At 72.9% G+C, this 57,218-nt stretch carries 49 protein-coding genes (1 of these 49 running past the window's edge); 26 read left to right on the plus strand and 23 right to left on the minus strand.

Going from position 1 to position 57,218, the window contains the following annotated elements; all coding sequences use genetic code 11:
• The 6 genes from IE95_RS19820 to IE95_RS0116630 all read right to left on the minus strand — a co-directional run.
• The coding region (locus IE95_RS19820) for a HAMP domain-containing protein (protein WP_030152891.1) at positions 1-984 on the minus strand (984 nt) is incomplete at its 3' end.
• Between the two features lie 96 nt (positions 985-1,080).
• Positions 1,081-1,491, minus strand: coding sequence for a chemotaxis protein CheW (locus tag IE95_RS0116610; RefSeq protein WP_030152894.1), 411 nt, complete (start codon positions 1,489-1,491; stop codon positions 1,081-1,083).
• Positions 1,488-3,818 (minus strand): chemotaxis protein CheA, encoded by a 2,331-nt coding sequence (locus IE95_RS0116615; RefSeq protein WP_240666262.1) that lies wholly within the window; start codon positions 3,816-3,818, stop codon positions 1,488-1,490. Before IE95_RS0116615 ends, IE95_RS0116610 begins: the two co-directional genes overlap by 4 nt.
• 245 nt (positions 3,819-4,063) lie before the next feature.
• Positions 4,064-4,336, minus strand: coding sequence for a DUF7455 domain-containing protein (locus tag IE95_RS0116620; protein WP_030152899.1), 273 nt, complete (start codon positions 4,334-4,336; stop codon positions 4,064-4,066).
• A complete protein-coding gene (locus IE95_RS0116625; RefSeq protein WP_030152901.1) occupies positions 4,333-4,554 on the minus strand; it encodes a hypothetical protein in 222 nt (73 codons plus the stop codon). Before IE95_RS0116625 ends, IE95_RS0116620 begins: the two co-directional genes overlap by 4 nt.
• 96 nt (positions 4,555-4,650) lie before the next feature.
• Entirely contained in the window at positions 4,651-5,931 is a 1,281-nt protein-coding gene (locus IE95_RS0116630; protein ID WP_030152903.1) for a hypothetical protein, read from the minus strand.
• A 164-nt stretch (positions 5,932-6,095) separates the two neighbouring features.
• Between IE95_RS0116630 and IE95_RS0116635 the strand changes: the two genes are divergently transcribed.
• The gene (locus IE95_RS0116635) at positions 6,096-7,235 is read left to right on the plus strand and encodes a hypothetical protein (RefSeq protein ID WP_030152905.1); all 1,140 of its coding nucleotides are present in this window, start codon (positions 6,096-6,098) and stop codon (positions 7,233-7,235) included.
• Here IE95_RS0116635 and IE95_RS0116640 read toward each other — a convergent pair.
• A complete protein-coding gene (locus IE95_RS0116640) occupies positions 7,196-8,689 on the minus strand; it encodes an XRE family transcriptional regulator (RefSeq protein ID WP_036572434.1) in 1,494 nt (497 codons plus the stop codon). The genes IE95_RS0116635 and IE95_RS0116640 overlap by 40 nt on opposite strands.
• Before the next feature lie 138 nt (positions 8,690-8,827).
• On the opposite strand from IE95_RS0116640, the gene IE95_RS0116645 reads away from it, so the two are divergent.
• Positions 8,828-10,750: a phosphoenolpyruvate carboxykinase (GTP) gene (locus IE95_RS0116645; RefSeq protein WP_030152909.1), complete on the plus strand. Its 1,923-nt coding sequence runs from the start codon at positions 8,828-8,830 to the stop codon at positions 10,748-10,750.
• Between the two features lie 261 nt (positions 10,751-11,011).
• On the opposite strand, the gene trpS is transcribed toward IE95_RS0116645, so the two are convergent.
• Entirely contained in the window at positions 11,012-12,127 is a 1,116-nt protein-coding gene (trpS, locus tag IE95_RS0116650; protein WP_030152911.1) for a tryptophan--tRNA ligase, read from the minus strand.
• Between the two features lie 229 nt (positions 12,128-12,356).
• On the opposite strand from trpS, the gene IE95_RS0116655 reads away from it, so the two are divergent.
• Positions 12,357-13,226 (plus strand): SMP-30/gluconolactonase/LRE family protein, encoded by an 870-nt coding sequence (locus IE95_RS0116655; protein WP_030152913.1) that lies wholly within the window; start codon positions 12,357-12,359, stop codon positions 13,224-13,226.
• Positions 13,227-13,305: 79 nt separating this feature from the next.
• Here the strand turns inward: IE95_RS0116655 and IE95_RS0116660 are convergent, their stop codons facing one another.
• A complete protein-coding gene (locus IE95_RS0116660; RefSeq protein ID WP_030152915.1) occupies positions 13,306-14,163 on the minus strand; it encodes a fumarylacetoacetate hydrolase family protein in 858 nt (285 codons plus the stop codon).
• A 63-nt stretch (positions 14,164-14,226) separates the two neighbouring features.
• On the minus strand, positions 14,227-15,231 hold the full coding sequence (locus IE95_RS0116665) for a C-terminal binding protein (protein ID WP_030152918.1): 1,005 nt from the start codon (positions 15,229-15,231) through the stop codon (positions 14,227-14,229).
• Between the two features lie 91 nt (positions 15,232-15,322).
• On the opposite strand from IE95_RS0116665, the gene IE95_RS0116670 reads away from it, so the two are divergent.
• Entirely contained in the window at positions 15,323-16,090 is a 768-nt protein-coding gene (locus IE95_RS0116670; RefSeq protein ID WP_030152920.1) for an SDR family NAD(P)-dependent oxidoreductase, read from the plus strand.
• A gap of 124 nt (positions 16,091-16,214) precedes the next feature.
• Positions 16,215-16,553, plus strand: a complete 339-nt coding sequence (locus IE95_RS0116675) for a nuclear transport factor 2 family protein (RefSeq protein WP_030152923.1) — start codon at positions 16,215-16,217, stop codon at positions 16,551-16,553.
• 138 nt (positions 16,554-16,691) lie between these two features.
• On the opposite strand, the gene IE95_RS0116680 is transcribed toward IE95_RS0116675, so the two are convergent.
• The 6 genes from IE95_RS0116680 to IE95_RS0116705 all read right to left on the minus strand — a co-directional run bounded on the left by IE95_RS0116680 (position 16,692) and on the right by IE95_RS0116705 (position 22,825).
• Positions 16,692-17,189 carry a DUF1269 domain-containing protein gene (locus IE95_RS0116680; RefSeq protein WP_030152926.1) on the minus strand — a complete coding sequence of 166 codons (498 nt, stop codon included), beginning with the start codon at positions 17,187-17,189 and terminating at the stop codon, positions 16,692-16,694.
• A 148-nt stretch (positions 17,190-17,337) separates the two neighbouring features.
• Positions 17,338-17,940, minus strand: coding sequence for a GNAT family N-acetyltransferase (locus IE95_RS0116685; RefSeq protein ID WP_051703233.1), 603 nt, complete (start codon positions 17,938-17,940; stop codon positions 17,338-17,340).
• 61 nt (positions 17,941-18,001) lie between these two features.
• Positions 18,002-18,928 carry an SDR family NAD(P)-dependent oxidoreductase gene (locus IE95_RS0116690; protein ID WP_084690373.1) on the minus strand — a complete coding sequence of 309 codons (927 nt, stop codon included), beginning with the start codon at positions 18,926-18,928 and terminating at the stop codon, positions 18,002-18,004.
• On the minus strand, positions 18,925-20,361 hold the full coding sequence (locus IE95_RS0116695; protein WP_240666256.1) for an enolase C-terminal domain-like protein: 1,437 nt from the start codon (positions 20,359-20,361) through the stop codon (positions 18,925-18,927). Before IE95_RS0116695 ends, IE95_RS0116690 begins: the two co-directional genes overlap by 4 nt.
• Positions 20,358-21,173, minus strand: coding sequence for an SDR family NAD(P)-dependent oxidoreductase (locus IE95_RS0116700; protein WP_051703234.1), 816 nt, complete (start codon positions 21,171-21,173; stop codon positions 20,358-20,360). The genes IE95_RS0116695 and IE95_RS0116700 overlap by 4 nt, the downstream gene beginning before the upstream one ends.
• Positions 21,170-22,825: a hypothetical protein gene (locus IE95_RS0116705; protein WP_051703235.1), complete on the minus strand. Its 1,656-nt coding sequence runs from the start codon at positions 22,823-22,825 to the stop codon at positions 21,170-21,172. The genes IE95_RS0116700 and IE95_RS0116705 overlap by 4 nt, the downstream gene beginning before the upstream one ends.
• 220 nt (positions 22,826-23,045) lie before the next feature.
• On the opposite strand from IE95_RS0116705, the gene IE95_RS0116710 reads away from it, so the two are divergent.
• From IE95_RS0116710 to IE95_RS0116790, 16 genes are all read left to right on the plus strand, one after another.
• A complete protein-coding gene (locus IE95_RS0116710) occupies positions 23,046-23,762 on the plus strand; it encodes a GntR family transcriptional regulator (RefSeq protein WP_084690374.1) in 717 nt (238 codons plus the stop codon).
• A 494-nt stretch (positions 23,763-24,256) separates the two neighbouring features.
• Positions 24,257-25,318, plus strand: a complete 1,062-nt coding sequence (locus IE95_RS19825; RefSeq protein WP_051703236.1) for a GNAT family N-acetyltransferase — start codon at positions 24,257-24,259, stop codon at positions 25,316-25,318.
• Between the two features lie 298 nt (positions 25,319-25,616).
• Complete coding sequence (locus tag IE95_RS0116725) at positions 25,617-27,893, plus strand: peptidase C14 (RefSeq protein ID WP_240666255.1); 2,277 nt, start codon at positions 25,617-25,619, stop codon at positions 27,891-27,893.
• Positions 27,894-27,949: 56 nt separating this feature from the next.
• On the plus strand, positions 27,950-30,193 hold the full coding sequence (locus IE95_RS0116730; protein ID WP_240666254.1) for a peptidase C14: 2,244 nt from the start codon (positions 27,950-27,952) through the stop codon (positions 30,191-30,193).
• A gap of 423 nt (positions 30,194-30,616) precedes the next feature.
• Entirely contained in the window at positions 30,617-31,888 is a 1,272-nt protein-coding gene (locus IE95_RS0116735) for a Gfo/Idh/MocA family protein (protein WP_084690376.1), read from the plus strand.
• A gap of 139 nt (positions 31,889-32,027) precedes the next feature.
• Positions 32,028-33,299: an ABC transporter substrate-binding protein gene (locus IE95_RS0116740; RefSeq protein WP_030152954.1), complete on the plus strand. Its 1,272-nt coding sequence runs from the start codon at positions 32,028-32,030 to the stop codon at positions 33,297-33,299.
• Positions 33,300-33,377: 78 nt separating this feature from the next.
• On the plus strand, positions 33,378-34,391 hold the full coding sequence (locus IE95_RS0116745; protein WP_240666253.1) for a carbohydrate ABC transporter permease: 1,014 nt from the start codon (positions 33,378-33,380) through the stop codon (positions 34,389-34,391).
• Entirely contained in the window at positions 34,388-35,314 is a 927-nt protein-coding gene (locus tag IE95_RS0116750; RefSeq protein ID WP_051703238.1) for a carbohydrate ABC transporter permease, read from the plus strand. Before IE95_RS0116745 ends, IE95_RS0116750 begins: the two co-directional genes overlap by 4 nt.
• Before the next feature lie 5 nt (positions 35,315-35,319).
• Positions 35,320-36,426: an NAD-dependent epimerase/dehydratase family protein gene (locus tag IE95_RS0116755; RefSeq protein ID WP_240666252.1), complete on the plus strand. Its 1,107-nt coding sequence runs from the start codon at positions 35,320-35,322 to the stop codon at positions 36,424-36,426.
• Positions 36,426-37,580, plus strand: a complete 1,155-nt coding sequence (locus IE95_RS0116760) for a dihydrodipicolinate synthase family protein (RefSeq protein WP_206053303.1) — start codon at positions 36,426-36,428, stop codon at positions 37,578-37,580. Before IE95_RS0116755 ends, IE95_RS0116760 begins: the two co-directional genes overlap by 1 nt.
• A 7-nt stretch (positions 37,581-37,587) precedes the next feature.
• A complete protein-coding gene (locus IE95_RS0116765; RefSeq protein ID WP_030152965.1) occupies positions 37,588-38,613 on the plus strand; it encodes a hydroxyacid dehydrogenase in 1,026 nt (341 codons plus the stop codon).
• Between the two features lie 196 nt (positions 38,614-38,809).
• Positions 38,810-39,274 (plus strand): tRNA (cytidine(34)-2'-O)-methyltransferase, encoded by a 465-nt coding sequence (locus IE95_RS0116770; RefSeq protein ID WP_030152967.1) that lies wholly within the window; start codon positions 38,810-38,812, stop codon positions 39,272-39,274.
• A 58-nt stretch (positions 39,275-39,332) separates the two neighbouring features.
• A complete protein-coding gene (locus IE95_RS0116775) occupies positions 39,333-39,887 on the plus strand; it encodes a hypothetical protein (RefSeq protein ID WP_129429569.1) in 555 nt (184 codons plus the stop codon).
• Positions 39,888-40,056: 169 nt separating this feature from the next.
• Positions 40,057-40,797: a YcnI family copper-binding membrane protein gene (locus tag IE95_RS0116780; RefSeq protein ID WP_030152972.1), complete on the plus strand. Its 741-nt coding sequence runs from the start codon at positions 40,057-40,059 to the stop codon at positions 40,795-40,797.
• A gap of 8 nt (positions 40,798-40,805) precedes the next feature.
• The gene (locus IE95_RS0116785; protein WP_030152974.1) at positions 40,806-42,491 is read left to right on the plus strand and encodes a copper resistance CopC/CopD family protein; all 1,686 of its coding nucleotides are present in this window, start codon (positions 40,806-40,808) and stop codon (positions 42,489-42,491) included.
• Positions 42,488-43,183, plus strand: coding sequence for a DUF1775 domain-containing protein (locus IE95_RS0116790; protein ID WP_030152976.1), 696 nt, complete (start codon positions 42,488-42,490; stop codon positions 43,181-43,183). The genes IE95_RS0116785 and IE95_RS0116790 overlap by 4 nt, the downstream gene beginning before the upstream one ends.
• A gap of 112 nt (positions 43,184-43,295) precedes the next feature.
• On the opposite strand, the gene xylB is transcribed toward IE95_RS0116790, so the two are convergent.
• Positions 43,296-44,792, minus strand: a complete 1,497-nt coding sequence (gene xylB / locus IE95_RS0116795) for a xylulokinase (protein WP_030152979.1) — start codon at positions 44,790-44,792, stop codon at positions 43,296-43,298.
• Positions 44,792-46,009 carry a xylose isomerase gene (gene xylA / locus IE95_RS0116800; protein WP_051703245.1) on the minus strand — a complete coding sequence of 406 codons (1,218 nt, stop codon included), beginning with the start codon at positions 46,007-46,009 and terminating at the stop codon, positions 44,792-44,794. Before xylA ends, xylB begins: the two co-directional genes overlap by 1 nt.
• 61 nt (positions 46,010-46,070) lie before the next feature.
• Between xylA and IE95_RS0116805 the strand changes: the two genes are divergently transcribed.
• Both IE95_RS0116805 and IE95_RS0116810 read left to right on the plus strand, forming a co-directional pair.
• On the plus strand, positions 46,071-47,330 hold the full coding sequence (locus IE95_RS0116805) for an ROK family protein (RefSeq protein WP_030152983.1): 1,260 nt from the start codon (positions 46,071-46,073) through the stop codon (positions 47,328-47,330).
• A gap of 153 nt (positions 47,331-47,483) precedes the next feature.
• Positions 47,484-48,257, plus strand: coding sequence for an ABC transporter ATP-binding protein (locus tag IE95_RS0116810; protein ID WP_030152985.1), 774 nt, complete (start codon positions 47,484-47,486; stop codon positions 48,255-48,257).
• Positions 48,258-48,375: 118 nt separating this feature from the next.
• On the opposite strand, the gene mgrA is transcribed toward IE95_RS0116810, so the two are convergent.
• Together mgrA and IE95_RS0116820 are read right to left on the minus strand one after the other, a co-directional pair.
• Complete coding sequence (mgrA, locus tag IE95_RS0116815) at positions 48,376-49,419, minus strand: L-glyceraldehyde 3-phosphate reductase (protein WP_030152987.1); 1,044 nt, start codon at positions 49,417-49,419, stop codon at positions 48,376-48,378.
• Positions 49,420-49,490: 71 nt separating this feature from the next.
• Positions 49,491-51,767, minus strand: coding sequence for an LLM class flavin-dependent oxidoreductase (locus tag IE95_RS0116820; protein WP_030152989.1), 2,277 nt, complete (start codon positions 51,765-51,767; stop codon positions 49,491-49,493).
• Between the two features lie 118 nt (positions 51,768-51,885).
• Here IE95_RS0116820 and IE95_RS0116825 point away from each other — a divergent pair, with 118 nt between their 5' ends.
• A complete protein-coding gene (locus tag IE95_RS0116825; protein ID WP_030152992.1) occupies positions 51,886-52,404 on the plus strand; it encodes a MarR family winged helix-turn-helix transcriptional regulator in 519 nt (172 codons plus the stop codon).
• Positions 52,405-52,409: 5 nt separating this feature from the next.
• On the opposite strand, the gene IE95_RS0116830 is transcribed toward IE95_RS0116825, so the two are convergent.
• Both IE95_RS0116830 and IE95_RS0116835 read right to left on the minus strand, forming a co-directional pair.
• Positions 52,410-53,057: a YrhK family protein gene (locus IE95_RS0116830; protein ID WP_030152994.1), complete on the minus strand. Its 648-nt coding sequence runs from the start codon at positions 53,055-53,057 to the stop codon at positions 52,410-52,412.
• Positions 53,058-53,134: 77 nt separating this feature from the next.
• Positions 53,135-54,157, minus strand: coding sequence for a 3-oxoacyl-[acyl-carrier-protein] synthase III C-terminal domain-containing protein (locus tag IE95_RS0116835; protein WP_030152997.1), 1,023 nt, complete (start codon positions 54,155-54,157; stop codon positions 53,135-53,137).
• A gap of 184 nt (positions 54,158-54,341) precedes the next feature.
• Here IE95_RS0116835 and bsh point away from each other — a divergent pair, with 184 nt between their 5' ends.
• Entirely contained in the window at positions 54,342-55,289 is a 948-nt protein-coding gene (gene bsh / locus IE95_RS0116840) for a choloylglycine hydrolase (RefSeq protein WP_030152999.1), read from the plus strand.
• A gap of 39 nt (positions 55,290-55,328) precedes the next feature.
• On the opposite strand, the gene IE95_RS0116845 is transcribed toward bsh, so the two are convergent.
• A complete protein-coding gene (locus IE95_RS0116845) occupies positions 55,329-56,798 on the minus strand; it encodes a carboxylesterase/lipase family protein (RefSeq protein WP_030153001.1) in 1,470 nt (489 codons plus the stop codon).
• A 106-nt stretch (positions 56,799-56,904) separates the two neighbouring features.
• On the opposite strand from IE95_RS0116845, the gene IE95_RS0116855 reads away from it, so the two are divergent.
• Positions 56,905-57,218: the 5' portion of a hypothetical protein gene (locus IE95_RS0116855; RefSeq protein WP_030153003.1), read on the plus strand. 298 nt of this gene lie beyond the right edge of the window; only the first 314 of its 612 coding nucleotides appear in the window; it begins with the start codon at positions 56,905-56,907; its stop codon lies off the right edge, out of view.

Consider the following 57,218-nt stretch of genomic DNA (forward strand, 5'->3'; position numbering starts at 1 on the left):
CCCAGCAGCCACCGTCCGCACATTCTGAGAAACCTGCTCAGCAGCCGCAGCCACCACCCCCGACTGCGCCGCCGTCTCCTCCGACGACGCCGAGAACTGGGCGCCCGCGTAGGACAGACGGTCGGCCGCACCGGCCACCGCCTGGGCGGTACCTGCCACGGCTCCGACGATGCCTCGGAGGTTGGCCTGCGCGGTCGCGAGGGCGACGGCCATCTGACCGATCTCGTCCCGGCTGTCCACGTCCGCCCGGACCGTCAGGTCACCCTCGGCGAGCGCGACCAGCGAGCGCCGCACCTGGTCGGCCGACCGGCGGATCCCGTTCGCGACGACGAGTGCGACCACGAGCGCGACCACCAGGCCGGCGATACCGAGCAGGACCATCGTGAGGACGGTCTGCTCGGCGTGTGCGGCTGCCTCGTCGGAGATCGACCCGGCGTACGCGCTCGCGGCGTCTCCCGCGCTCGACAGCGCGGCGACGTGGGCGGCGATGAGAGCGTCGTTCTGCGACTGGATCTCGGAGGTCACGGCCTTGTCCTCGACCGCGGGCATGAGCGTCGAGTCCCGGTAGGCGACCCAGTCCGCCCACGCCGACTTGAACGTCTCCCAGTTGGGCTCGGTCATGGTGCCGAGCATCTCGTCGTACGCGGCGATGTCAGCCGCCAGGTCGGCGTCCGTCGCCTCCATCTGCGCCACGACCGCGTCCCGGGCAGAACCCTCGACGAGGTCGTACTGGTAGGTCAGCCGCCAGGCCTCCTGGGCACCGTGGTCGATCTGGGCGTTGAGGCGCAGCGCGGTGTTCCCGACGTCGGCCACCATCGCCGTGTCGGCGAGCGTCGAGCGCAGGCCCTGCAGGGCCACTGCGATGGTCCCCACGAGCACGAGGACCAGGACACCGAGCGCGACGATGATCCGGGTACGGACGGAGAGGTCGCCGAAGCGGGAGCGGCGCGGCCGCGAGGTCGCGGACGTCAGGGTTGTGGACATGGGTACTCCTGGGCGGTGTGATGAACGGAGAGGGGGGTCGGAAGGGGACTGCTGGGGCGACCTGCGTGCCTGCGGACGGCATCGGTCACGACGTGGCTACGACGCCACGGCGTCGACGTCGAGCGCGAGCAGGAGCTGGTCGGAGAGCTTGTAGGTGCCGAGGATCACTGCGCGCAGCGCCTCGGACAGCGTCTGGGGCGGCAGCTCGAACTGGTCCTCGTCGACCACGAGCACGTCACCGATGCGGTCGACGAGCAGGCTCACGGTCTCGTCTCCCACGAAGACGACGGCCATCATCTGCTCGCCGTCGTGCGCGGGCATGCCGAGCCGTCGTCGGAGGTCGACTGTGAGCACGACCTGGCCACGGAGGTTGACGAGGCCCGCGACGTCGTCGGGGGCGAGCGGCACGCGCGTGCGCGGCCGGCTCGGCAGGACCTCCTGGACCCTGTCGACGGGGATGCCGCAGAGCCGGTCGCCCAGCGTGAAGGTCACGAGTCTCGTGCTCATCGCACACCTGCCAGGAGGTCGTCGTCGAAGGCCGCCCGGTCGGAGTGGCCGTCAGGATGGTCACCGTCGTCGTCGAAGAAGCCCGCGTCCGCCGCGCGCACGGCGCTGTGGACGTCGAGCAGCTCCGTGACGCGCTGGTCGAGGACCGTCGAGCCCACGAGCCCGTGGTCGTCGATGTCGCTGTGCAACCGTGCGTCGTCCTCGACGATGTCGAGGATCTCGGACACGGCCATCGCGATGCTGCGCCCGGCCCGGGTGTAGACGACGACGTCGAGCTCGTCACCGGCCTGGGCGGCGACAGCACCCAGCACCCGGTCGAGCCTGACCAGCGGCACGAGCGCACCGCGGTACTGGAGCACCTCGCGCGTCCCGACCTGCTCGATCCGGTCCGTGCGGATCCGTTCGAGCCGGGTGACGGCAGACAGCGGGATCGCGACGCGGCGGTCACCGGCAGCGACGACCAGCACCTGCTGCGTGGCCTTGGCGGCCTGCGCCGCGGACTGCCGACGCACCTTCGCGAGCTCCGCGATCTCGGTGCTGAGCACGCGCCGCGCGATCGCGGGAAGGTCGAGGATGAGCGCCACGCCACCGTCGCCGAGCACCGTGGCGCCCGAGTACATGCCGATCTGCTTGAGCCGGCTGGCAAGCCCCTTGACGACGATCTCCTCCATGTTGAGGACCCGGTCGACGATCACACCGAACCGCTGGTCGTCGGCCTCGACGACCGCGATGACGCGGCCTGCGGGCTCGGGGTCGAGGTCGAGGACCTCGGCGAGCGAGACGAGCGGGAGCAGCGTGCCTCGCAGCCGGAAGACCGGCGCGGTGCCGACGTGCTCGATCCGCGTGTCCTGCCCGCCGAGCGCGACGAGCTCCAGGAGGCTGACCTGCGGGATCGCGTAGACCGAGCCGCAGCACGTGACCGTGAGGGCAGGCATGATCGCGAGCGTGAGCGGGATGCGCATCCGCCACGTCGTGCCCTTGCCGACGCTCGACTCGACGTCGACCGAACCGCCGATCGCCTCGATGTTGGTGCGGACGACGTCCATCCCGACGCCGCGGCCCGAGACGTTGGTGACCTTTGCCGCGGTCGAGAAACCGGGCAGGAACAGCAGGTCGAGGACCTCGGACGAGGACATCGCCGCGATCTCGGTGGTGCTGCGCAGCCCCTTCGAGACCGCGGAACGGCCCACCTTCTCGGGGTCGATGCCTGCGCCGTCGTCGGTGATCTCGACGACGACCTGGCCGTTCGAGTGGTAGGCGCGCAGCGCCACGACCCCCTGGGAGGCCTTGCCCACGGCACGACGCTGGTCGGGCGCCTCGATCCCGTGGTCGACGGCGTTGCGCACCAGGTGCGTCAACGGGTCCTTCACGGCCTCGAGCAGCGAGCGGTCGAGCTCGGTGTCTCCACCGGTCATCTCGACGCGCACCTCGCGACCGAGCATCTTCGCGAGGTCCCGCACGATGCGCGGCATCTTCGACCACACGTGCTCGATGGGCTGCATGCGCGTGCGCATGACGCCCTCCTGCAGCTCGGAGGCGATGAGGCTCAGGCGCTGCGCGGACCGCTTGGTCTCCTGGTCCTCCCCCGCCCCGGCGATGCGGTCGAACTGGTTGCGCACGAGCACGAGCTCGCCGACCTGTCGCACGAGGGAGTCGAGGAGGTCGACGTCGACGCGTATCGAGCCGTCGGCCGCGTTGCGCCCGGGCAGCTCGATCTCCTCGTGCTTCGACGCGGGAGCGGGTGCGGGTGCCGTGGGGGCAGCGGGCGCCGGCGGGGCGGCCACGGTCTCGACGGTGTCGCCGGTCTCGACGGCGGCCACGGTCTCGACGATGTCGCCGCTCTCGACGGCGCTCACGGTCTCGACGGCGCTCACGGGCGCCTCGGGCTCTACCTGCTCGGGGGCGACGGCATCGTTCTCGGGCTCACCGGTCGCCTGCTGCTCGACGGGGGACGTCCCCTCCTGCACCGCCACGATCCGCGCGACCATGGGCTCGACGTCGACGTCGTCCCCGGAGCCCGCCTCGACCTGGGCGAGGATGGCGCGCAGCGTGTCGACGAGAGCGAGCAGGACGTCCGCCACCTGCGGGTCCATGACGCGCTCGCCGTCGCGCAGCTCTGACAGCAGCGACTCCCCCACGTGCGAGACTCGCTCCAGGCTGCTGAAGCCGAGGAAGCCGCTCGTCCCCTTGATGGTGTGCACCGTACGGAAGATGCTGCTCAGCAGCACGCGCGACGAAGGGTCGCTCTCCAACGCCACGAGGTCCTGGTCCAGCTGATCGAGGTTCTCGTAGGACTCGACCAAGAACTCGTGGACGATCTCGTCCATCTCGTCCACGCCCGCACCTCCACGCCATCGCTGGCATCGTCGTCGTCGCCGGTTCGGCGACCTGTCGTCTGGGACCGTGGTCCCCGGCCCAGGCGTCCGTCCGGGCTGTCGTCGGGGACTGTCGGTCGCCAGGTGCCGTTGGTGGGGGTGAGACGCGGAGCGCCGGTCGCAGGGCGTCGCCGTGGGTGCGTCGACCGTCTGCGCGCTGCCTCCGGGCGGCGGACCGGGGCGGCCCGAGGCGCGGGTCAGGCGGCGCTGTCGAGTGCGCGTGCGAGGGCGAGAGCGAGCGCGATGTCGTCGTCGAGGGAGCGTCGTCCGTCGCTCACGGCGTGCCCGGCCGCGGTGATCGCGCTCTCGTGCCGGGCGTAGTGCGCGTCGCAGAAGAAGAGCGGTCCGAGGCCTGCGACGGTCACCCGGACGCAGGCCGTCGCGCCGCACGCGTCGCACCGGTCGCACCGGTCGATCACGTCGTGCGGGTCGGCGTCCGGGGGCTCCCACGGTCGCCGCAGGTGGTTCATGCCGCGGTGGCCTTCTGGGCCGCACGGTTCACGAGCCCCGCGGCCTCTGCGCGGGTCAGGCCCTGGATGACGAGCTCGTCGACGAGCGAGGCGATCTGCTCGTGGACGTCACCGGGGTAGAGAGGGGCCCCTGCCCGCCGGCGCGCGAGCTCCTTGGTCAGGGGGGCGCAGCGCTCGGCGATGGTCTGGGGTCTGGGGCGTGCGGGGGTGGCAGCCATGGGGTGCTCCTCTCGGTGCCTCTGGTCGAGGCGTCGACGGTCCTGCTTCCTATGCAACGACGACGGCCGTCGGCCCGGCCTGGCTGCGAAGGTCGGTCAGCCCGCCTCGGCGACCCTCGCCGTCTGGCGTGCCGCGGCGACGACGTCGGCAAGGGTGCTACGCACCTCGAGGGGGGTGCGCCCGAGCGGAGCGCCCGGCAGCGCGACGGCCGCTGCGAGGGCCTCCAGGTAGCGCGCGGTGTCGCGCGTCGACTCGCCGGTCCCGCGGTCCGGGTCCCAGGCGGAGCGCGCCTCGTGCTCGTGCTCGACGAACACCGACGTGAGCTCGGTGACCCAGGCCGCGTCGACCCCGCAGCCGGCGACGGCCTGCTTGACCGCGACCCGGGTGCGGGACAGCGCGGGCCGCCCTGGGCGCGCCCGGTCCGCGAGGACGTCGCGCACGAGGAGGTGGGCGATCTTCTGCCCGTACTCGTGCGAGGCGACGGTCTCGAGGTGCTCGTCCTCGTAGGTCGTCCACAGCCCGGCGAGTGTCGCGACACGCAGGTCCGACGGCGACGCGGTGAGCGCGAGGACCGAGCGCAGGGCGAGCCCTTCGTCCTCCTCGATCCACGCGAGCATGCGTGCCCGCACGTCCGGGTCGAGGGGGCGTTCGAGGGTGGGCAGGGCGAACGCGTCACGGATCGCCGCGGCGTCGACGTGCATGCGCAGGACCCCGCGCTGACGGGTGGCAGCGCTCTCGTGGGCAGCGTAGAGGCGGTCGAGCTCCTCGTCGCGTCCCGCGTCGAGGACCTGGATGGCCAGGTCGGGCACCACGGGGAGCTCGTGCACGAGCCCTGCGAGGCGCCCCTCGGAGTCGATCGTGCCCTCGAGGAGGTCCGTCGAGACGATCTGGCCGACCTTGCGGGCCGACCGGACGCTGCGCAGCAGGGTCCGGTGCATGAGCGTGTAGTCCCCGAGCGCCTGGCGGATCGATCCCGCCGCGCTCGCACCGCCCGCGAAGACCTCGAGGTCGAAGAACTTGGTGCCGTTGCGCCCCCGGGAGTCCCCCTCGGCGCCGTCGGTGCTGGGCAGGTCGAGGATCTTGCGGGTGTAGAAGTCGACGGCGGCGTCGACCATGTCGTCGTGCAGGAACCGCGCGATGCCGTGGCGGTGGCAGTAGCGCGTGGTCTCGGAGCGCACGATGCCCGTGCGGAAGACCGCCTCGAAGATGATCATGCGGGCCTCGCGCTCGGTGAGGTCGCCCGCGCGCACCCGTCGAGCGACGTCGGTCGTCGTGCGGTCGAGCTCGTCGCTCGCGCGGTCGTGGACGGTCGTGCGGGCGGCGGCCGCGACATCGGCGTCGACGTCGACGCCGGCAGTGACGGTGATGGTCTGCATGGCACGTGTGTGTGCGGCGCGCTCGCGAAAATCGGACCTCCGGACACCTCTGGTGATGTGATGTCCGTCACAGGCGATCCCATGGCGCGCCTCCCCGCCACGCAGGCTGGCACATGCAGACCCGGCATAGGCAGCCCCAGACGGTCACCGAGGAGAGGACGAACGTGGAGCACAGGCGCCGAGCGCTCGACGTCGGACCAGGGGAACACCTCCTCCTGCCCGCGTCGACGCTCGACACGACGGGGCGGCTGCATCTGTGGCGCGCCTTCACGGGGCTGCACGACGGCGAGCTCCTGCTCTCCCCGCTCACGGCGTGCCCGCTGCCGATGCCGTGGACCGTGCCCGCCGGTCACCGCCGGTGGCCCGGGCTGCGAGCCACCGCCATGTGGCACCCCCTCCTGTGGCTGCCCGCACGGCTGGGTTCACCGATCACGCTCCGCGACCCCATGACGGGCGAGACCTGGGGCGAGACCTACGACGAGTGGGCCACACGGGTGGCGCTCGAGATGACCGAGTCCGGCCCCGTGTCGATCGACGACGAGCAGTGGGTGCTCCTGCACGACCCGCACCACGGGCGGCACGTCCGACCCCTCGGCCCCGACGACGCGGACCTCGTCCCGCTGTACGACCCGACCACCGGCACCTGGCTCGACGTGCTCTCGACCGTCGGGCTCGACGTCGACGACCCCGATCACCTCGCCCGGGTCGAGCGATGGCTCGCGGGCGACGACGACGAAGCGCTCGACGCCGTCGACCTCGACGTGTTCCTGCAGGCCGCAGGCCGCGACCCGGCCTGGGCTCTCGACCGGACGCAGCGACCGCTCGCCGAGGGCACCGGGTACAGGACCTACGTCGAGGACCTGCGCGACGCGTCCTCGACGCTCGTCGCACGCGAGCTCGACGACCGCGTGACCGACCTCGCCTCCGCCCGCCTGCCGGCCCGCGACCTCGGGCAGCACGTCGGCGCCCTGGCCCGGGCCGCGTCCACGCTCCTGTCCGCGGGCCCCGACGTCGTCGAGGACCTCGGCCTGAGCCTCGACCTCGTCACGGCCCGGGCCGAGCGCGCCACGACGGTCGACGCGGCGGCGGCCGCCGTGGCCGACCTGCGCGTGCTGCTCGGTACGGTCGCCGACGCCTCGTCCCTGGGACTCGACCGCATCGGGCTGCGCGTCGAGATCGAGACCGCCGAGGTGCTCGGACAGGTCGCCCAGCTCACCCGGCCCGCCGGACCGCCCGACGACGCCGCGCGCCCGACGGGAGCCGGTCACCCCTCGCGCGGTGCGTGCTTCTCGAGGAACGCGTAGACCTCCGAGGCGTCCACGCCCGGGAACGCCCCCGAGGGCAGTGCGGACAGCACGTACTGGTGCATGCGCGCGCTCGGCCAGGCGACCTCCTCCCAGTGCCGCGCGAGCTGGGCCGCGGGCCTGCGGCAGCACGCCTCGTCCGGGCAGGTCGAGGCACGGCGCGCCGTCGTCTCACGACCCCGGAACCACTTGGCCGAGGCGAACGGGACCCCGACCGTGATCGAGAACTCACCTGTCGTCGTCGTGCCCGTCTGGGTGCTGCACCAGAACGTGCCCGCGGGAGTGTCCGTGTACTGGTAGGACTCGGTCGCGCGGTCGCGGCGCGTGAACGCCTCGCGCGCGGCCCACCGACGGCACACGAGCTGACCCTCGATCGCTCCCGTGACGTCGGCGGGGAACGGCAGACCGTCGTTCGCGTAGCCCCGGTACAGGGCGCCGTCGTCCCCCACGCGCATGAAGTGGACCGGAATGCCCAGGCGGGACGTCGCGAGGTTCGTGAAACGCTGCGACGCGGCCTCGTGCGAGACGCCGAACGCGTCGCGGAAGTCCTCGACCGCGAGGTCCTTGTCCTTCTTGCGCTGCTCCAGGAACTCGACGGCCGCCGACTGCGGCATGAGGCAGCACGCCGCGAAGTACGTGATCTCGACGCGCTGGCGCAGGAAGTTCGCGTACGACGTCGGGCGCTGGTGCCCCAGCACGCGGTGCGCGATCGCCTGGAGGCCGAGCGAGCGCAGGCCGTGGCTGCCCGGGATCGAGGCGGGCGGGAGGTAGATCCGGCCGTTGCGCAGGTCCGTGACCGTGCGCGTCGAGTGCGGCAGGTCGTCGACGTGCAGCAGCGTGAAGCCGAGCTGCTCGGCCATGCGCGCGACCGTGCGGTGCGTCAGGGCGCCCGACGTGTAGCCCGCACGGCGCGTCATCTCCTCGGCCAGGTCCTCGAGCTCGGGGATGTAGTTGTTGCGCTCCTGACGTTCCAGGCGGAGCTCGGTGTTGGCGCGACGAGCCTCCTCGGGCGTCGCGATGGCCTCCGACGCGCGACGGGCCAGCTCGCCGTGCAGGCCGACCAGGTTCTCCAGGACCGGCATCGGGAGCTTCTGCGACGCCTTGACCGCGGGCAGGCCGAGGGTCGCGAACAGCGGGCCGCGCTGGGCACGGTCCAGCTCGATCTCGAGCGCGGCCCGGCGCGACGGCGGCTCGTCCGCGAGCAGGTCCCCCACCGCGACGTCGAGCGCACCCGCGAGCGCCTGGAGCAGCGAGAGGCGCGGTTCGCGCTTCCCGTTCTCGACGAGCGACAGGAGGCTCGCGGTGGTGCCGACCTGCGTGCCGAGCGCGTCGAGCGTGAGCCCACGGCCGGTCCGGAAGTACCGGATCCGGCGGCCGAGGGTGATGAGGTCGGTGCTCGCCGGGGCGTGGACCTCGGGGCTCGTGGGGATCTTGCGGTCTTCGTCGACAGCCATTCCTTGACCCTACGTCAAGATCGGCGATTCTTGACAGTGTTCCAGGTGGAAAACCGTGGCGTTCCGGGTCGAAGGTTGAAACAGCAGCACCGACACCCACCGGGTGGACCCGACGACCGCCCAGGACCGGAGACCCTCATGACCACGACCGCCCCTCCCCGCCGCACCCGCCACGCAGCCCTCACGGAGGAGCTGCCCGACGTCCTCACCACCACGGCGGCTGGGACCACGTTCGGCCCCGGGGCCCGCGCCGCCCGCGACCCGCGCACCTGGGTCCGGGAGATCGCCGAGCTCACCGAGCCCGACGCGGTCGTGTGGTGCGACGGCACCGCGGCCGAGAAGCAGCGGCTCGTCGACCTCATGGTCGACACCGGCACGCTCCTGCCCCTCAACCCCGAGCTGCGCCCCGGCAGCTACCTCGCCCGCTCGAACCCGAGCGACGTGGCCCGCGTCGAGTCGCGCACCTTCATCTGCTCGCGCGACGAGGCCGACGCCGGCCCCACCAACAACTGGCGCGAGCCCGACGCCATGCGCGCCGAGCTCCGCGACGTGTTCGACGGGTCGATGCGCGGTCGCACGATGTACGTCGTGCCCTTCTCGATGGGCCCCGTCGGTGGCCCCCTCTCGCAGGTCGGCATCCAGGTCACCGACTCGCCCTACGTCGTCGTCAGCATGGGCGTCATGACGCGGGTCGGCAGCGACGTGCTCGCGCTGATCGACGCAGGGGCGCCGTTCGTGCCCGCCGTGCACAGCGTCGGCGCACCGCTCGTCGACGACACGGGAGCCGTCACGCAGGACGTGCCCTGGCCCTGCAACGACACCAAGTACATCGCGCACTTCCCCGAGACCCGCGAGATCTGGTCCTTCGGGTCCGGCTACGGCGGCAACGCGCTCCTCGGCAAGAAGTGCTTCGCGCTGCGCATCGCCTCGGCCATGGCCCGCGACGAGGGCTGGCTCGCCGAGCACATGCTGCTCATCCGGGCCACGTCCCCCGAGGGGCGCGCCTACCACCTGGCCGCGGCCTTCCCCTCGGCGTGCGGCAAGACGAACCTCGCGATGCTCCAGCCGACCGTCCCCGGGTGGAAGGTCGAGACCATCGGGGACGACATCGCGTGGCTGCGCCCCGGACCCGACGGGACGCTGCGCGCGATCAACCCCGAGGCCGGATTCTTCGGCGTCGCACCCGGCACGGGGATCGACACCAACCCTGTCGCGGTCGCGACGTTCGACCGCGACACCATCTTCACCAACGTCGCCCTGACCGACGACGGCGACGTCTGGTGGGAGGGCCTGACCCCCGAGGCACCTGCTCACCTGGTCGACTGGCTCGGCAACGACTGGACCCCAGGGGCCCAGACCCCCGCCGCGCACCCCAACTCGCGCTTCACCGTCGCGGCCGCGCAGTGCCCGACCATCGCCGACACCTGGGAGGACCCTGCGGGCGTCCCGATCGACGCGATCGTCTTCGGCGGTCGACGTGCGACCAACGTGCCGCTCGTCGCGCAGGCCTACAGCTGGGAGCACGGCGTGTTCATGGGCGCGACGATCTCGTCGGAGCGCACCGCGGCCGCCGAGGGCGCTCTGGGCGAGCTGCGCCGCGACCCGTTCGCGATGCTCCCGTTCTGCGGCTACAACATGGCCGACCACTGGGCGCACTGGCTGAGCGTCGGCGCGGGCCTCGACCCTGAGAAGCGGCCCAAGATCTTCCAGGTCAACTGGTTCCGCAAGGACGCCGAGGGCTCGTTCCTGTGGCCCGGGTTCGGGGAGAACTCTCGCGTGGTCGAGTGGATCACGCAGCAGGTCGACCGCTCGCGCGGCCTGCGGACCGATGCGGGGGCCGTCACGAGCCCCGTAGGTCTGCTGCCCGCACCCGGAGCGCTGGACGTCGACGGGCTGGACCTGCCGGAGGGCGACCTGGAGGCGCTCTTCGAGGTCGACGCCGCCTCGTGGCTCGCGGAGACCGAGCTCACGAGCCAGTTCTTCGACACGTTCGGCAACCGCGTCCCGGACCAGCTGTGGGCACAGCTCGCGCGCCTGCGGTCCCGACTCGGGGCCGAGTGAGCCCTGGCCCCGATCACGAGGGCCGAGACGAGCCCCCCGGGCGGTTCCCCTCCTCGCCGAGGGTGACCACCCCGGCCCCCGACAGTGACGCCCCCGTACGCCGAGGGTGACGCACCAGAACGCCGACGGTGACCGACACGCCCGCCGAGGGTGACGTCTGATGTCACCCTCGGCGGGCGGCTACGTCACCTTCGGCGGTCCGGGCCGTCACCTTCGGCGGTCCGGGCCGTCACCCTCGACGACTACGCACGGCCGGACTCCTCAGTGGTAGACCGTGCCCATCAGGTGCCGCACGTCGTCGAGCGTGCGGTTCGCGATCTCGTCGGCTCGCGCGTTGCCGCGCGCGAGGATGTCGAGCACTTCGGGTCCGTCGCCCGCCGCGAGCGCCGCACGCCGGGCCCGGATCGGTCGCAGGTGCTCGACGAGGGCCTCGGCCACGAGGGTCTTGAGTCTCCCGGCTCCCGCGCCGCCGACCTCGTCGGCGATCTGCTCCGGAGCCCTTCCCTTGCACAAGGACGCGATCGTCAGGAGGTTCGCGACCTCGGGTCGGGCCTCTGGTTCGTAGGTGATGGTCCGTTCGGCGTCGGTCCGGGCACGCTTGACCCACCGGGCCGTCTGGTCCTCGCTCGCCCCGAGCGGCAGCGTGTTCCCGCGGCTCTTGCTCATCTTGGTGCCGTCGGTCCCGAGGATGGTCGGCGAGGGCGCGAGCAGGGCGTCAGGCTCGGGGAAGTACGGGGTGGCGGCGGCGTAGCGCTGGTTGAAACGACGCGCGATGGTGCGAGTGGTCTCGAGGTGCGGGAGCTGGTCCTGCCCGACGGGCACAAGGTTGCCATGGCAGAACAGGATGTCGGCGGCCTGGTGCACGGGGTAGGTGAGCATGAGTCCGCTCATCGCCCGCCCGCCGGTCGCCGCGGTCTCCGCCTTGACGGTCGGGTTGCGGTCGAGCTCGGCGACGCTCACCAGGCTCAGGAACGGCAGGAGCAGCTGGTTGAGCGCGGGGACGGCACTGTGCGTGAAGACCGTGGTCCGGTCCGGGTCGATCCCGGCGGCCAGGTAGTCGAGCAGGATCTCGCGCACTGTCCCGCGCAGGTCGCCGGCCTCGTCGCGGTCGGTGATGACCTGGTAGTCGGCGAGGATCAGGAAGACTTCGACGCCTGCCTGCTGGAGCCGCACCCGGTTGGCGATGGTCCCGAAGTAGTGCCCGATATGCAGGGCGCCCGTCGGGCGCTCGCCCGTCAGGACGCGGAACTCCGCGGGGTTCGCGGCGATCTGGGCCTCGACCTCGAGGCTGCGGGTACGGGCCGCGTCGAGGGTCCCGACGGCGGAGCCCGCCTCGGGCGGACGGGTTCCCCGGGCAGGGGTGGTGGTGAGGGTCATGGTTCTCCTGGGGTCAGGAGCGGCCCTCGCTCGCCGAGGCGACGGAGGGCCGACCCGGGCTGCACCAAGGGCAGCTCGGGGGACACGACTGGTCACGGCTGCGAGGGCAGCCACCACCAGTTGCGCGTCGTCATGGGACCAGGTTAGGCCTTACGTCACCCTCGGCGGTCCGGGCCGTCACCCTCGGCGACCACGCACGTCACCCTCGGCGGTCCGGGACAATAGCCTCATGCGTGCCGAGAACATCACCGGTCCTGTCGCCCACCACGGCGAGGGGCCCGTGTGGTCCCCGACCTGGGGCGGTCTGCGGTTCGTCGACATGATGGCCGGCGACCTCCTGACCTTGCAGCCCGACGCCACGGTGGCCCGCCGCCACGTGGGCGACTACGCGACCATGGTGCGCCCGCGCTCCCGGGGTGGCTACGTCGTCGGGCTGGAGCGTGGGCTCGCGCTCGTGGACGACGAAGCACCCGACTCTCCCGTGCGTCCCTTCCCCGAGCTGTGGAGCGACCCGACGGTCCGCCTCAACGACGGCGCGACCACCCCGGACGGCGCGTTCTACGCGGGATCCATGCCGTTCGACGACCGGGCGGGCGCGGGCGCCCTGTTCCGCGTCGAGCCCGACGGCGCCGCTCGCCTCGTGCTGTCGGGCGTCACGTGCTCGAACGGGATGGGTTTCTCCCCCGACGGCACGCTGGCGTACTACGTGGACACGCTCACGTGCCGGGTCGACGTGTTCGACTACGACGCGGGGGCGCCCGAGCCCCTCGCGAACCGGCGAGTCCTGGTCGAGGTCCCGCGCGAGGACGGCCTGCCCGACGGGCTCACGGTCGACGCCGAGGGAGGCGTGTGGGTCGCGCTGTGGGGCGGCAGCGCGGTGCGTCGCTACGCACCGGACGGGTCGCTGACCGAGGTCGTCGAGCTGCCCGCCTCGCACGTCACGGCGTGCACGTTCGGCGGTGAGAACCTTGACGAGCTGTTCATCACGACGTCGCGGCTCATGATCGGCGAGCCGTTCGAGCCCGAGCTCGACGCGGGGTCGGTGTTCCGCGTGGTGCCCGGGGTCGAGGGCCTGCCGGTCCTGCCGTTCGCGGGCTGAACCCCGAGATGCTGTTCGTCGTCGCCGTCGTGGTGGACGGGGCGACGACGAGCAGCATCTCGCCGGGCGCGGGAAGGGATCACACGACCGCGTCGCGGACCTTCTGCTCGCAGCGACCCAGGCCCTCGATCTCGACGGCCATGACGTCGCCGTCGACCAGGTAGGGGAAGCGGCCCGAGAGGGCGACGCCCTGCGGGGTCCCGGTGTTGATGACGTCGCCCGGCTCGAGGACCATGTACTGCGACAGGTGCCACACGAGGAAGTCGACGTCGAAGATCATGTCGGCCGTCGAGGAGTCCTGACGGATCTCCCCGTTGACCCACGAGCGCAGGCGCAGGTCCGAGGCGTCGACCTGGTCGGCCGGGACGAGCGCGGGCCCCATGGGGTTGAACGTCTCGCAGCTCTTGCCCTTGGACCATTGGCCGCCCGAGACGGCCATCTGGTAGTCACGCTCGGACACGTCGTTGGACACGGTGTACCCGGCGACGTGCGCGGCCGAGTCCGCGGGGGACGCGAGGTAGCGGGCCTTCTTCCCGATGACGATCGCGAGCTCGACCTCCCAGTCGACCTTCTGCGCGCCCGGGGGCAGCAGGACGTCGTCGTGGGGCCCGACGACGGTGTTGGAGTGCTTCCAGAAGATGATCGGGACGGTCGGCGGCTCGGAGCCGGACTCGGCCGCGTGCGCGGCGTAGTTCATCCCGACGCACACGACGGCCGTGGGGCGGGCGACCGGGGGGCCGACGCGCAGCGCGTCGGCGTCCGCGACGACGGGGAGCTCGCCCGCGTCGAGGGCCTCGCGGACCCGGGCGACGCCGTCGTCCGCGAGGAACGCGCCGTCGACGTCACGGGTCACGGGGTCGAGCGAGTAGGTCGTGCCGTCGGCGGTGCGGACGACGGGGCGCTCCTGGCCGGGAAGGCCGAGGCGCATGAGCTGCAGGTGCTGCACGGGGTTGCTCCAGGGGTCGGGGGGGGCGGCGCTGAGCGCCCGGACGAGGGACGGTCAGCGTGCCAGGGAGCGCGCGTAGTCCGGGTTGACGATCGACCCGACGGGGCGACCTGCGAGGAAGTCGATCGTGTTGCGTGCCGTGTGCACGGGCAGGTCGGCCATGGCCTCGGGTGAGAACCACGCGGCATGCGGGCTGAGCAGCACCTGGTCGAGCGTGCGCAGGCGCGAGTGGGCGGGCAGCGGCTCGTGCGAGAACACGTCGAGGGCCGCGGCGCCCAGGTGTCCTCCCTCGAGCGCGTCGGCGAGCGCCTCCTCGTCGATCAACGGGCCGCGGCACGTGTTGACCACGACCGCGCCGGGCTTCATGGTCGCGATCGACGCGGCGTCGAGCAGGTGGCGCGTGGCCTCGCTGAGCGGGGCGTGCAGGCTCAGCACGTCGGCCTCGGCCACTGCCTGCTCACGGGTCACCGGCAGGTAGCCGGCGGCGGCGACGTCGACGTCGGGCACGAAGGGGTCGTGGACCAGGACGCGGTAGCCGAGCGCGGCGCAGCTGCGCGCGACGAGCGACCCGATCCGGCCGTACCCGATGACGGACACGGTGGTCGCGGACAGGCGCGCGGCCATGGGGCGCGGGACGGTCGCGGCCCAGACGCCGTCGCGCACGGCGCGGTCGTAGCCGACGAGCCCGCGGCTGAGGCCGAGGACCATCGCGACGGTGTGGGACGCGACCTCCTCGATGCAGTAGGTCGGGGTGTTGGCGACGGCGATGCCGCGCTCGGTCGCGGCGGCGACGTCGACCATGTCGTAGCCGATGCCCATGCGGCTGACGAAGCGCACGCCCTCGATCTGGTCGAGGACGCGGGCGGTGAGGGGCGCCCACTGGACGACCAGGGCGGACGGGGCGGCACCTGCGGCCGCGGCGTCGCGGACGAGGGCGATGACGTCGTCCTCCGTGCGGGCCGTCCCGCGCACGACGCCGAGGCCGGCGGCCGTGACGGTGTCTTCGCACGCGGTGCCCGGGAGGTCGCAGTCGGTGATGACGACGGTGTCGGGGTTCATGAGCCGAAATGCTATAGCATCTAGCAACCGACGGCCAGCGGCCGTGGACAGGAGGCTTGCGGTCGCCGGAGTTTGCTATAGCGTTCAGGGCATGGCTCGACGACTTGCGCTGATCACAGGCGCCAGCTCCGGGATCGGTTCCGCGACCGCCCTCCAGCTCGCCCGCGACGGATACGACCTCTGGCTCACCTACGCCCACGACGAGCTCGGGGCGCGCACCACCGCGGATCTCGCGACCGAGCTCGGCGCGACCTGCCAGGTCTCGCACCTCGACCTGCGCGACGTCACGTCCGTCGACAGGCTCGTCGGCCAGGTCACCCGCCGCTGGGGCAGGCTCCACGTCCTGGTCAACAACGGCGGAATGTGCCCCTACCGCGCGCTCGACGACATCGAGATCGACGAGTGGGACGCCGTCATGGAGACCAACGCGCGCGGCACGTTCGTCCTGACACGGGCCACGCTCCCCCTCCTGCGGGCGGCAGCCGCCCCCGAGGGCGAGGAGCCCGTCGACCGCAGCATCGTCAACGTCGCCTCGATCGCGGGCCAGCAGGGCGCGCTCAAGACCGGCGTCCACTACGCCGCGAGCAAGGGCGCGCTCCTCGCGATCACGCGGAGCTTCGCGCGCCTCCTGGCCGCCGAGGGCATCCGCGCCAACGCGGTCACTCCCGGCCCGGTCACGAGCAACATCACCAACCAGCTCGACGACGCGGGGCGCGAGGCCCTCACGTCCTCGATCCCGCTGGGCAAGTTCGGCACGCCCGACGACGTCGCGTGGGTCATCGCGTCCCTCGCCTCCCCGCGAGCCGGGTTCGTCACGGGCGCCACGTACGACATCAACGGAGGCGTCCGCATCGACTGACCCACCGGCCCCCGGCTGCCCCAGCCGGCCGGACCCGGGCGCGCGCGGCGCGCTCCGCCGTCGGGCACCCTCGCCTGGACGGCGCGCCACTCTCCCACGAGACCCCTACGAGACGAGGAACCGCATGACGCAGCAACCGACCGCCCACGCCGTGGTCACCGAGCAGGTCGACGCGTTCAACGCGCACGACCTCGAACGCTTCCTCGCGACCTACGCCCACGACGTCGTGGTCGTGGGCGTGACGCCCGAGCCGATCGTCGGCAAGGACGCGCTGCGCGCCTTCTACGGCCCTCGCCTTGCAACCGGCGATGTGCATTGCACAATTGACGCCTCCGTGGCGTACGGTGAGCGGTGGGTGGTCGCACGCGAGTTCGTGTCGACCTCGAACGGGACGGGCGAGACCATCGCCACCTTCGAGGTCCAGGACGGCGTCATCACCCGGGCGAGCATGCTCAAGGCATGACGCCCCCACGGACGCGGAGCCCGGTCGGTCACCCCCCTTGATCGACCGGGCTTCGCTCTGCCCGGACGCAGCGGGGGGACGACGACGGCCCCGGTCCGCGGTGGACCGGGGCCGTACGTCTCGCGTCTGCGGAGGTTCTCAGACCGCGTCGTCGAAGGCCGCGCGGAGCTTGGCCTCCTCGTCGCCCGACAGGTTCGTCTGGACGAGCTCACCGTGGATGCCCTGCGCCTTGAGCGCGTCGTGCACGCGGTCCATGACCCCACCGGACGTCATGACGAACAGCGCCGACGTCCCGGGCGTCACCTTGGACCGCACCGAGTCGATGAAGTCGTCGTCGATGCCCACGTCGGTCAGGGACCCCGCGAGCGCCCCGGACGCCGCGCCGATCGCGACGCCGATGAGCGGGATGAAGAAGATGATCCCGAACAGCAGGCCCCAGAACGCGCCGCCCAGCGCACCGATGCCCGTCGTGTTGTTCGACTGGTGCGTCTTGGGCTTCTTCTTCCCCTCCTCCCACGACACGATCGCCGCGTCCTGCACCTGGATGAGCTCCTGCTTCTGCAGCGCCAGCAGGGCGTCCTCCGCCTGCTGCGCACCCTCGGGAGTCTCGAACTTCCACACGGTCAGTGTTGCCACCACAGCCTCGTTCCGTCGTCGGTACTCGGAGGACACCGTCCGGTCCGGCCGGGCCCTCCTCGACCGTAGGTCGGGTCGTCCGGGGCCGCCATCGGAGCGGGCGCGCGGTGCGGCGACCCTGGCGCAGCGCTGCCGCGCCGGCCCGTCGTCAGTCCTGGGACGGGGAGCCGCCGCTGTCGACGGCGAGAGTGAGCCACTCCTCGTCCTGGACGTAGCCCAGGTTGCGGTTCGCGGCGACGATGGCCTGGTTGTCGAGGGAGCCCCCGGTCCGGAACGTGTGCACTCCCCCGGCGATCAGTGTGTCGATCGACAGCGCCTTGACCGCCGTGGCGAGGCCTTGGCCTCGCCACGATGCGGCGACGACGGTGAAGTCCGTCTCGCCGCAGCCGCCCTCGATGTCGACGAACGTCATCGCGACCAGCTCCGCCTCGGCGAACGCAGCGAATCCACGACGACGTGCCGACGGTGCTGCGGTGTCGGCGGTCAGCGGTCGGTGCTGCGTCGCGATGCTCCCCGGGTAGTCACGATGGGTGTCACGGTCCAGGACGAGGATCGCCTGACGGTCCGCGGCCGTGAGCTCGCGCAGGGAGACGACGCCACGGACGGCGTGCTGCGCACGCTCCAGCAGGCCGAGGTCGACCGCGTCGGCTCTCAGCTCGGCAGCCCAGGACCTCGCTACCACCCGCGCACCGTCAGCGAGCGCGACGACGGCCTGTTCGCTCGTGGCAGGCAGCACGATGAGATCGGTCATGGGAGGAGACTGGCACAGGCCTGAGCCGGGTGGTGCGCCGCGTCCGTCGGGGGCACCTCGGTCACCGGTCGATCCCGTACCGCGCGTCCAGCCCGGCGTCGTGCGGCAGCGTCCCGAACGACGCGGTCCACGCGCCGTCGGCCGCGATCGACTGGCCCGACACGTACGAGGACTCGTCCGAGAGCAGGAACGCGACCACGGCCGCGATCTCGGCCGACTCGGCGATGCGTCCGAGCGGCGGGCCCTCGGCGAGCCCGCGCTCCTCCGCCTCGGGGTCGACGGCGTTCGCGATCTGCGCGTCGAGGTGCGGCGTGCGGACCCCGCCCGGTGCGACCGTGTTGGCCCGGATGCCGTACCGCCCGTATGTCACGGCGACGCTGCGCGCGAGGGCGTCGATCCCGCCCTTGGTCAGCTCGTAGGCCGCGTGGTCGACGAACGAGGACCGCCCGTGGATCGATCCGACGTTGACGATCGACCCGCCGCTCACCTGGTCGGTGAACGCCTCGACCGCGGCGGCGGCCCCCCAGAGGTAGCCCAGGCCGTTGATCTCGACGACGTCGCGCGCCGTGCGTTCGATCTCCTCGGCGCGCGCGGGGTCGCCGAGCGCGTGCAACGGCGTGGTCCTGGTGATGCCCGCGTTGTTGACCCAGCCCGCGAGCGGCGCGAGGGCCCGGGCGACGCGCGCGGCCTCGCGGTGCGACTCGCGGTCGCGCGAGTCGGCGAGCACCACGGCGGCACAGAGGCCTTCCTCGACGGTCCCCGAGCCGGCGCTCCGTTCGAGCCCGACGACGGTCCACCCGTCGGCGGTCAGCCGCGCCGCGATCGCCCGGCCGATGCCCTTGCCGCTCCCGGTCACCACGACGCTACGGGTCGCGGCTGGTCCTGGTACGGGGGCTTGTTCGGTCGGGTTCTGGGCGGACACCCGTCCTTGCTCGTCGTCGTGCCCGACGGCGGAGCCCGCTCCAGGCGTGCTGGTCGGGTCGGTCATCGGTCCTCCTGGTCGTCGAGCATGCGGTTGTCGTCGGTCGAGCATGCGGTTGTCGTCGTTCCGGGGCCAGTTTCGGACGCCAACCGCATGCTCGGCAGCGAGGGGGTGGGGTCGAAAGTGAAGTAGGTGGGCGAGAGGGCGAAGCCCAGGCCGGGGGCCTCGGGCGGCAGCGCCGTGCCGGCCGAGAACTCGGGACCGCCCTCGACGAGCAGCGGGGCCGGGTCGTAGGGGTTGCCCTGCGGCGAGCGCTCGAACGTCTCGACCCCGATCCCCGCGGCGCCTCCCAGGTGCACGCTGACCTCGGGGTACACGTGGCTCGACGTCACGAGCCCCGCGTCCTGCCACGACCGGACCAGGGGGTCGGCCGCGGTGAGGCCACCGATCCCGACCACGTCAACGCGCGCCACGTCGAGCGCGCCGAGCGCAGCCAGCCGCGCGAGGACCTCAGGGTCCGTGACCTCGTCGCCGATCGCGAGCGGCAGCCCCGTGACCTCGCGGATGCGCGCAGCCCCGGCGGCGTCCTCGGGCAGCACGGGGTCCTCGAGCCACGCGAGCGCGGGCGGTTCCCCGGCCGGTGCCGGAGCGCCGATCCCCCACGCGTCGAGGTCCGCGAGCGCCTCGTCCGCGTCGCGCCAGCCGAAGCCCACGTCCACGACGACGCCGGTGCGACCGGCCTCGGTCTCGCGGCCCGTGACCCCGGGCAGCTCGTCGCGCAGGATCGCGAGCAGGTCGCGCATGAGGTCACGGTCGGGGGAACGCGAGATCTTGAGCAGCGGCCAACCGTCGCGGGCACGGTCGAGCACCTCGTCGGCGACGGCGCGGGCCGTGCGTCCGGGGGTCGGGTAGGCCGCGACGAGGATCGCGGGCCGCGGCGCCGGGACGACCGGCCCGGCCGGGTCCCCGCTCGGCCCCTGACCAGGGCGGGTCGACCACGGGACCTGTGCGGCGCCGTCGGGCACGAGGGGTACGACGGGCGCAGGGGGCACAGGGGGCGCGGCAGGTTCCAGGAGGCGCCACACCGGTACCCCCGCGACCTTGCCCGCGACGTCCCACAGCGCGACGTCGACCAGGCCGATCGCCCGGCGCACCAGACCCACGCGCCCCACGATCGCCGACCCGCGCAGCGCGGCGTCCCATGCCGCGCGCACCCCCGCGGCCGGGTCGTCGACGGGCAGGTCGCGACCCACGACGTGCGGCGCGACGAGACGCTCGACGATCTCCGCCATGGGCGCCTCGCGCGTCAGGGCGTAGGAGACGCCCGTGACCTCGGTGCCGTCGGGCAGGACCGCACGGACCTGGACCCCCACGTACTCGCGGCGCGTGACCGTCATGGCCCCGAGCTGCAAGGGCCGCTGCAGGGCGACGACGGTCGTCGACGTGCGGACGTCGGTGAAGCGCGCGAACCCGCCCGGGCTCGTGGTCCGGCTCGTCATTCCGGCTTCTTCGCGAGCGGGACGCCGTAGTCGACGATGAACCCGCCGTCGACGTAGAGGGTCTGGCCGATCACGTACTGCGACTGGTCGGACGCGAGCCAGCTCACGGCGTTCGCGATCTCCGAGGCGTCGGCGAGGCGGCCCGCGGGGATGCGCGCGAGGATCGTCTCCTCCGTGAGCGTCCCGGCCGCGACGCCCTGGCGGAAGACGCCCGTGTCGATGTACCCGGGCGCGACCGCGTTGACCCGTACCCCGCGCGCGGCCCACTCGGCCCCCGCCGTCGAGGTCAGGCCGATCACGGCCGCCTTGGTCGTCGAGTACGGGGCCCGGCCCGCGGAGCCGCGCGCCGAGACCGAGGAGATGTTGACGATCGCGCCGCGGCCCGCGGCGAGCATGTGCCGGCCCGCGGCCTGGAGGCAGGTGAAGACGCCGTGCAGGTTGACGTCGACCACGGCCTTCCACTCGTCCCAGGTCAGGTCCTCGATGCCGCGGTGGCGCTGGATCCCGGCGTTGTTGACCAGGACGTCGATGCTGCCCGTCGCGGCGGCGAGCGCGTCGAACGCTGCCCCCACCGCCGCGTGGTCCGTGACGTCGAGGGGCATCCAGACCAGGCCCGGCTCTGCGGGCAGGTCCGCGAGGTCGAGCGTGGGCAGGTCGTGCTGGACGACGTCCGCGCACACCACGCGGTGGCCGTCGGCCGCGAGCCGCTCGGCGATCTGCCGTCCGATGCCCGCCGCGCCGCCCGTGACGATCGCGGTGCGGAGCGGGGCTGCGGGTGTGCCGGGCGTGGTCGGGGTGGTCGTGGTGCTCACTGGTCCTCCGTGGAAGTCTGCGCAGGTGCGGGCGTCGTCGCCAGGGTGTCGACGAGGTGGTTCGCGTGCTGCTCGAGCCGCGCGAGCGAGCCGGGCGCAAGCGGCGACTGCCACGCCTGGTAGGCGCCTCGCACGTACGCCTGGTCGGTCGGCAGGTAGACGAAGCCGGGGCCGTTGGTCAGGTTCGCGACCACCACGGGGTGGTCGCCCGCGTGCTCGCGGACCGTCCGCTGGAAGCGCGAGTAGGCCTCGCCCGGGTGCGCGACGAGGAACCCGTCCCCGATCTGCCACACCCACGTGGGGTGCTCGACGGTCGGGCCGGTCACGTAGCCGTCGCGCAGGTTGCGCGCGCGGCGCAGCCGCTCGTCACGGCTGCGCGGGTCGATGTCGGCCCACTCGGCCTCCATCTGCGCGAGGCTCGGCAGGTCCCGCAGGTCCAGCACGACGGCGTCGCTCACCGCGCGCAGCACGCGCGAGCTCTCGACGGGGCGCGGCTCCCACAGGCCCAGCGGTGCTCCGGACTGCACGACGTGCGTGAGCTCGAGGGCCGTCCCAGGGGGCGGCAGCTCGGCGAGCGCCGCGAGGACCGCGTGCCCGAGCGAGAGACCGTGCCGGTCGGCGACCGCCACGTCCCCCGTGTACTGCTCGCGCGGCGCCAGCTCGCCCGAGGCGCCCTGGAGGAACGCGACGGGCGCCCCGGTCGCCTCCTCGACGAGGTCACGCATCGCGCCCACGTAGTCCGGGGAGACCAAGGTGTTCTGCCACGCGAGCGTCGTGGGGTGGCACGCGTAGTTGACGACGGTCGCGAGGGGCGTCGTGGTCGGCAGAGGCTCTCCGGGGGCGGCGGGCTCGACCCGGCTGAGGCGGCCGATCACGACGGTGTCGTCGGTCGCGTCCTGCGGAACCGTCGGGTTGAAGCCGATCACGGGGAGCCCGAAGTCCTCGGCCACGTCCGCCGTGGCGCACGACGCGCCGGGGTCCGTGTCCACGTGCTTGCCGGGCGCCGTGTCGACGGGTTGGCCGTGCGACCCGCCCGCGCCGAGGATCAGCTCGCGGTCCGCCGCGAGCGAGCACCGTCCCGTCGTCCACTCGAGCGTCGCGGGGGCGAGCGTGGCCACGGCCTCGCGGCCCGCGTCGACGGCCTGCACCGCGAGGTGCTCGAGGTAGGCGGGGACGAGCTCGCCACCTTCGAGGTCGGCGTCGTGGCTGCACAGCACCGGGCCCGCGTGCGTGTGGGACAACGAGATGAGCAGCCGCTCGGGCGGCAGGCCGAGGCCCGCGAGGACCGCGTCCCGGACGCCGCGCTCGTCGTCGACGCGGCGCCACCACGTGGCGTCCACGGTGATCATCACGAGCGGTTCGCCCCGGGGGGCACCGGTGCGCTCGGGGTGCGCGGCGCCATCGGGCGTGCCGACCTGCGCGGGGCGAGCGGCGCCGTCGGGCGTGCGGCGCGACGGCGAGGTGCCGGCCGACTCCTGCGCGAGGGCGATCGCGGTGAGGGTCATCGTGCGGTGCGTGCCCCGGGAGGCGTTCCAGTCGGCGGGCCCCCAGTTGCGGGCGCGGATGCCCACGGGCGGCGTGACGTCGCGGCGGGCTACGCCTGCCAGTCCGCGGAAACCGGGCACCGTCACCCGGTCGTGCAGGGACACCATGGATCCTCCTCGAGCCTGTGCGTCAACCCTCGAATGCTATAGCATGCAGTGAAGGGGCGAGCCGTCCGGTGGCCCTTCACCTCGAAGGTGGCACAACGGTGCGCCCCGCGCAGACCTCACCCCCCGGCACGCACTGCGGGCGAGGAGCCGGGCCCAGTTCGCCGACCGCTATCCTTCGGGGCACCTCCCGGATCGGACCGCAGAACACTACGGAGAACCCATGGCGCTCAAGAGCGTGCCCGACCTGAACGTCGCCGACCGCGTGACCGTCGAGCTGCGAGAGGCGATCTTCAGCGGCGACCTCGCGCCCGGGTCACGCCTCGTCGAGCGCAAGCTCGCCGAACGCCTCGGCACCAGCCACATCCCCGTGCGCGAGGCCCTCACCCGCCTCACCGAGGAAGGGCTCGTCGAACGCCTCCCCCACCGGGGCGCCCGCGTCGCCGCGCTCACGAGCCGCGACCTCGAGGAGATCTCGAGCCTGCGCACGCTCCTGGAGCAGTTCGTCGTCGTGCGCGTGCAGGCCGAGTGGGACGCCAAGACCGAGGCACGCCTGCGCAAGACCGTGCAGCAGATGGTCGACGCCGCCGAGCGCGGCTCCTCGGCCCGCGTGTTCGAGCTCGACCGCCGCTTCCACGAGCAGCTCTGGGAGCTCGCCGACCACCGCATGCTCATGACCATCACGTCCCAGCTCCGTTCCCGGATCACGGGCTTCCTGCGCGCCGCGAACGTGGCGCTCGACCCCGAGGCCCGGGTCGCGCACGCCGAGACGCACCACCTCATCATCGACGCGATCGCGAGCGGCGACCCCGAGCGGGCGCGCGCCGTCATGGCCGAGCACATCGGCGAGGCCGCGGCACGGCTCGAGAGCCACACCGAGGACGCCGACGTCGCCGAGGAGCCCACGGTGGAGGCGGAGTCCGAGGCCGGGGGCGCCTGACCGAGGAGGGGTCGTCGTGCCGTCGCTCGCGTCGAGCGTGCAGTTCGGGTGGTCACGCACCCGGTCCTGACAGCCCGAACGTCACGCTCGACGATCATCAGGCCAGGCGGGCCTCGCAGGACACGTCGAGGAGAGCGTCGAGCACCTCGACCGTCGAGCCACGCACGACGTCGGGCGCCCGCTCCTCGCACCGGGGACGGTGCGGCGATCGTCGAACATGCGCAGAGCGCTCCTCGAACATGCGGTGGGCGTCGGAATCGTGGCGATTCACGACGGTAACCACATGTTCGGCAGCGAGGGGGGACGGTCGAGGGATGGACACTTCGTGCGAGGTCCAGCCCGACCTCGCACGTGCTTCGTTGCCGTGCATCGTTCACTCGAGAACGTGGATGCGAGACTATTCTTGCTATAGCAAACCGTCAAGGCGAAGCCGCCGACCGCCCCGCGCGCGCCGCCTCACCTGCACCGACGCACCCCGCTCATCGAGGAGCCCCATGGAACTGCGCACCGTGACCCCCGCCGACCTCCCGTCGCTGTACGCGCTGTGGGCCATGGCCTTCGATGCCCCGCTCATGGTCCCGGTCTACGAGACCGACCCCGGCCGGCTCGACCGTACGGTCGTCGCGATCCTCCCCGGCCCGACCCCCGCCGCGGACCGCGTCGTCGCCTCGGTCTGCTGGACCCCCCGCACGCTCGTCGGCCTCCCGGGCCCCGACGGGGCGACCACCACGCTCACCGTGGGTGGCGTCGCGAACGTCGCCTCGGCGCCGGACATGCGCGGGCGCGGCCTGATCCGTCTCGCCCTCGCCGAGGCGGTCGCACGCATGGACGCCGCGGGCATGGACGCCTCGCTGTTGTTCACGGGCACCCCGGGCGTCTACCGACCGAGCGGCTGGGAGACCTTCGAGGTCCCCGTCACCCGCGGCCTCCTCCTGCCCGACGGCGCCGCTCGCCCCGAGCGGCCCGGCTCGACCGGGGTCGTCGCTCACCACGAGCGCTCGCCCCGTGCGAACTCCCCCGTCCCCACGACGTTCCCCGCCTGGGACGCCGACCTCCCGTGGCAGGACCTCGCGACCCTGCACGACGCGTTCCACGCCGCCCCCCTGACCACGCGCCGCACGGCCGAGCACTGGGAGCACCGGATCCCCCTCTGGTACTCCGCGGCTGAGCTCCTCACGGCGCGGCGCCCCGACGGGTCGATCGTGGGCTACCTGGTCGTGGAGGTCGAGGGCGAGGTGCTGCGCGTGCGGGAGCTCGCCGTCGGGCCTGGTGACGCGACGGCGCCCGAGCGGCGCGGGGCGCTCGACGTGCTCGCGCGCGCCGCCCGTTCGCTGGCCCGCGAGCGCGGGGCGACTCGCGCAGAGGTACGCCTGCCGCGCGTCTCGGCCGCGGCGGCGCTCACCGACGCGCTGCTCGCACGGGGCGGTCGCGAGACGGCGTCGGACGCGACGGGCATGCTGCGTCCGGTCCTGCGTTCGACGGCGGAGATCGACGCCCTGTGCGCCACGACGAGCGGCCCCACGGCGGGCTTCCACTGGCCCGGGGACTACCTGTGACGCGACCGTCGGCGCGGTTCCCCAGGCGGGCTCGGCGGACCTGGCGAGTCGTCACCAACCTCTTGACATTGCTATAGCACCGGCCTAGTCTCCGGGAGATGCCCGATTCATCCGGACGCAACGAAGCGCATCCATCCTGCTGTCGCGGCCTGCCGCGCCCAGCCTGAACCGTCCCTCTCGCCCCGTCCCCGGTCACCGCAGCCCCGGCCCGCCGGACTCCACCCGCACTCCCCCGTTGCCGCGCGTCGGCCACGCCTGAACGGACCCGTCTCATCGACTCGTCCGAAGGGTGACCCACGTGAAGACCCCCCTGACTGCCCGCGAGAGCGCGGCAGCGCCACACCTCTCCCCCGACTCCGACACCACCGCCCCCTCGCGCCGCGGCCTGCTGCGCGTCGCCGGCATGGGCGCGCTGGCCGCGACCGCGTTCGCGCTGTCCACGAGCACGACGCCCGCGGCGCTCGCCTCGCCGCTGGGCCTGAGCAAGGACAGCGAGCCCGACGACGAGCTCACCGTCGCGACGTCGGTCGCCCAGCTCGTCGGCTGGCGCGCCAAGAAGATCGACCACGGCACCGTGGTCCGGCTCCTGGGCCACGCGACCCCCGGCGACGGCGCCGCACGCCTCGTCCGCTACGACGCGAAGAGCACCGCGACCCCCAACGGAGGCACGGTGCTGGCGCCGCAGGACCTCGGTGCGGCCGGGCTGGGTCCTGGGCGGTGGCACACGCTCCACACCGGCACGGCCGACTTCCGCTGGTTCGGGATCTTCGGCGCCGACGCCCCCACGGGCCGCGCCGACGACGCGCTCGACGCCCTCGTGAACGACCCGACCGTGAGCCGCATCGAGGGGCACACCGACCTCAACTTCGTGCGCCGCCACACCTACGCACGCTCGCACCTCGAGCTCGACTTTGGCGGCCGGACCGTCACGACCGAGGGCATCGAGCGCAACGCGCACGACAACCCGTTCGGCGCCGTCATGTTCTTCCAGGGCACCGTCACGGACGTGACCCAGCAGCGCACGCTCACCCAGACCATGCCCGACCAGCGCGACGTGTTCGAGGTCGCGGACTCGTCCGCGTTCGCGGTCGGCGACTGGTGGACCGTGCAGGTCGACCCGAGCCCGGGCGGCGGACGCGACGAGCGTGAGCTCCAGCGCCTCGTGCAGGTCACCGAGGTCGTCGATGCGGCGCACGTGCGAGTCAACTACCGCAACGGCTGGGAGCTCGCCCCGGGCCGCGTGCTCGAGTGGCGCAAGGTCGTGCCCGTCGAGCAGGTCCACGTGCGGAACATGACGTTCGTCGGGGCCGGCCCCTACGACGGCCCACTCAACGGGGAGCTGCCCGACGACCGCGAGCTCAGCGGCTCGCACCCGGTCGCGTACGAGTTCGCGGTGCGCTGCGACGTCTCGGACGTGCACGGCTCCAGGACGTGGTGGCCCGTCATCATGCGCCGCTGGAACACGTTCTTCGCGACCGAGCGCTGCTCGGTCGCGAACCCGCCCACGGTCTTCTACGGCGGCGCGGGCTACCTCACGCAGCAGATCTACTGCCTGTACGGACGCGTCGCGGACTGCCGCTCGCACAACGCGCGCCACCTCAACGACCTCACGGCCTCGGCCTACTGCCTCGTCGAGAACTGCCACGGCGACGGCGACGACCAGGGCGGCAACCCGTTCACGACGCACGGCCAGTACGAGCACGACCTGGTGTTCCAGGGCAACAGCGGCCTCATGGACATCGCCAACTCGGGGGCGCAGTGGGGCATCAGCGCCAAGCGCATCACGGTCAAGGGACACGTGGCCTCGTGGTTCACGGTGAGCACCAAGATCACCGACCTGACGCTGGAGGACGTGCACGTGGTCGCGCGCTCGACGTTCGACCAGCAGGGCAGCCTCACGGTCAACGCCGACGGCGTGCAGATGCGTGGGTGCACCGCGTCGTTCTTCGCGGTCGCGCAGCGGTCGAACCTGTCGAAGCGGCCCAACGTCATCGAGGACTGCCACTTCTCGCTGCCGGTCGCCAGCGTGCTGCACCAGACGCCGGTCGCGAACCCGGTCCACTTCGTCCGGACGAGCTTCACCGGGTTCGACGGCACGATCCTGCGCGGCGCGGGGCCCGTGACGTTCACCGACTGCACGTTCGTCGGCTCGACCGACGAGGCCTCCCCCGCGGCCCCCGCGCTCGTCGGGTCGGCCGACGTCACGATCAGCGGCGGGACCCTCACGGGCGCGGGCATCCGGCTCAGCGGGGTCCGCGACCAGCGGCTCACGGTCCGCGGGGCGAAGGTCACCGGCACGACGACGGCGGGCGCCCTGGTCTCGCGGGCACCAGGCCCCGGGACGGTCCAGGTGGACCTGCGGGGCGCGACGCTCGCCGCGAGCGGGACCACCGCCCACGTCGCCCTCGCGGGCACCGACGCGCTGACCGCGGTCGGCTCGCGCCTGCGCGGCGGCCGCTACGACCTGGCACCGACCACGCGCGTGCTCCAGTCCGGCTGCGTCGAGCAGGGCGTCGACCGCACCGGCTTCCCCGAGGGCGACCACGTCCTCGTCACCGACCCGCTCGCGCTGTGAACAGCACGAGCTCCCCCTGCCCACCCGGAAGAACCCCTGATGAAAGGCCCTTGCAGATGACGAACCTCATCACGTCCGGACAGACCCCCGACGAGCCGGCGACGACGCCGACCTCGCCCCGCCAGGCCCCCACGGTCGAGGCCCCCTCCCGCCGCAACCTGCTGCGCGTCGCCGGGATCGGCGGCCTCGTGGCCGCCGGCGCCCTGATGGGCACGCACTCGGCTGCAGCCGCCGCGGCGCCGTCGGGCGTGCTGCCCCTGAAGAAGGACGAGCCCGACGACGAGGTCCTCGTCGCGTCGTCCGTCGCCCAGCTCGTGGGCTGGCGCGCGAAGAAGATCGACGACGGGACCGTCGTCCAGCTCCTCGGCCACGCGACCCCCGGCGACGGTGCCGCACGCCTGGTCCGCTACGACGCGAAGAGCGAGGCGGCGGCCAACGGCGGCACCGTGCTGGCGCCCAAGGACGTCCAGGGGAAGGGGAGGTGGCACACCCTCCACGCGGGCACCGCGGACTTCCGCTGGTTCGGGCTGTTCGGGAAGGACACCCCCGCCGACGACGCGCTCGACGCCCTCGTGAACGACCCGACCGTGAGCCGCATCGAGGCGCACTCCGACCTCAACTTCGTGCGCCGGCACCGGTTCACTCGCTCGCACCTCGAGCTCGACTTCGGCGGGCACACCATGACGACCGAGGGCATCGAGAAGGCCGGGCAGGACGACCCGTTCGCGGCCGTCCTGTTCTTCCGCGGCACCGTCACCGACGACGTCCGCACGAACGAGCTCACGGCCGTCATGCCCGAGCTCCGCGACGACTTCGAGGTCGCCGACTCCTCGAAGTACGCCGTGGGCGAGTGGTACGCGCTCGAGGTCAACGCCCTCGCGGGCCGGTGGGAGCGCGAGCTGCAGCTCCAGGTCCAGGTCACGCAGATCGTCGACCCGACGCACGTGCGCGTCAACTACCTCAACGGCTGGGAGCTCGCCGCGGGGCGCACGCTCACGTGGACCAAGGTCGAGCCGGTGCAGCAGGTGCACGTGCGCAACCTGTCGTTCGTGGGCGTCGCGGGCGGCGACCAGTACACGGGATCGCACCCGCTCGCGTTCGAGTACGCGGTGAGCTGCGACGTCGAGAACGTGCACGGGGTCGCGACGTTCTGGCCCCTGGTCATGCGCCGCTGGTCGACGCACTTCACGACGTCGCGCTGCTCGCTCGCGAACCCGGCCTCGATCACGTGGGGCGGCGCGGGCTACCTGACGCAGCAGATCTACTGCCTGTACGGGCACGTGTCCGACTGCCACACCTCGAACTGCCGCCACCTCAACGACTGGACGGCCTCGGCGTACGGCCTCGTGGAGAACTGCCACGGCGACGGCGACGACCAGGGCCCGTTCGTCACGCACGGCCAGTACGAGCACGACCTGACGTACGTCGGGAACTCGGGGCTCATGACGTTCGCCAACTCAGGTGCGGCGTGGGGCTCGTCGGCCAAGCGCATCACGGTCAGCAAGCACGTGTGCTCGTGGTTCGTGGCGCGCGTCAAGGTCACCGACCTGACGCTCGAGGACGTCCAGGTCATCCGCAAGGAGGGCCTCGCGGGCTCGGGCATGCTGTGGGTCAACGCCGACGGCGTCCAGCTGCGCGGCTGCCAGGCCGACGACACGCTCATCGTGTCGCAGGCGTCGAACCGCTCGAAGCGTCCCAACGTCATCGAGGGTTCGCGCTTCAACGTGCTGCCGGGCAGCCCGATCACGCAGGCCACCGTGACCAACCCGGTCCACCTGGTCCGCACGACGCTGAACGGGCTGGAGGGTGCGTCGTTCGCGGGCTCGGGGCCCGTGGTCCTGGACCAGTGCACGCTCGAGGCGGCCGAGGGCAAGGGCACCGTGACGGCGTCGGGCGACCTGACGGTCCGCGGCGGCGTGCTGCGCAACGTCGCGGTCGTCGCGGCGGGCGCCGCGGAGCAGACCGTGCGGGTGGGCGACGGGGCGCGGCTCGAGGGCTCGCCCGCGGGCGGCACGTTCCTGAGCAGGGCGAAGGCCGACAAGCCGGTCACCTGGAACCTGGACGGTGCACGGTCGGTGGCCGCATCGGGTGACACTGTTCACGTGAAGCTAGACACAGGTATCAATCGCTGGTCGGCTGTGGGCTCCACCTTCACGGGTGGCCGCATCCAGCTCGCCGACGGAGCGTTCGGCGCAGGCTCCTACCTCCTGCACACCGGCAACGTCGAGGCCTGCGTGGAACGCGTCGCGATCCCGGCCGACGGTCCGACGGTCTCGACGGCGGGCACGCTGGTGCTCTGACACGGGGCAGCCCCGCCTCGAGCACGGGGTCGAGGCCGTCCACCGTGACCTGACGACCTCGTGCTCGGCACCGACGGGTCGACCTGGCGGTGCCGAGCATGCGGTTGGCACCCGTCGAGCATGCGGTTGGCGTCGAAGATCGCACGATTCTCGACGCCAACCGCATGCTCGGCACCGAGGGGTGGGGCCCAGGTCTGCGGGAGCCCGCGTCGGGCGACCCGAAGATCACGACTCGGTCGCAAGTTGACCAGGCGGGCTGTCAGGGCGCAGGATCATCTGGCATAGTTGCTATAGCAAATAGCAAATGAAGCCGTACTCGCCCGGCTCTCGGCCCGCACCGACCGTTCGACCAGCACCACCAGCCCCACCCCCGCAGCCCCCGCAACGACGCAAGGACCGCTCGTGACCCGCAATGATGCACCCGTGACCGTCGCCCTCGTGGGCGCCGGCAACCGGGGTCAGACCTACGCACGCTGGATCGCCACGCACCCCGACCGTGCGCGCCTGGTCGCGGTCGCCGACCCGCGCCCGTTCCAGCGCTCGCTCGTGAGCGACGGCGCGGCCGCGGCGAACCCCGACGCCGCCCCCGTCGCACAGTTCGCGGACTGGGAGGACCTGGTCGCGGCGGGCACCTCGGCCCCTCTCGCGGACATGGTCGTCGTCGCGACGCAGGACCGTGAGCATCGTGACCCGGTCGTCGCTCTCGCGGCCCAGGGCTACGCGATCCTGGTCGAGAAGCCGCTCGCCCCGAGCGCCGAGGAGTGCCGCGACGTGGTCGACGCCGTCGAGGCCTCGGGCGTCCTGTTCGGCGTGTGCCACGTCATGCGGTACATGCCGTACACGGACCTCATGAAGTCGGTCGTGGACTCGGGCGTGCTGGGCGAGATCGTCAACGTGCAGCACCTGGAGCCGGTCGGCTGGTGGCACGACGCGCACTCCTACGTGCGCGGCCCGTGGCGCTCGGAGAAGACGTCGAGCCCCATGCTGCTCGCGAAGTCGAGCCACGACCTGGACTGGATCCGCTACGTCACGGGCAAGCGCATCCAGACCGTCGCGAGCTTCGGCTCGCTCAAGCACTTCCGACCGGAGGAGCGCCCGGCGGGTGCCGCGGACCGCTGCCTGGACTGCCCGCTCGAACCGACGTGCCCGTACTCGGCGCCGCGCCTGTACCTGGGCACGCTGCGCGAGAAGGGCGCGATCTGGCCGGTCACGGTCGTCACGGACGGCACCGACGAGGCGTCGGTGGTCGAGGCGCTGCGCACGGGCGACTACGGCCGGTGCGTCTACGCGTCGGACAACGACGTGGTGGACCACCAGGTGGTCGCGATGGAGCTCGAGGGCGGCGGCGCGGCGACGTTCACCATGACGGCCTTCTCGGAGCAGGACCACCGCAAGACGCAGATCTTCGGGACGCACGGCTGCCTCGACGGCGACGGCGAGAAGATCCGGGTCACGGACTTCCGGGACGGCTCGGTCACGGTCCACGACTCGGGTCACCACGGCGCGACCAACGCGGCCGACGACCACGGCGGCGGCGACTCGGGCGTCATGGACGCCTTCGTGCGCGCCGTCGCGACGGGCGACCCGAGCCACGTCCGGTCGGGCGCCGTCGAGTCCCTCCAGAGCCACCTCGCCGTGTTCGCGGCCGAGGAGTCGCGGCACTCGCGCACCGTCGTCGAGGTCCCCGCCCGTTAGCAGCACGTCCCGTCCGGGCAGCCCTCCGGCCGTCCGGGCAGAGCAGCACCCCGCAGGCGCGACGATGCGCCGGGCGGGCTCAACAGCACACGGATCAACCAGCACGGTAGTCATCATTCGACGTCAAAGGAGCACGAAAATGACCATGCCGAAGAAGCACGTGGCGACCGCCATCGCGGCGATCGCCACCCTCGGCGCCCTGACCGCCTGCGGCGGGGGCGACGCGGCCGGCGGCTCGACGCCCGTCCCCTCGGACGGCGCGGCCTCGGGCTCCGTCACCATGTGGACCTACCCCGTCATCGCCGACGAGGCGGCGCACAAGGCCTTCTGGGACAAGCAGATCGCGGAGTTCACCACGGAGAACCCGGACGTCGACGTCAAGGTCGAGATCTACCCGTGGGCGGGTCGCGACGAGACGCTCGCGACGGGCATCGCGGGCGGCAAGGGCCCCGACGTCGTCTACCTCATCCCGGACCAGCTCCCGAAGTACGCGAAGTCCCTCGCGGCGGTCGACAACTACGTCACGGACAACACGGGCGACCTGCGGGAGAACGCCGCGAAGTCCGTGAGCATCGACGGCGCCATGATGGGCGCGCCGCTGATCATGAACTCGAAGCCGCTCGTGTGCAACGCCGCAGCGTTCGACGTGATCGGCGAGTCGGGCAACTACCCCGAGACCTGGGACGACCTGATGACGCTGGCCCCGAAGTTCAAGGACGCGGGCTACGACGTCACGAACTACTGGGGTGCGGTCGACGCGACGCTCAACGAGTCGTTCTACCCGCTGCTGTGGCAGGCGGGCGGCTCGGTGTTCTCCGAGGACGGTACGAAGGTCGCGTTCGACTCGCCCGAGGGCGTCGAGGCGCTCCAGTTCGTCACGGACCTCGCCGAGGGCGGCTTCGTCGAGAAGGACCTGCTGACGACCATCCCGGCGTTCGAGCAGACCCGCACGGCGCAGGGCAAGATCGCCTGCACGTGGCAGCAGGGCCCCGGCGACGTCGCGAGCTTCTGGGGCGAGGAGAACACGGTCGTGCTCCCCTCCCTCAAGCAGGCAGAGTCGATCGGCTACGGCACGGTCGGTTCGCTGGCGCTCATGAAGAAGGCCGAGAACCTGGACGCGGCCGGCAAGTGGCTCGCGTTCGCGACGCGCCCCGAGGCGTCGGCCGAGTACGCGAAGGCGGCGGGCTGGTTCACGCCGTACACCTCGCAGACCGGCCTGTACGGCGACGACGCGACCATGGCGGCCCTCGAGGCCACGCTCGACGCGACCACCTCGGGTGACCTCAACGAGAAGTCGCGCGAGGTCATGGGCATCCTCGCCCCGGAGATCCAGGCCGCGCTCATCGGCCAGAAGACCCCTGAGCAGGCCATGAAGGACGCGGCCGCTGCCGCGAACCCGCTCCTCGGCTGATCTCGCACCACACCCACCGGGCCGGGTGGCCGCCGCTGAGGCGGCCCTCGGCCCGGTGAGGCGAAGGAGAAGAACCCCATGACAGCAACCACCCCGTCCGGAGACGTCCTCGGGCCAGGCCTCGAGGGCTCCGTGCCCGACGGCGCCGCGCCCGTCGCGCGGTCCACGTCCGGTGGGCCCTCGGGCCCGTCGCGCGGGAACGGACCGACAGGACCGTCAGCGTTTCGCCGCACCATGGCCCGCCGCGAGGCCCGTATCGGCCTGCTCTTCGCGCTCCCGGCCTTCCTGCTCTTCCTCGCCTTCCGCTTCGGTCCGGCGATCGCGGGCGTGGGGCTGAGCTTCTTCGAGTACACGATCGGCGGCACCGCCGAGTGGACCGGCCTCGACAACTTCGAGCGCATGGTCGACGACCCGATCTTCTGGTCCGCGATGCGCGTGACCCTGATCCTCAGCGTCCTGATCGTGCCGTTGTCGCTCGCGATCTCGACGTTCATGGCGCTGCTGGTCCGTCGCTCGTTCCGCGGCTCGGGCTTCTACCGCTCGGTGTTCTTCCTGCCGGTCGTCACGAGCCTCGTGCTCGCCGCGACGGTGTTCACGTGGGTCTTCTCGACGGGCGGCCCGTGGTCGCAGCTCATGGGACTGATCGGCCTGTCGACGGACTCGTGGCTCGGCAGCACGACCCTGGTCCTGCCGGCCCTGGCGCTCGTGTCGATCTGGTCGCGCTTCGGGTACGGGATGCTCATCCTCCTGGCCCGCATGCAGGACCTGCCGCGTGAGCTCGAGGAGGCCGCGGCGCTCGACGGCGCGAACGCCTGGCACCGGTTCTGGCACATCATCATGCCGCAGCTCAAGCCGACGCTGTTCTTCCTGGCGGTCATCGAGACCACGGCGTCGTTCCAGATCTTCGACCTGGTCTACACCATGACGGGCGGCGGGCCCGCCCGCGCGAGCTACAGCCTCGTCTACCAGATCTACGACCAGGGCTTCAAGTACTTCGACCTCGGCTACGCCAGCACGCTCGGCGTCGCGCTGTTCATCATCACCATCGTCGTTGCGTTGGTGCAGCGTCGCCTCATCGGGAGGGACAAGTGACCACGCTCGCCACCCCCGGCACCCCGGGGCACCCCGGGACCGCTGCCGGCACCACCACATCGCCTGCCCTGACACCACGTCGCAGGCGCAGCAAGAGCTCGGGCATGGACCTGACGTGGCGCGGCAAGGTCGTGCGCTACGTGGTGCTGAGCCTCGCGGCCGTCGTGACGATCTTCCCGTTCTACGCGATGGTCGTCCTCTCGCTCAAGCCTGCGGCGGCGATCCAGTTCCCGCAGAGCCTGATCCCCACGAACCTGGGCTTCGCGGCGTACGACCGCGTGCTCGGCGCGGGGAACATATGGACCTGGTTCGGGAACACGCTCATCTACTCGGTCGTGTCCGTGGTCCTGGTCCTCGCGTTCTCCGCGATGGCCGGCTACGCGTTCGCGAAGAAGAAGTTCCCGGGCCGCGAGGCCATGTTCTGGTCGTTCCTCGCGATGGTCATGGTCCCGTACCACGTGACCCTGATCCCGACCTTCATCCTCATGGCGCAGGTCGGCGGCCTGGACACCTACTGGGGCCTGATCCTGCCGACGCTCGCGAACGCCCAGGCGGTGTTCCTCATGCGGCAGTTCATCATGGACATGCCCGACGACCTCTTCGAGGCGGCCAAGCTCGACGGCGCGTCCGAGTGGCGCATCTTCACGCGCATCGTGCTGCCGCTGTGCAAGCCGATCCTCGCGACGCTCGGCACGTTCGTCTTCCTGTGGCACTGGAACGACTTCCTGTGGCCGCTCATCATGGGCCAGGGCACCGACCACTGGACCCTGACCGTGGGTATCGCGTCGCTGCAGCAGCAGGACGTGCCGCTCAACATGATCCTCGCCGGCGCGACCATCTCCTTCGTGCCGATCTTCGCCGCCTACCTCGTGGCCCAGCGCTACTTCCAGGAGGGCGTCACCATGTCCGGAATCAAGGGATAGCACTCGTGTCTTCGACCTCACCCAGCCCCCTGCCCGCCGCCGCCGTCGCTCCTGGCGGCGCCTCCGCCGTCGGGCGCTCCGCCGGTCCCTCGTCGCTCGCCGAGCTCGAGGACCTGCTCACCACGCCCTCCCCCGCGCTCGTCGCGGACATGGCCGCCCGCTCGGGCGACCTGGTCGTCCTGGGCGCGGGCGGCAAGATGGGCCCGAGCCTCACGGTCCTCGCCCGGCGCGCGCTCGACGCCGCGGGCCGCACGGGCGACGCCGTCCACGCGGTCTCGCGCTGGTCGGACCCGGCCCAGGCCGACCACCTGCGCGACGCGGGCGTGAACGTCGTGACGGCCGACCTCATGACGGGCGACCCCGCCGTCCTGGCCGGCCTGCCCGACGGCGCCGACGTCGTCTACATGGTCGGCGCCAAGTTCGGCACGTCGTCGGCCCCCTCGCTCGCGTGGGCCGCGAACGCCGCGCTCGTGAGCGACGTCGCGCGCCGCTACGCGGACTCGACCATCGCCGCGTTCTCGACCGGGAACGTCTACCCGCTCGTACCGGTGTCCTCGGGCGGGTGCTCCGAGGACGACCCGACGGGGCCCGTCGGCGAGTACGCCATGAGCTGCCTCGGGCGCGAGCGCCTGTTCCAGCACGCGGCCCTCACGCGCGGCACCAAGGTCGCGAACATCCGGCTCAACTACGCGGTCGACCTGCGCTACGGCGTGCTGTGCGACGTCGCGGCACCGATCCTCGCGGGCGAGCCGGTCGACCTGACCACGAGCCACGTCAACGTCGTGTGGCAGGGCTACGCGAACGAGGTCGCGCTGCGCGCGCTCGGCCACGCGTCCTCGCCCGCGTTCACGGTCAACCTCACGGGTCCGGAGACCGCGTCGGTGCGTCGCCTCGCGGGGCTGCTCGGCGCGGGCCTGGGCCGCGACGTGTCGTTCACGGGCGCCGAGGCGGGGACGGCCCTGCTCAACGACGCGAGCCTGTGCCACGAGCTGTTCGGGTACCCCGACGTCTGCCTGCGCACGCTCGTCGACTGGCAGGCGCAGTGGCTCGCCGCGGGCCTGCCGACGAGCGGCAAGGCCACCAAGTTCACCGTGCGCGACGGGAAGTTCTGATGGGCTCGGTGCTCGACGCCATGAAGCCCGACTCGCTCGCGCTCCTGCGCGCCGGCACGGTCATCCCGGCCCAGCCGCTCGCGCTGACCGCGGACCGCCGGTTCGACGAGCGCCGCCAGCGCGCCCTGACGCGGTACTACCACGCGGCCGGGGCGGGCGGCGTGGCCGTGGGCGTGCACACGACGCAGTTCGAGATCCGCGACGTCGGGCTCTACCGGCCCGTGCTCGAGATGGCGGCAGAGGTCTCGCGCGAGACGCTGGGCGGGCACGCCCCTGCGGGGTCCGCGGTCACCGGCCCGCGCCCGCTCGTCCAGGTCGCCGGGGCCTCGGGCCCCACGGCCCAGGCCGTGGCCGAGGCGCAGGTCGCGGCAGACCTCGGCTACGACGCGGTGCTCCTCGCACCGCGCGTGGCCGGGCTGAACGGCACGCGCGAGGAGGTCGAGCGCTACCTGCTCGACCGCGCCCGGGCCGTGGGCGAGGTCCTGCCCGTGATCGGCTTCTACCTCCAGGAGGCGATCGGCGGGCCGCGGCTCTCGATCGACTTCTGGCGCGAGCTCGCGTCGATCGAGGCCGTCGTGGCCGTCAAGGCCGCGCCGTTCAACCGGTACCGGACGATCGACGTGCTGCGCGGCGTGGCCGAGTCCGGCCGCGCCGAGCAGATCTCGCTCTACACGGGCAACGACGACGCGATCATCGCGGACCTGGTCTCCGAGGTCGACGTGCCGGTCGCGGGCAGCGCGAGCCCGTACACCGCGCGCTTCGTCGGTGGCCTGCTCGGCCAGTGGGCCGTGTGGACGCGGGGTGCGGTCGAGACCCTGCGCCTCGCGCAGGCCGCCCGGGGCGTCACGGCCGACGGCACGCCCACCGTGCCCGACGACGCGGCCCTGCGCCTCCTGGTCGCCCGTCAGACCGGCCTCACCGACGCCAACGCCGCGGTGTTCGACTCCGCGAACGACTTCGCGGGCGTCATCGCGGGGGTCCACGAGGTCCTGCGCCGCCAGGGACTCCTCGAGGGCATCTGGTGCCTCGACCCCGCTGAGACGCTGTCCCCCGGGCAGGCCGACGAGCTCACGCGCGTCACTGCCTCGTACCCGTGGCTCGGTGCGTCGGACGACGCGTTCGTCGCCGAGCACCTCGACGCGTGGCTGGGATGATCCTGCGATGAGCCGCACCACGAGCGTCGTCAGCGTCTCCGCCGCGCTGCGGGCCGAGTTCTTCACGCCCGCGGCGTGGGAGAGGCTGACGGCACTGACGGACGTCGTCCTCGTCGACGACCCGGCCACGCTGGGCGCGACGCTCGACGCCCGGACCGGTGCTGCGCCGTCGGGCCTCCCGCGTGCGCAGGTGCTCGTCATCTCGTGGGGCACCCCGCGCCTCGACGCCACGCTGCTCGACCGCCTGCCGGACCTGCGCCTCGTCGCGCACACGGGCGCGAGCGTCAAACCGTTCGTCACGCCCGAGCTGTTCGCGCGCGGCGTGCGCGTGACGCAGGCCGGGCAGGGCATGGCTCAGTCGGTCGGCGAGGTGTCGGTCGTGTTCGCCATGGGCCTGCTGCACCAGCTGCCGCGGTTCCACCACGGTCTCGCGTCGGGCGCCCCGTGGGAGGTCGCCGAGGCCGCACCGCCGCGCCACGAGATCGCGGGCACGCGCGTCGGCGTCGTCGGCGCGTCCCGGACCGGGCGCGCGGCGATCACCATGCTGCGCGCGCTCGGGGCCGAGGTCGTGGTCGCGGACCCGACGCTGGGGGCCGCGGACGCCCGGTCACTGGGCGTCGCGCTCGTGGGCCTCGACGACCTGCTCGCGACGAGCCGCATCACCATGCTTCACGCGCCCACGCTGCCCGAGACGCACCATCTCGTCGGGGCGCGCGAGCTCGCGCTCATGCCCGACGGCGCCGGTCTCGTCAACACCGCCCGGTCGTGGCTGACCGACGAGGACGCGCTGCTGCGCGAGGTCGCGAACGGGCGCATCGACGCCGCGCTCGACGTGTTCGACGCCGAGCCGCTGCCCGTCGACCACCCCTTCCGGACCCTGCCGAACGTGCTCCTCACGCCCCACCACGCCGCCGCGACCGTCCAGGGGCGGCTGCGGCAGGGGTCGATCGTGGTCGAGGAGGTCGGGCGCTTCCTCGCGGGCGAGCCGCTGCTCCACGAGGTCGACGAGGCCGCGCTCACCCAGATGGGCTGACCACGCGTCGTGTCAGAACGAGCGTGGTCCAGAGGTCACGCTCGTTCTGACACGTCGGCCGCGGCGCGATGGGAGAATCGGGACCATGCCCGACGACGTCCCCTCCTCCCCCGTGCCCGCACCGTCGCCCGGGGTCACCGGCGCAGAAGACTGGCGACCGCACCTCGGCACCGACGCCGAACGCCCGGCCCCGACGCTGCCCCACCTCGTGTTCTTCGAGCCCCGCATCCCCGGCAACACGGGCAACGCGATCCGCCTCGCGGCCGTGACCGGCGCCCGCCTGCACCTCGTCGAACCCCTGGGCTTCGACCTCGACGAGCCCAAGCTCCGCCGCGCAGGTCTCGACTATCACGACCTCGCCGCGCTGGAGGTCCACGCCGACCTCGACGTCGCCCTGAACTCGATGCCCGAGGCGCGCGTCTTCGCGTTCACGACCAAGGCCACGACCCGCCACACCGACGTCGAGTACCGCCCGGGCGACGTGCTGCTGTTCGGCCCCGAACCCACCGGCCTGCCCGACGACGTCCTGGCCCACTCCCGGATCACCGACCACGTCAAGATCCCCATGCAGCCCGGGCGCCGGTCGCTCAACCTGACCAACAGCGCGTCGATCGCGATCTACGAGGCATGGAGACAGACGGGGTTCGCAGGCGGCGCGTGACCGCCGGCCCGCTGGACAAGGGGTACATCTCCGCCCGGACGACCGCTACAGTCGTCGCGTGCTGTCACCAGCGGTCGGTCTGCTGCGCGGGGTTCGAGCAGGGTTGCTCGCCACCGCGGTCGTCGGGCTGTCCCTGGTCTCGCACCGCCTCGCCGGGGGTGCGGCACCGGGAGCCGTCCCGGTCGTGGTCCTCGTGATGCTCACGGCCGTGATGCTGCGCGGCGTCCTGGGCCGCCGCCTGGCGCTGCCGCTCCTGCTGGGCGTCCTCGGTCTGGGTCAGGTCGTCCTGCACTACACGTTCGAGCAGTGCGCGCTCCTCGCGGCGTCCCCGGTGCCCGCGCACGTGCACGCCGCCGAGAACCCCGTGCCCATGCTCGCCGCGCACATGCTCGCGACCCTCGTCGTCTCGGTGCTCCTGACCCACGCCGACCGGGCGCTGTGGACCCTGTGGTCGTGGCTGACCATGCGCTCGGTCCCGCGCCTCCTTCGTCGCCCCGCCTCCCGGGGGCGCGGCGTCCTCGTCCTCGCCTCGACGCCCCCCGCCCCCGCCGCCCCCGGCCGCGGTGCGGTCATGGGGCGCGCGCCTCCCGTCCTGGTCCTCGCAGCACCTTGACCTCGGTCGCGGCCCCTGCCGCGACCCGCTCCCTGCCGCCTCGACGACCCGCACGTCGTCGAGCCGTGCCCCCGCGCGTCCACCGACCGCGGGCCGACGACGGCGGAGCCACCGTGCCCGCGGCGGGAGCGACCCTGCGTTCGACCACGGAAGGCCTGTGCCTGAGATCATGAAGCGTTCACCGAAGCTCCTCACCGTCGCCGCGGCGACGACCCTGCTCCTCGCGCTCGGCGCGAGCGGCGCGTCCGCCCACGTGTCGGTCAACCCCGACACGACCACCGCGGGCTCCTACGCCCTCCTGACGTTCGGCGTCCCGCACGGTTGCGGCGAGTCGTCGACGACCAAGGTCTCGATCCAGATCCCCGAGCCGATCACGAGCGTGACCCCCACGGTCAACCCCGGCTGGGACGTCGAGAAGGTCATGGTGACCCTCGCGACCCCGATCGACGACGGTCACGGCGGCCAGCTCACCGAGCGCGTCGGCGAGATCGTCTACACCGCGAGGACCCCGCTGCCCGACGGCTACCGGGACGCCCTCGTCCTGTCGACCAAGCTCCCCGACGCCGTCGGCGAGACCCTCGTCTTCCCGACCGTCCAGACGTGCCAGGAGGGCGAGTCGGCCTGGGTCCAGGTCGCGGCCGAGGGCGAGGACCCGCACGACCTGGAGCTTCCCGCCCCGGTCCTGACGATCACCGAGGCCGAGGAGGGGCACGGGGACGTCGAGACGGTCTCCGACGAGGCCGTCGCAGAGGCCTCGAGCGCCGACGGCACCGACGGTACGGCCGACGCGGCCGGGTCGTCGGACGAGCCGTCGTCGCTGCCCCTCGTCCTGTCCGGGGTCGCCCTCGTGCTCGGTGCGGCGGGGCTCGGCCTGGGCGGCGCCGCGTTCGCCCGTCGCCCCAAGGCCTGACGCGACCGATGAACGTCGCCCGCGTCCTGCGCGGGGTGACGGCGGTCGTGGTGTCGGCCGTGGCCGGGGTGGTGCTGATGCTCGCGTCAGCCTCCCCGGCCGCGGCCCACGCCGTGATCGTCGACAGCGATCCTCGGGACGGCTCCGTCGTCGAGGACTCCCCCGCCCTGCTGACCCTCACGTTCAACGAACCCGTCCAGGTGCCGCCCGGCGGCGTCGCACTGCTCGACGCCGCGGGGACGGCCGTCGCCGTCACGCCCACGGCGGTCGACTCCCGGGTGGAGATCGCGGTGCCCGCGGTGCTCGACGACGGCACGTACGTCGTGAGCTGGCGCGTCACGTCCGGGGACACGCACCCGGTCGCGGGCGCGTTCACGTTCTCGGTCGGAGCACCGAGCGACACCGTCGCCGAGGTACCGGAGCCGTCGACGTCGGCGGCGGTCTCGACGCTGCGCCGGGCGTCCCAGGCGTTCGTCTACGTCGGGGCCCTCGGGGTGGGGGGCCTCGTGGTCTTCGAGCTCCTGCTGCTCGACGCGACGCCGGGGGCCATGCCCGTGCTCCGGCACCGGCTCGACCGCGCGCGCCGGGGGCTCGCGGTCCTCGCCGGGGCGGGGCTGCTCGTCTCGGTGCCGGTCACGGCCGTGTGGCAGGCGGGCCGCGGGGCCAGCGCACTGCTGGAACCGGAGGTCTGGGGCGTGGCCCTCGGGTCCGAGTCGGCCCTGGCAGCTCTCCTCGGCCTGGTGGGGCTCGGTGTCGCGACCGTGCTCTGCCCCCGGGCGGGTCGGGCGACCCGTCGGCGGTGGCCCGTCCCGCTCACGGTCGGTGCTGCCGCGGTGGCCGTGACGTCGCTGGCGGTCGTGGGGCACACCCGGACGTTCGGTCCGGCGTGGCTCGTGCTCGGCGCCGACGTGCTGCACGTGGCTGCAGGGTCGGTCTGGTTCGGCGGGATCGTGGGGCTGTGCCTCCTGCTCGCGCGCTCCTCGGGGGCGTCTGCCCAGCGCTCGGCGCGCACGGTCCTGCGCTTCTCGACCGTGGGCGCGTGGCTCGTCCTCGCGCTCGCCCTGAGCGGTGTGCTGCTGGCCTGGCGCATCCTCGGCTCGCTCGACGCGCTGGTGACCACCGGGTACGGCCGGACGCTCCTGGTCAAGGTCGCCCTGGCCCTGAGCCTCGTGGCGATCGCGGCGTGGAACCGGTACGGGCTGGTCCCGCACGTCGCGGAGGGCCCCGAGGGGCGTCTGCGTCTGCGCCGGACGGTCGTCGCCGAGGCGTCGATCCTGACGGTGCTGCTGGTCGTGACCGGGGTGCTCGTCTCCCAGAGCCCGGTCGAGGCGCAGACCCGGGCCCCCGTCGAGGCGCAGAGCACGCTGCCCGCCCAGGAGTTCGACGAACCCCTCGGGTCCGGGTCGCTCCGGGCCCGGGTCACCCCGGGCGCACTGGGCATCAACTCGCTCGAGCTGACCGTGCTCGACGCCGACGGCGCCCCGTTCGACCCGGTCGCGCTCCCCGAGGTCGGGCTCACGCAGCCCGAGCTGGGCCTCGGCCCCTTCACGCCCACCGTCACACGGACGGGCCCTGGGACCTACCTGGCCTCGATCGACCTGCCGATGGCCGGGGCGTGGGACGTCACGGTCGGCGTCCGCACCTCGAAGTACGAGAACCCGGTCGTCACGCTTCCCGTGGAGGTCTCCCCATGACGCGCCCCACCCGACCGATCACCGGCCCGGCGGTCCGCCGCGGTGCCGTACCCGGCCACCGCACAGCCCCACCACGCCGTCGGCACGGTGCACGCGCAGCCGCGGCCCTCGGCCTCGCCGCGCTGCTGACCGTGACGGGGGCGCGGGGCGCGGTGGCCCACGTCCTCCTGGAGACCGCGACGCCGAACGGGGACGGCACCACCACGCTCACGTTCTCGTTCGAGCACGGCTGCGACGGCGCCCCGACGACGGGCCTCGACGTCATGCTCCCCGCGGGGGTCGAGGCGGTCTCGACCGTCCAGCCGGAGGGATGGGCCGCGGAGGAGGAGCCTGGCGTGGTCCGTTGGGAGGGGACCCCGGTCGCCGACGGCACCGCTGCCCGGTTCGAGCTCGTCGCCAGGGTCACGGGCACCGCCGGGCAGGCCTTCTGGTTCCCGACGACCCAGACGTGCACGGAAGGCTCGTACGAGTGGGTCGACACCGACCCGGCAGGCGCACATCCTGCGCCGAGCTTCGTCGCGACCACCGCGACGCTCGCCGCGCCTGCCGCGCAGCCTGTCTCGCCGGGCGGGGCCGGCACCGGCTCCGGACCTGCGGGCGCGAGCCTCGCGCAGACTCTCGCGGCGGTGGCGGCGGCCTCGCTCGCCGCGGCGGCAGCGGGCACTTGGTACCTCGCACGGCGTCGCCACTGAGCGGCGCACCGAGCCGTGCACGGCGAAGGGGCCGCCGTTCCCGCAGGAACGGCGGCCCCTTCGCTGCGGTCACAGGGACAACGGCGCGAAGAGCGCCGACAGCAACCCGACCTCAGGTCAGGTCGCGCACCGCCGCGTACCCCGCGCGGATCCCGGGCTCGGGGTCCGCGTCGTAGTCGCTGCTCGACGACGTCTCCCACCGGGGAGCCTCCGCCTCGCCCGACAGCACCCAGGCTGCCTGGCGAGCGGCGCCGTCGGCGACGTACTCGCCCGGCTCGGGGACCGTGACGGGCAGGCCGAAGACCTGTGGTGCGATGCGCCGCACCGCCTCGGACTGCGCACCGCCCCCGATGAGCTGGAGGCGCTCGACCTGCACGCCCTGCGCGCGCAGGGCGTCGAGCCCGTCGGCCAGGCCGCACAGCATGCCCTCCACGGCGGCCCGCGCGAGGTGCGCGGGCGTCATGGTCGCCAGCCGCATGCCGTGCAGCGTGCCGCTGGCGTCGGGCCGGTTCGGCGTGCGCTCACCCTCGAGGTAGGGGACGAGCACGAGGCCGTCGGCGCCCGCCGGGGCCTGGAGCGCGAGCCGGGACAGGCCCGCGTGGTCCACGCCCAGGACCCGCGCGGTCGCGTCGAGGACGCGGCTCGCGTTGAGGGTCACCCCGAGCAGCAGGTAGTTGCCCGTGGCGTCGGCGAAGCCGTTGACGAGCCCGCTCGCGTCGGCCGTGGGGGACGTCGCGATCGCGGAGACGACGCCCGAGGTCCCGATCGAGACCGCGACGTCGCCCGCTCGCATGCCGAGGCCCAGGGCCGCGGCCGCGTTGTCGCCCGCGCCGGGGCCGATCAGGGCCCCGTCCGGGACGCCCGCCCCGGCTGCCGTCCCCGCCGCCGCACCGCCGGACTCCCCAGGCCCGAGGACCCGGGGCAGGGCGACGTCCGAACGTCCGAGCGCGAGCTCGAGCAGGTCGGTGCGGTAGGTACCGCGCCCGCCGTCGGCCGAGGCGTCGAAGTAGCCCGTCCCGGACGCGTCGGACCGGTCGGTCACGAGCGCGCCGAGGTCGGGCTCGAGGCCCTCGCTCCGCGGCCCGTAGCCGGCGATCCGCCACGTCAGCCAGTCGTGCGGGAGCGCGACGGCCGCGACCCGCGCCGCGTTCTGCGGCTCGGCGTCGCGCAGCCAGCGCAGCTTGGTCACGGTCAGCGACGCGACGGGCACGGACCCGACGGCCTCGGCCCACGCCTTGGCCCCGGCACCGGGGTCCCCGGCGCCGAGCTCACGGATCAGGTCCTGCGCGGCGCCGGCCGAGCGGGTGTCGTTCCACAGGAGCGCGGGACGGATCACCTCGCCGTCGGCGTCGAGCACGACCATGCCGTGCTGCTGACCGCCCACGGCCAGGGCCGCGACGTCGTCGAGCCCGCCCGCGACCTCGGCCGCGGTGCGGAACGCCGCCCACCAGGCGTCGGGCGAGACCTCGGTGCCGTCGGGGTGCGACGCCGAGCCCGAGCGCACCAGGGCCCCGGTGCGCGCGTCACGGACGACGACCTTGCACGACTGCGTCGACGAGTCGACCCCTGCGACGAGGACGTCGGCGGCCGACCCGGGAGAGCCGCCCATCAGCCGATCAGGTGCTTGAGCGCGAGCTGGTTGAGGCGCACGAAGCCGAAGTCACGCTCGGCGGCGGCCTCGACGTCGAACTCCTCGTAGGCGCCGCGGTCCGCGATCAGGTCGGCGACGGTCTCGCCCGCACCCAGGGTGGTCTCGCCGAGCTCGAACACGCCTGCGTGCTTGAACGCGGCCTGGACCTCGGGGTCGGCCCGGTACTCGGCGGACTTGCGCGCGAGCATCGAGTAGGTCTCCATGTTGGCCTTGGCCGAGTCCCAGACGCCGACCTCGTTCTCGGTGCGCGAGGGCTTGTAGTCGAAGTGGCGGGGGCCCTCGTAGCGGGGCCCGCCGTTGGGGAAGCCGTTCTCGACGAGGTCGACCGTGAAGAACGCGGAGAGCAGGTCGCCGTGGCCGAACACGAGGTCCTGGTCGAACTTGATGGACCGCTGGCCGTTGAGGTCGATGTGGAAGAGCTTGCCGGCCCACAGCGCCTGCGCGAGGCCGTGCGTGTAGTTCAGGCCGGCCATCTGCTCGTGGCCCGTCTCGGGGTTGAGGCCCACGATGTCGCCGTGCTCGAGCTTCGCGATGAGCGCGAGGGCGTGCCCGATGGTGGGGAGGAAGATGTCGCCGCGGGGCTCGTTGGGCTTGGGCTCGAGCGCGATCTTGATGTCGTAGCCCTGGTCCTTGATGTACGCGGCCGTGAGGTCGAGGCCTTCGGCGTAGCGCTCGTGCGCGGAGTGGAGGTCCTTGGCGCCGTCGTACTCGGTGCCCTCGCGGCCACCCCACATGACGAACGTCTTGGCGCCGAGCGACGCGGTGAGGTCGACGTTGCGCAGGACCTTGCGCAGCGCGTAGCGGCGGACGCCGCGGTCGTTCGAGGTGAGGCCGCCGTCCTTGAAGACGGGGTGGGAGAAGAGGTTGGTCGTGACCATCTCGATGGTCAGGCCGGTCTCGTCGGCGGCCTTCTTGACCTCGCCGAGGAGCTGCTCGCGGGTCGCGTCGTCGGAGCCGAAGGGCACGACGTCGTCGTCGTGGAACGTGAAGCCCCACGCGCCCAGGTCGGCGAGCTTGCGCACGGACTCGGCCGGGTCGAGGTGGGGGCGGCTGGCTCCGCCGAACTGGTCCTGGCCGGTCCAGCCCACGGTCCACAGGCCGAAGGAAAAGTTGATGTTCTGGTCGATCGCGTCAGCCACGACAGTCTCCTCGTCGAGATGGGCCGGCTCCGTCATCGAGCAGGCCGTCATTTGTTGTATGGATGAACTTATGCGGTCCTGTCGGTAAGGTCAAGACGTGAACCGCGACGAGTCCTCGACCGGCGTCAGGACGCCCACCCGGGCGCGCCCCACGGCCGCCCGCCAGCACACCCTGCGCGAGTACAACCTCGCCCTGGTCTCCCAGGCGCTCTTCGACGCGCCACGCCCCCGCTCGCGCGCCGACGTCGCCGCCGCCACCGGGCTCACGCGCGCCACGGTGTCCGTGCTCGTCGACCAGCTCATCGAGGCCCGCCTCGTGCGCGAGCTCCCACCGGTGACCCCCCTGCGCGCCGGACGCCCCGCCGTCCCCCTCACGCCCGCCGAGCGGACCATCGTCGGGCTGGGCCTCGAGGTCAACGTCGACTACCTGGGCGGCACCGTCCTCGACCTCACGGGGCAGGTCGTCGCGCAGGAGGTCGTGCCGGGCGACCTGCACGGCAGCGACCCCGCCGAGGTCCTCGGGCGCCTGGGCGCGCTCGCCCGCCGCCTCGTCGAGGACGTCGAGGCCCAGGACATGCAGGTCGCGGGCGCTCGCCTCGCGCTGCCCGGCCTGGTCGACGCCCGCGCGGGCCGCCTCCAGGTCGCCCCCAACCTCGGCTGGTCCTCGTTCCTGCCCCTGCCGCTCCTCGGCCTGCCCGACCGCCTGCCCGTCGAGATCGCCAACGAGGCCAACCTCGCGGGCCTCGCGCAGCTCGGCGCGGGCACGCAGGCCCGCAGGCCCGACGACGCCGCTCCCCCCGTGCCGTCGTCGTTCCTCTACGTCTCGGGCGAGGTGGGCATCGGCTCCGCGATCGTGATCGACCGCGAGCTCTTCCTCGGGAACCGGGGCTGGAGCGGCGAGATCGGGCACGTCGTGGTCGACCCGCACGGACCGCGCTGCCTGTGCGGGGCCACGGGCTGCCTCGAGCAGTACGCGGGCAAGGACGCGATGCTGCGCGCAGCCGGCATCCCCGTGGACGAGCCCGTCGAGACGTTCCTCGACGCACTCGCGGAGGGCACGCCGTCGGCCCGCGAGGCCGCGACCTCGGCAGGGACCGCGCTGGGGCGCGCGCTCGCGAACTTCGTCAACCTCGTCGACATCGAGACCGTGCTGCTGGGCGGCATCTACACCGACCTGCTGCCCTACCTGCGCGAGGCCCTGACGACCGAGCTCACGACCCGCGTCCTCGCGTCGCCCTGGACCGAGCTCGACCTGCGGCCCGCGCTCGTCGCGGGGCACGCGGCCATGATCGGCGGCGCGCGCACCGTGCTGCGGGACGTGGTCACGGCGCCGTCAGCGTGGACGACGAGCGACTGACGGGCCCAGCGTCTGCGCCGCGGCGACGGCCGTGCGCGCCGGTGTGACCCGCGACGCACCTCCCACCGGGAGAACGCGGGTACCGTCGTTCGTTGGACCACCGGGGACACTCATGCCCCCGTATCGGTTGACCCACCCTCGGAAGGACCGGGCATGACGACCAGCCACATCCTGCAGGCGCGCGACCTCTGGGCCGGGCACGGCGGCGAGGACGTCCTGCGCGGCGTCTCGATCGAGCTCGCGGCGGGGCAGGAGCCCGTGGGGATCGTCGGCCCGTCGGGCGTCGGGAAGTCGACGCTCGTGAGCGCGCTGCTGGGCGAGGTCAAGCCGTCGAACGGGACCGTGACGTGGGGCGGACGGACCGTGACGCGCCTCGGTCGGCGCGACAAGAAGACGTTCAAGGCCGCGGTGCGGCGCGTGTCGCAGGACGGCCTGCCGGGCATCGACCCCGCGAGCACCGTGACGCACGTGCTCAAGTCCGGGCTGACCGACGCACGCAAGGGCGGGCGCCCCTCGGGGCAGTCGATCGAGGACCTGCTGGACCTCGTCGCCCTCGAGCACCGCTACGCCGACCGCCCGCTGCGCACGCTGTCGGGCGGCGAGCGTCAGCGCGTGGCCATGGCCCGTGCGCTCGCGACACGGCCCGACGTGCTGCTCCTCGACGAGCCGCTCACGGCGCTCGACCCGACCATGCGCGGCGAGATCGCCGGGCGGGTCAAGGAGACGGCCACGCGCCTCGGCACGGGTGTGCTCCTGGTCTCGCACGACCTCGAGCTCGTGCACCGCATGACGTCGTCCGCGCACCTCCTCGTCGACGGCGAGTTCGTCGAGTCCGGCCCTCTGCAGCAGGTCCTCGCCGACAGCGAGCACCCCGTGGTCCGCGAGCTCGCCGAGGCCGCGCCGCTCGCGGTCCAGCGCTGGAGCTGAACGCCACGACCTGCGCGGCATCCTCGGTGACGTGGTCGCCGAGCCCGAGGTCCGTCAGGCGACGTGCCGTCGCGGACCGACGGACCTCGGGTCCGGCTGCCGGGTCGAGCGGGTGGGCTCAGCGCGTCGTGCCGTCGACCGCGAACGGCTCGATCGCCGCGATCTCCTCGACCGTGAGCGCGGGAGCGTCGAGCGCGGCGACGTTGTTCTCGAGCTGCGCGACGCTGCTCGCCCCGACGAGCGCCGACGTGATGCGCTCGTCGCGCAGGACCCAGCTCAGCGCGAGCTGCGCGAGCGACTGCCCGCGCCCGGCCGCGATCTCGTTCAGCACACGGGCGCGCTCGAGGTAGGTCTCGGAGATGGCGGCGGGCTTGAGGAAGTGCCCGACGGCGGCGCGCGAGTCCGCGGGCACCTCGCCCGAGAGGTAACGGTCCGTGAGCAGCCCCTGCTGGAGCGGCGAGAAGACGATGGTCCCGACGCCGAGGTCCTCGACGACGTCGAGAAGGTTCTCGCCGTCCTCGCGCCCGGCCTCGGGCAGCTCGACGTGCCGGTTGAACATCGAGTAGCTGGGCTGGTGGATGAGCAGCGGCGTGCCGAGGTCGGCGAGGATCTGCGCGGCCTCGCGGGTCTGCGATGGCGAGTAGTTGGAGACGCCGACGTACAGCGCCCGCCCGCTCACCACGGCCGTGTGGAGCGCGCCCATGGTCTCGGTGAGCGGGACCGTGGGGTCGAACCGGTGCGAGTAGAAGATGTCGACGTAGTCGAGGCCCATGCGCGCGAGCGACTGGTCGAGCGAGGACAGCAGGTACTTGCGCGAGCCGCCGTCACCGTAGGGGCCGGGCCACATGTCGTACCCGGCCTTGCTCGAGATCACGAGCTCGTCGCGGTAGGGCCGCAGGTCGCGCGCGAGGTGGCGCCCGAAGTTCTCCTCGGCCGAGCCGTAGGGCGGGCCGTAGTTGTTCGCGAGGTCGAAGTGCGTGATCCCGAGGTCGAACGCCCGGCGCAGGATCGCGCGCTGGTTGTCGAACGGGTTCACGTCGCCGAAGTTGTGCCAGAGGCCCAGCGACAGTGTGGGCAGGGCGAGGCCGCTGCGACCGGATCGCCGGTACGTCATGGACTCGTAGCGGTCGTCGGCGGCGAGGTAGCGGGGTGCGAGAGGCATGCTGCCATTCTGCACCCAGCCCCCCACGGCGGTCTGCGGGCCGCTCGCGGTCACGAGCGACCCGCAGGAACTCAGGCGTCCGCCGGCGGGATCGGGAAGTTCGCCGAGAACAGGTTCGTCGGGTCGACCTGACGCTTGACCTGTCGCAGGCGCGAGAGCGTCGGCTCGGGGAACGCCTCGCGCAGGCGCTCGGGACGGGGGTCGGTCTCGAACGACAGGTAGAGCCCGTCGGTGTGCGGGTGCACGAGCTCGTCCCACGCGCCGTCGATCCCGCCGGGTCCGCGGCGCGACCCGAACGCCGCGACCGAGAAGTTCTGCGTGCGGTGCGCGTACGCCGTCGCGTCGGGCGCGACGTCGTTGACCGCCCCGCCGACCGCGCGGAGCTGGAGGAGCTGCGCGCCGCCGCCGTCGAGGAAGCGGGCGAGGTCGCGGGCCGCGGCCCGGTCGACGTGCTCGATCAGGCCCGAGCGCGAGCCGGGCTCTGCGCCCCCCGAGTGCTGGGCGTCGGCCCGGCGCACGATGCCCGAGTACGGCGTCAGCACGGCCTGGTGGTCGAGCAGAGGGGCCGAGTCGGCGAGGGCCTCGAGCGCGCGGATCGCTGCCCCCGTGTCGTCGTCGGCCCACACGGTCATGAGCTGGGCCATGGGGCCACGTCCACCGCGCGCCCCGCTCATGTGCAGGAAGCTCGTGAGCTCGCGCGGCGCCGACTCGACGGTCGCGGCCCAGCGTTCGAGCAGGCCCGCGGTGTCCGAGGCGTCGAGCACCATGGTCGAGTAGACGAGGTCTGTCACGGGTGTCGCCTCGACGTCGACCCAGGTCACGACGCCCATGTTGCCGCCCGCTCCGCGAAGGGCCCAGAAGAGCTCAGGGTCGTTCTCGGCGTCGACGACGCGCACCCGACCGTCGGCGGTCACGATCTCCGCGGCGACCACGTGGTCGATCGTCAGGCCGTGCTTGCGGCCCAGGAGGCCGATGCCGCCCGTCGTGGCGAGGCCGCCGACGCCCACGCCGCCCGAGTCGCCCGAGCTGATCGCGAGGCCGCGCGGGGAGAGGGCCTCGGCGACCTGGCCCCACGTCCCACCCGCACCCAGGCGCACGCGGTGCGAGCCGTCGTCGGGCACCGTGACCTGGTTCAGGGCGCCCACGTCGAGGAGCACGCCGCCGTCGTTGGTCGAACGGCCGCTGATGCCGTGGCCCGCCGAGCGGACCGCGAGCGGCACGCCCTGCTCGCCGGCCCAGACGACGGCCTCGGCGACCTCGTCCGCGGTGCGCGGGCGCAGCACGATGCCCGGCGCGCCCGAGCGCATGTAGGTGTGGCGGACGGTGTCGTAGGCGCGGTCGCCGGGCTCGACGGCACGCTCGGTCAGCACGGCCGGGAGCGACTCGTAGTCGATCCCGTCCCGTCGGGCCGCGAGCGCCAGGGCGCCGCGACGGCGACCGGCCGGAGCCGTGCCCGCCGACCGGCGCTCGGCCGCGACGAGCTCGCGCAGCGCCGGGGCGACCTCCTCGCCGAGGACCTGGATCTCGCGCGGGTCGTCGGTCGCGAGGATGAAGCCCGAGACTCCATCCGAGAGCGCGAGGTCACCGAGCTCCTCGACCCATTGCTCGACGGGACCTTGGAGGTAGCCCAGGCGGTTCGCCGTGAACTTGCCGTTGACGTTGACCAGACGGCGCACCGCGCTCGGGTCGCGACCGGCCGCGAGCGCGGCCTCGTCGATCACGGCGTTGCCCGTGGCGAGGTCACCGGGCTGGAGGTAGGACAGCGACGGCAGCCAGCCGTCGCCCTTGCGGCCGATGAGCCGCTGCATGCGCGGCTTGACGGCACCGATCCAGATCGGGATGTCGTGCGCGGGGGCCGGACCGCGCTTGGCGCCGTCGACCTGGTGGTGCGTGCCGTGCACCCGCAGGGGTTTGCGGTCGCTCGTGTCCCAGATGCCGCGGATGATGTCGACGGCCTCGTCGAGGGCCGTGACGGCCTCGCCCGGCGTCAGGCGCTGGGCTCCCATGGCCTCGATCGCGTCCCAGAACGCCCCCGCACCCAGCCCCATGGCGAAGCGTCCGCCCGAGAGCAGGTCGAGGCTCGCGGCCGAGCGGGCCAGGACGGCCGGCGGGCGCAGCGGCAGGTTGTGGACGTTGGCCGCGACGTGCACGCGCTCTGTCGCGGCGGCCACCCAGGTCATGAGGGTCCACGCGTCGAGGAACGCGGGCTGGTAGGGGTGGTCCTGGAAGGTCACGAGGTCGAGCCCCGCGTTCTCGGTGATCTGCGCGAGGCGCACGGGCGCGTGCGGGTCGCTGTTCTGCGGGGTCAGGAAGGTCCCGAGGACGAGGTCGTGGCCGTAGTCCGTCATGCGTGCGCGCTCCGTGTGCCGCGATGAGCGGCGGTCGTCTCCAAGGTCGTCTGTGTGGCAGACGATATCATCGGCAACTCATCTCCCGTCGAGATCATTCCGAGGCTATCCTGGTGCCGTGACCCTCGCGACGCCCGACACCACCCGCTCCCCCAGCCCCCTCGGCTGGCCCCTCGCCGCGCTCCTGCGCGAGTGGAGCGCACGCGTCGACTCGCTCGCCGAGGACCTGCCCGACGGGACACGCTGCTACCAGGTGCTCTCCGCCGTCGTGCACGACACCCCGCCCAGCCAGGCCGCACTCGCCGCTCGCCTCGGCATCGACCGGACCGTCATGACCTACCTCATCGACAAGTACGTCGACTGCGACCTCGTCGAGCGGCAGGCCGACCCGACCGACCGCCGCACCCGACGCATCGTCGCGACCGACAAGGGGCGCGAGGTCCTCGCCGACCTCGACACCCGCGTCGCAGCAGCCGAGGACGACCTGCTCGGAGGCCTCGACGCCGCCGACCGCGCGACCCTGCGCCGCCTGCTCGACCGCGCCGCCGACGGGGCGAGCCACGACGAGGACCGGTGCGCCGTCGTCGTGCAGGGCTTGGACGCCGCGTCCTCGACGCGCGTCCGCACCCCGCGGTAGCCGGCTCACGACGCGGCGGGCACGTCCTCGTCGATCGTGCGGCGCGACAGCAGCGCCGCGACCAGGAAGCACACCGCCCCTAACAGGGTCCCGAGGTTCGCCCAGAACGCGCTCACGAGCGAGTCCGTCTGCGGCACCACGTACGCCCCCACGGCCGACGCGCCGAACGCGACCGAGCCCACCAGGTTGAGCCACGTCCCGTGCCACGTACGCGCGTCCGCGTCCCACAGGTGACCACGGTCCCGGGTCGCGACGACCGCGAACGCGCTCGAGACGAGGAACGCGACCGACCCGTAGGCGTCGGGCCGCCAGCCCGCGCCCAGACGCGCGGGGTCGGCGATCGCCGCACCCAGCGCCGCCGCGGTGCTGATGTTGAACAAGACGGTCCCCGCGAGCTGGACGGCCGCGGCCCACCAGTCCCAGCGGTCGGCCGGGCTGGTGCCCCGACGCGGCACGCGCCGGCCGCTGAGGCTGAGCTGGACCGCCGCCGCGAGCGTGAAGAAGACCGACCCCACGCAGAACGTCGCACCGACGACGACGGGCCCCACGGCCTGCGCGTAGAACGGCACCGCACCGACCAGGAAGCACGTCGAACCGACGATGAACCCCCACGCCTCGCGGCGCAGTCGGCGCACGCGCACGTCACGAGCCATGCGCCCAGCGTGGCACGCGGGTGTCCCGCCGTCTCGGCGGGCCGGCCTCCGTCAGGGGCGGTCCTCGACGCCCCCGCTCAGCGCGTGGGCGTCGTCACGACCTGCCCGGCCCACGCGAAGCCGCCACCGAAGCCGATGAGCAGCGCGGGCACGCCCGCCGGGATCTTGCCCGCGTGCCACCACTTCGACAGGCCCAGCGGGATGCTCGCGGCCGACGTGTTGCCCGACTCGGTGATGTCCGTGACGACGACCTTGTCCTCGAGGCCCAGCGCCTTGGCGAGCGGTTCGATGATGCGCAGGTTCGCCTGGTGCGCGACGAGCACCTCGATGTCGTCGAGCGTCAGGCCGCACTTCTCGACCGCGGCGCGCGCCCGGTCCGCCGCGCGCGTGATGGCCCAGCGGAACACCGCGCGACCGTCCTGCACGAACTTCTCGTCCGGGGCCTCGATGAGCACGGCGGGGGTCAGCTCGGGCTCCGAGCCCCACGCGACCGGCCCGATCCCCGGGGTGTCGGTGCCCTGCACCACGAACGCGCCCGCGCCGTCGGCCGTGAGGATGCACGTCACGCGGTCGGTCCAGTCGGTGAAGTCGGTGAGCTTCTCGGCGCCGATCACGAGGGCCGTGGTCGCGGCGCCCGTGCGGATCGCCTGGTCCGCGAGCGCCAGGGCGTGCGCGAAGCCCGAGCACGCGACGTTGACGTCCAGGATCACGGGCCCGACGACGCCGCGCAGGTCGGGCGCGTCGTCCTCCTCGGGCGTGGACTGGCCAGGCATGACGCCCGTGCGCAGGTTGTACGCCACGCGGCCCGCGGTGTTGGGCGACCGGTCGCGCGCCGTGGCCGTCGCGACGATGACCATGTCGACGTCGCTCGCCGCGACCCCGGCGTCCTGCAGGGCGTGCCGGGCGGCGGCGGTGGCCATGTCCGCCACGGTCTCGTCCTCGGCCGCGACGTGCCGCGTCACGATGCCGGTGCGGGACCGGATCCACTCGTCGTTCGTCTCGACCAGCTGGGCGATGTCGTCGTTGGTGAGCGTCCGCTCGGGCTGGTGGTGGCCGATCCCGACGATGCGCGAGCCGGCGGCTCCGGTGAGGGTGAGCATGGGTCGATCATTCCCCCGGGTGGGCGGATCAACCAAGTCGTCGGCGTCTCCTGCCTGGGAGCGGACCTGCGCCCCGATGAGCGGGACCGGCGGGCGGAGCCGACCATGGGAGGACGGGGGCACGACGCGGAGGGCATGACGAGCCGCGTCCGCCGCGATCCGCACCGACGACGGGAGCATCGCCATGTGTACGGGAATCAGGTTCTCGGACGGCCAGGGCAGCGTCTACCTCGCACGGAACCTCGACTGGACGAGCGGCTACGGCCAGCAGGTGGTGCTGACCCCCACCGGCTACGCGCCGAGGTCGCCGTTCGGCGCGGTGCCCGGCATCGAGCACGCGACCATCGGCATGGGCATCGTGGAGGAGGACACCCCCCTCTACTTCGACTGCGGCAACGACGCCGGTCTGGCCGTGGCCGGGCTCAACTTCCCGGGGTACGCGGCGTACGCCCCCGGACCCGTCGAGGGCGCGGTCAACGTCGCCGCGTACGAGTTCCCGCTGTGGGTCTGCTCGCAGTTCGCGAGCGTCGACGAGGTCGAGGCGGCGCTCAAGGACGTGGTGATCGTCGACAGGCCGATCAACGACAGGTACCCGAGCTCGCTGCTCCACTGGATCGTCGCCGACGGGAAGCGCTCGATCGTGGTGGAGCACACGAGCGAGGGCATGCAGGTCTTCGACGACGACGTCGACGTCCTGACCAACCAGCCCGGGTTCGCGTGGCACCACGAGAACCTGCGCAACTACCTCAACACCTCCCCCGAGTTCCCCCCGGAGACCGAGCTGGGCAGGGCGCACCTCACCCCGTTCGGCTCGGGCTCGCACATGCGCGGCATCCCCGGGGACTACTACTCGCCCTCACGGTTCGTCCGTGCCGCATACGTCAACGCCCACTACCCGGCCAAGGGGACCGAGGCGGAGAACGTGAGCCGGGCCTTCCACACGCTGCAGCAGGTCGCGATGGTCGACGGGTGCGCGGCGATGGGGTCGGGCGAGTTCGAGATCACCGTCTACACAGGGCTCTTCTCCTCCAGCACCGCGACCTACTACTGGAACACCTACGACGACCCGGCGATCCGTAGCGTCGCGATGGCCGACCACCCGACGGGCGGCGAGAAGCTGGTCCTCGCGTAGACGTCCAGTTGGTCGGCGCCCGGCAGGGCCGTGCGCCGGCTACCGCCGGTCGAGCGCGGCTCGTTCGTCGTCGCGCGGCGCGAGGACCACGGGGTCGCCCTCGCCGTCGAAGACCCGCACGGGGCGGGACGCGTCCCAGCACTGCCAGCCCGGGTCGCCGGTCGTCGCGAACCCCACCCAGGCCGAGTGCATCGCGGTCGCGAGGGACTGCGGGGCGTCGGGCCCGGCGAGCGCACGGGAGTCAGGCGTCGCCAGGCCGTCGAACACGAAGCCCAGCTCGATGGCGTGGGCAGCGCCGAGGTCCGCGACCGGGCTGCGCCAGGCGAACTCGTAGACGTGCGTCTGCGCGCCTGCGGCCCGGCGGGCGTCCGCGACCCGCTGGAGCGGGACCCGCAGCAGGACGTCGGTGGCGAGCGCCCCGAGGACGACCCCGACCGACGCGCCGGGCCGGTTGCGCCGGAACAGCCGCACGGCCCGGGCCGAGATCCCCACCTTGCGACGGGCCACCGCGAGGTGCAGGCGCTTGAACGTGCCGAGCAGTCCCGTGGGCACGAACCAGAGGCGGTACTCCTCGGTCGTGGCGCCCACGAGCAGCGGGATCGTCCGACCGGCTCCCGCGACGAGCGCGTCCTCGGGGGTGCGGGGCACCAGGTCGTCGTCGAGGCACAGCGCGAACCCCGGACCTCCCGTGAGCGGGGTCGCCCCCGCCGTGACACGGTCCTGCGAGGCGACCAGCGCCTCGGGCAGGACGGTCGCGAAGCCTGCGCTCGTCGTCGGGACGGCCAGGTCCTTGCCCATGGCGCGCGTGATGCGCCCCGCCCGGGTCGCCGGCTGCGCGGACAGCGGCCCGCTCTGCACGATCGCGCGCGCGACGAGCCCCGGCGCCGAGGGGTGGGCCAGGATCGCCGCGACCGTGTTGCCGCCCGCGGACTGTCCCGCGAGCGTCACGCGCCGCGGGTCGCCGCCGAACGCCGCGACCTCGTCCTGGACCCAGGCCAGCGCCGCGAGCTGGTCGGCCAGGCCCAGGTTGCGCGGGGCGCCGTCGAGCACCGAGAACCCCTCGGCGCCCAACCGGTAGTTGACCCCGACGAACACCACGCCGTCCTGCGCGAACCGCGTCCCGTCGTAGCCCGCGAGCGCGTTCGACCCGTGCGCGAGCGACCCGCCGTGCACCCACACGAGGACGGGCAGCAGCTCGGGGCCCCGCACTGCCGGGGTCCACACGTTGACGTGCAGGACGTCCTCGCCGTCGATCCTCACGGTCGGCAGCAGCTCGCCGAGCGCACCCGGGTACGGGGACTGCGGGGATGTGGCCCCGTACCGGGTCGCGTCGCGCACGCCGTCCCAGGGTTCCGCGGGCTCGAGCGACGCGAACCGTCGCGTGCGGAAGGGCGGCGCCGCGTACGGCACCCCGAGGAACCGCTCGACGCCGTCCGCGACGGTCCCCTCGACCGCGCCCTTGCCCGTCACGACCCGTACCCGGCCGGCGACCTCGCTGTCAGCACTCATCCCGCCATGGTCTCTCCGGTGGGCTCAGGGCGTCGGCGGCGCGCCGTCGCGGTCGTCGCGGCGGTCTTCTCGACCGGGTTCGCTCCGGCGATCTAGGCTTCGGTGGATGTCGAGCATCCAGCGGTTCCGCGGCCGCATCGCCGGGTGGGGCACGGCGTCGGGGACGCGGCTGGTCGTCGGCAGGTGGGACGTGTCCCCGTTCGGCGCGTTCGCCGACGTCATGGTGGAGCGGCCCGACGGCGAGCGCATCCTCCTCGCCCCGTCGCACCAGGTCGCGGATCTCGTCGCGACGACGTACCGCTTCGACCGGGTCGAGGTGTGCCCGGTCACCGTGAGCCGGGTGGCGGGGTCCGAGGACTGGCACGTGGTCGCCGGGCCGCTCGAGGCGCGGGTCGACGTCGGACGCCGCACGGCGCTCGG

This window comes from Oerskovia turbata, assembly GCF_000718325.1.
GTDB classification, from domain to species: Bacteria; Actinomycetota; Actinomycetes; order Actinomycetales; family Cellulomonadaceae; genus Oerskovia; species Oerskovia turbata.

Excerpts from the sequence above, each read along its gene's own strand:
- IE95_RS0116610 (WP_030152894.1), bottom strand. The coding sequence starts at position 1,491 with ATGAGCACGAGACTCGTGACCTTCACGCTGGGCGACCGGCTCTGCGGC.
- IE95_RS0116615 (WP_240666262.1), bottom strand. The coding sequence starts at position 3,818 with ATGGACGAGATCGTCCACGAGTTCTTGGTCGAGTCCTACGAGAACCTC.
- IE95_RS0116620 (WP_030152899.1), bottom strand. The coding sequence starts at position 4,336 with ATGAACCACCTGCGGCGACCGTGGGAGCCCCCGGACGCCGACCCGCAC.
- IE95_RS0116625 (WP_030152901.1), bottom strand. The coding sequence starts at position 4,554 with ATGGCTGCCACCCCCGCACGCCCCAGACCCCAGACCATCGCCGAGCGC.
- IE95_RS0116630 (WP_030152903.1), bottom strand. The coding sequence starts at position 5,931 with ATGCAGACCATCACCGTCACTGCCGGCGTCGACGTCGACGCCGATGTC.
- IE95_RS0116640 (WP_036572434.1), bottom strand. The coding sequence starts at position 8,689 with ATGGCTGTCGACGAAGACCGCAAGATCCCCACGAGCCCCGAGGTCCAC.
- IE95_RS0116645 (WP_030152909.1), top strand. The coding sequence starts at position 8,828 with ATGACCACGACCGCCCCTCCCCGCCGCACCCGCCACGCAGCCCTCACG.
- trpS (WP_030152911.1), bottom strand. The coding sequence starts at position 12,127 with ATGACCCTCACCACCACCCCTGCCCGGGGAACCCGTCCGCCCGAGGCG.
- IE95_RS0116655 (WP_030152913.1), top strand. The coding sequence starts at position 12,357 with ATGCGTGCCGAGAACATCACCGGTCCTGTCGCCCACCACGGCGAGGGG.
- IE95_RS0116665 (WP_030152918.1), bottom strand. The coding sequence starts at position 15,231 with ATGAACCCCGACACCGTCGTCATCACCGACTGCGACCTCCCGGGCACC.
- IE95_RS0116670 (WP_030152920.1), top strand. The coding sequence starts at position 15,323 with ATGGCTCGACGACTTGCGCTGATCACAGGCGCCAGCTCCGGGATCGGT.
- IE95_RS0116675 (WP_030152923.1), top strand. The coding sequence starts at position 16,215 with ATGACGCAGCAACCGACCGCCCACGCCGTGGTCACCGAGCAGGTCGAC.
- IE95_RS0116685 (WP_051703233.1), bottom strand. The coding sequence starts at position 17,940 with ATGACCGATCTCATCGTGCTGCCTGCCACGAGCGAACAGGCCGTCGTC.
- IE95_RS0116690 (WP_084690373.1), bottom strand. The coding sequence starts at position 18,928 with ATGACCGACCCGACCAGCACGCCTGGAGCGGGCTCCGCCGTCGGGCAC.
- IE95_RS0116695 (WP_240666256.1), bottom strand. The coding sequence starts at position 20,361 with ATGACGAGCCGGACCACGAGCCCGGGCGGGTTCGCGCGCTTCACCGAC.
- IE95_RS0116705 (WP_051703235.1), bottom strand. The coding sequence starts at position 22,825 with ATGGTGTCCCTGCACGACCGGGTGACGGTGCCCGGTTTCCGCGGACTG.
- IE95_RS0116710 (WP_084690374.1), top strand. The coding sequence starts at position 23,046 with ATGGCGCTCAAGAGCGTGCCCGACCTGAACGTCGCCGACCGCGTGACC.
- IE95_RS19825 (WP_051703236.1), top strand. The coding sequence starts at position 24,257 with ATGGAACTGCGCACCGTGACCCCCGCCGACCTCCCGTCGCTGTACGCG.
- IE95_RS0116730 (WP_240666254.1), top strand. The coding sequence starts at position 27,950 with ATGACGAACCTCATCACGTCCGGACAGACCCCCGACGAGCCGGCGACG.
- IE95_RS0116740 (WP_030152954.1), top strand. The coding sequence starts at position 32,028 with ATGACCATGCCGAAGAAGCACGTGGCGACCGCCATCGCGGCGATCGCC.
- IE95_RS0116745 (WP_240666253.1), top strand. The coding sequence starts at position 33,378 with ATGACAGCAACCACCCCGTCCGGAGACGTCCTCGGGCCAGGCCTCGAG.
- IE95_RS0116760 (WP_206053303.1), top strand. The coding sequence starts at position 36,426 with ATGGGCTCGGTGCTCGACGCCATGAAGCCCGACTCGCTCGCGCTCCTG.
- IE95_RS0116765 (WP_030152965.1), top strand. The coding sequence starts at position 37,588 with ATGAGCCGCACCACGAGCGTCGTCAGCGTCTCCGCCGCGCTGCGGGCC.
- IE95_RS0116780 (WP_030152972.1), top strand. The coding sequence starts at position 40,057 with ATGAAGCGTTCACCGAAGCTCCTCACCGTCGCCGCGGCGACGACCCTG.
- IE95_RS0116785 (WP_030152974.1), top strand. The coding sequence starts at position 40,806 with ATGAACGTCGCCCGCGTCCTGCGCGGGGTGACGGCGGTCGTGGTGTCG.
- IE95_RS0116790 (WP_030152976.1), top strand. The coding sequence starts at position 42,488 with ATGACGCGCCCCACCCGACCGATCACCGGCCCGGCGGTCCGCCGCGGT.
- xylB (WP_030152979.1), bottom strand. The coding sequence starts at position 44,792 with ATGGGCGGCTCTCCCGGGTCGGCCGCCGACGTCCTCGTCGCAGGGGTC.
- xylA (WP_051703245.1), bottom strand. The coding sequence starts at position 46,009 with ATGACGGAGCCGGCCCATCTCGACGAGGAGACTGTCGTGGCTGACGCG.
- IE95_RS0116810 (WP_030152985.1), top strand. The coding sequence starts at position 47,484 with ATGACGACCAGCCACATCCTGCAGGCGCGCGACCTCTGGGCCGGGCAC.
- mgrA (WP_030152987.1), bottom strand. The coding sequence starts at position 49,419 with ATGCCTCTCGCACCCCGCTACCTCGCCGCCGACGACCGCTACGAGTCC.
- IE95_RS0116820 (WP_030152989.1), bottom strand. The coding sequence starts at position 51,767 with ATGACGGACTACGGCCACGACCTCGTCCTCGGGACCTTCCTGACCCCG.
- IE95_RS0116830 (WP_030152994.1), bottom strand. The coding sequence starts at position 53,057 with ATGGCTCGTGACGTGCGCGTGCGCCGACTGCGCCGCGAGGCGTGGGGG.
- IE95_RS0116835 (WP_030152997.1), bottom strand. The coding sequence starts at position 54,157 with ATGCTCACCCTCACCGGAGCCGCCGGCTCGCGCATCGTCGGGATCGGC.
- bsh (WP_030152999.1), top strand. The coding sequence starts at position 54,342 with ATGTGTACGGGAATCAGGTTCTCGGACGGCCAGGGCAGCGTCTACCTC.
- IE95_RS0116845 (WP_030153001.1), bottom strand. The coding sequence starts at position 56,798 with ATGAGTGCTGACAGCGAGGTCGCCGGCCGGGTACGGGTCGTGACGGGC.